Origin of the sequence: Pseudomonas sp. KnCO4 (genome assembly GCF_045344305.1) — a bacterium.
Classification (GTDB): domain Bacteria; phylum Pseudomonadota; class Gammaproteobacteria; order Pseudomonadales; family Pseudomonadaceae; genus Aquipseudomonas; species Aquipseudomonas anuradhapurensis.
This window is the reverse complement of sequence record NZ_CP174199.1, coordinates 4,181,454-4,239,124: the sequence shown is the minus strand read 5'-3', so window position 1 is coordinate 4,239,124 and position 57,671 is coordinate 4,181,454. Positions and strand designations below refer to the sequence as shown.

Genomic DNA, 57,671 nt, shown 5'->3' with positions numbered 1-57,671 from the left:
CCGGAGGTACCGGCGAGCATGAACACGCCAATCGGTTTGTTCGGGTTGTCGAGGCCGGCACGGGAGGTCTGGATGCGCTTGGCGATCATGCCCAGCGCATGGTCCTGGCCGATGATGCGCTTGGCCAGCAGGCTGTCGAGGTTGAGCACGGTCTCGATCTCGTTGCGCGCCATGCGCCCCACCGGAATCCCGGTCCAGTCGGCCACCACCGAGGCGACGGCCTGGTAGTCCACGGTCGGCAGGATCAACGGGTTCTCGCCTTGCAGGGCGCCCAGGCGCTGCTGCAGGTCGGCCAGCGTTTCGCGCAGCTCAGGGTTGCCTGGCAGCGCAGCGTCCTGGTCGACCACCCCGGCTTGCTCGCGCAATTGGGCGCGGGTGGCCAGCAGTTGGTCGACCAGGGCCTTCTCCTCGGCCCAGCGGCTTTCCAGGGCGGCCAGGCGTTGACGCTCCTCGGCCAGCTGGCTGTCGGCCTGGGCCTGGCGCTGCCCGGTGGGCACGCCAATGGCGGCTTCACGGGCGATGATCGCCTGCTCGACTTCCAGCGCCTCGATGCGGCGGCGGCTGTCGTCGACCTCGGCCGGCACCGCGTGCAGGCTGATGGCCACGCGTGCGCAGGCGGTATCGAGCAGGCTCACCGACTTGTCCGGCAGCTGGCGCGCCGGGATGTAACGGTGCGACAGCTTGACCGCGGCCTCGAGGGCTTCGTCGAGGATCTGCACCTGATGGTGCTGTTCCATGGTCGAGGCCACCCCACGCATCATCAGCAGGGCCTTGGCTTCGCTCGGCTCGTCCACCTGCACCACCTGGAAGCGGCGGGTCAGGGCCGGGTCTTTCTCGATGTGCTTCTTGTACTCGGCCCAGGTGGTTGCCGCCACCGTGCGCAGGCTGCCACGGGCGAGTGCCGGCTTGAGCAGGTTGGCTGCATCGCCGGTACCGGCGGCGCCACCGGCACCGACCAGGGTATGGGCTTCATCAATGAACAGGATGATCGGCTTGGGCGAGGCCTGCACATCCTCGATTACCTGGCGCAGGCGCTGTTCGAACTCGCCCTTCATGCTGGCGCCGGCCTGCAGCAGGCCGACGTCCAGGCTGCGCAGCTCGACATCCTTGAGCGCCGGGGGCACGTCGCCGGCGACGATGCGCAAGGCGAAGCCTTCGACCACGGCGGTCTTGCCGACACCGGCCTCACCGGTGAGGATCGGGTTGTTCTGCCGACGGCGCATGAGGATATCGACCAGTTGGCGGATCTCCTCGTCACGGCCGACGATCGGGTCGAGCTTGCCGCTGCGGGCCTGTTCGGTCAGGTCGACGGTAAAGCGCTTGAGCGCTTCCTGCTTGCCCATCGCTGCCGGCGCCACGGCGCCGCTGGCTTCGCCAGGCTGCGCGGCACTGAAGCCGTCGGTGGCGCCCAGATGGTTTTCCGGCGAGTCGCCGACGTATTCACTGAAGCGTTCGCTCAACGCCTCGACCTTGAGCTTGGCGAACTCGCTCGACAGCCCCAGCAAGGCATGGCGCAGGCTCGGAGTCTTGAGGATGCCGACCAGCAGGTAGCCGCTGCGCACCTGGCTTTCACCGAACATCAGGCTGCCGTATACCCAGCCGCGTTCGACCGCCTCTTCAACCTGCGAGGACAGGTCGGTGATCGAGGTCGAACCGCGTGGCAGCCGGTCCAGGGCGTCGGTCAGGTCGCGCGCCAGGCGCGCCGGCTCGACATCGAACTGGCGCACGATGCGGTGCAGGTCGCTGTCCTGCAGTTGCAGCAACTGGTGCAACCAGTGCACCAGTTCGACATAGGGGTTGCCCCGCAGCTTGCAGAACACCGTGGCGGCCTCGATGGCCTTGTAGGCAATGCTGTTGAGTTTGCCGAACAGCGCGGCGCGGCTGATTTCACCCATGGTCCTGGTTCCTTGTGTGGTGGGCGGCGGCCGGCTGGTCGGCATAGTAGCGGGCCAGCTTCAGGTCGCGTGCATCGTGCGGAGGGTGGCCGAGCCAGGTATCGAAACCCAGGCGTTGGCCGGCATTGAGTTGCAGCGCAGGTACCTGGTCCTGCGCGAGGATCAGGTTGAGATCCCAGTCCAGTTCCTGGCCCAGGTATTCGGCGACCCATGCCGCCAGCTCGACGAAGGCCTGCCCGCCAGGCAGCAGGGCGTGGTACTGGTCGAGGCTGAGCGGGCCGAGGCACAGCCGGAACTTGTGCTGGCGGTCCCAGACGTAGCGGCCCAGGCACAGGTCCACGCCCAGGCGGTTGGCGCGCACGCCGAGCTGGCTGCGTTCGGGCAGTTCAAGCCACTGGCCGACGTATTCTTCCAGGCGCACCGGCACGCCGAAATACCCGGCCAGGATGCTGCACAGGCCGTCCGGGTAGCGGGTTTGCGCGCTCAGGTGGCCGGACCAGTGCAGTTTGGCGGTGTCGGCCAGCGCGCCCTGGCCCTGCAGTTCCGGCTGGCCACGGCCACTGAGCGCGGCCAGGCGCGCGGCCCAGTAGTCGTCGCCCGGGCGATCGTGGCTGACCGTCGGGCGCGCTTCGGCCCAGGCGCGGTAGAACAGGCTCAGCAGGCGGTGATGGAACACATCGAGAAACGCCTTGCTGGTGGCGTCGGCATGGTTGCGCTGGCGCTCGCGCATGTATTCGGTGAGGTGCAGCGGCAACGGCCCATTGGGGCCACCGAGGCCGAAGAAGAACTGCTCCAGGCGCGCCGGCTGCTCGCCGTCGGCGCTGACCGAGGCCAGGGTCGCCGGGGCGAACCCGCAGTCCAGGCGCTGGCCCAGGCGCACCGGCTCGTCGGCCAGGCGCAGCGAATGGCCGAAGCGTGGCAGCTCGGGGTACTGCGCCTCGAGGCGGCGCAGCGCCTGGAAGAAGTCGTACGCCCAGGGCTCGTCCTGCATGGCCTGCAAGGTATTCATAAGGTCGGCCTGCGCCCCGGTTTGGCCGCCCAGCGCATGATCTCGCCACGTTCACTGGTGCGCAGTACCGTTTCGGTGAAGCTGTTGATCGACACATAGCGGGTCAGGAAGCGTTCGAACACCGCGCCGAGCAGGAACACGCCAGTGCCGCGGAAGGCGTTTTCGTCGAAGGTCAGGGTGATCTCCAGGCCCCGCCCGAAAACGATCGGCCCGGGCATCGGCAGGCGCCGCGTGCAGGGTTTGCTGCTGACCTCGCGCAGGCCGTCGATCTGCAGGTTCAGCGCGCTGTCCTGCGGGTCGCCATACAGGCGCAGCAATTCGCGCAGGGCGGCGGCGCCCTGGCCGTGCTCGGCCAGCGACAGGTAGTTCAGCGACAGCTGGCTGATCAGGCGCCAGGCACGGTTGTCATGGGCATGGCTGGCCTTGGGCCGGCTGGGGCCGGCCAGGCAACGCACACCAGCGACCGGTGCGCTGTCGGCCAGGCTGAAGTCGCTGCGCCCGTCGCCAACGTTCATGAACAGGGGCAGGTCGCGGTTGCTGCACAGGGCGCTGATACCGAGCTGGCGCAGGTCGTGGCGGTAGGGCGCCTGCTGGCCGTCGACCAGGCTGATGAACGTCTCGCTGCCCATGTAGCTGGAGCGCGTACCGTTGCGGCGCTGGTCGCTGGACAACACGCGCGGCTCGCGGCGCACGATGTAGTAGGCCTGGTCGCGGCCATAGCGCGACGGGTCGCGCACGGCGTAGAACGGCAGGAATTCCTGGTCCGGGCCGGTGCCGTGGCCGGTAACGCGCTGCAGCGAATGGATCTCGAAATCGGTGGGCCGGGTACGGTCGGCGATCACGTGGTGTTCGTGCACCCGGTCGGTCAGGTGCAGGCGGTCGACCCGCCGCGGGAACAGGTTGATCGCCGGGGTGCAGAACGGCACGAACTGGTCGGCACCGACGCTGCTCTCCAGGCTCTGCTCGAAACGCTCGAACAACACCAGCACTTCCAGGGTCTGCCCGGTGCAGCGCTGGACCGCCCGCTCCAGCCCGGCGAAATCGACGAACAGAAAGCGCTGCGGCAGGGCGAAGTATTCCTGCAGCAGGCGGTAGCCCTGGAAGGCCTGGGGCACCACCGGCAACGCTGCTTCGCGGTCGTCGAAGCCACACGGGCGCAGCGCCTGTTCGACGGGAATGCGTTCTACCCAGTCGGCGCCAGGTTGGCGCACGAACACCGCGCAGGCGCTGCCCAGCAGTTGCTCGTAGAGGCGGAACGGCGTCTCGTCGGCGCCGTTGAGGTACAGCGGCAAATGGCTGAGCGGCAAGCTGCAGAACGGCAGCTCGGCGCCACTGCGCAGGGTCAGGCGCAGGCCGGCGCGGGCCTGTGGCACGCTGCCGGCCAGGCGCCCGAGCACCGCGCCGGGGTTGCCGAAGTACTCGGCGCGGGCCACCTGCAAGGGCCACAGGGTCACGTCCTGGGTGCTGCGGAACTCGCACGGGGTTTGCGAGTTGCGCCCCAGGTTGGCGCGCAGCACGCTGTCGCGCGGCAGGCGGAAACCGGCCGCCAGCGAGCCCTCGTCGGGGTCGGTCTGCAGTTGCACCACGGTCATCGACGGGGTCGGCGCCAGGTAGTGCGGGTAGGCGATTTCCAGCAGGTTGTGGGTGAAGGTCGGGTACTCGGCGTCCAGCTTCAGCTGCACCCGCGCGGTAAGGTAGGCGAAGCCTTCGAGCAGGCGCTCGACGTAAGGGTCAGCACACTCGATCCCGGACAGCGTCAGGCGCCCGGCGATCTTCGGGTACTCCCTGGCGAACTCCGCGGCGCTTTCGCGAATGTGCTGCAGTTCCTGGTTGTACAGCTCGAGCAGGCGCGGGTTCATGCACGCCTCCGGCGTTCGGCCGGGGCCACGCGTACGTGGCCGGACTCCAGGTCCACCTCGGTTTGCAGCAGCAACGGCAAGGCCGCCGGCTGGGCCCACAGGTCGCCCTCGATCTCGAAACTCAGGGCGTTGGCATTCATCTCGCCGGGGGCGGCCTGGGCACGCACCTTGAGGGTATGGGCGAGAATACGTGGCTCGTAGGTGGCGATGGCCTGGTGGATGATGCGCTCCAGGGCGGCCAGGTCGATGTTCGAGGCGCTGTTGCCGGCCAGTGCCGGCAGGCCGTAGTTGATCACCGACGCACCGGCCGGGGTGCCCAGGGTGGCGGCGCTGTCCAGCAGCGAGGTGGTGTTGAGCAACCAGGCAAGGTCGCGCAGTACCGAGGCCTTGAGCTGGTGCAGGCTGAGCACGCGTTTGTCCGGGGCCTCCTGCGGGTTGCCCGGGTCGTCGTCGGTCAGACGGTCCAGCAGCGAGGGCTGCAGACGGTCGCGGGCGGCAATATCGGCTACCACTCGAACAGCCCCACGAAGTTCTTCTGGTCTACAGGGCCGTTCGCACAGCTGCCGCCATGGGCCACGATGGAAGGCTCCAGGCGCTCGCCCAGCTGGCGCACGGCCTGGTACTGGCTAGCGCAACGGCCGGGCTGCGACGGGTCTGGCTGCACATGGCTGACAATGATGATCTGCGCGCCATTGAACTGCTCCACGCGCGGCTTGCCGCTGGCGCGCTCGGGGCTGAGCTGGCAGGGCCAGGGCATGTCCAGCTGCAGCAGCGAGGCATCGGCCTGGCGCAGCGCGCAGCGGCCCTGGTGGTTTACCAGCGCCAGCTGCTTGCCGCCAAGGGTTACTTCAGGCGCCACGCTCGACGACGGAGCAGGGGCCTGTGCACAGGCATTCAGGGCGAACGCGACCAGCAGGGCCGGCAGGGCTTTGCACACACGGTTCATTTCAGCTCCCAGAACCAGACGGCCTTGGAACGATGCGCCTGGTCGGCGAAATAGCCCGTGACCCGGCCTCGGTCCCACAGGTCGATGTGATCGCCGGTACGGTTGTCGAAGGCCTGCCCGGCACGGGCAAAACAATCCTTGAAGAAGATGATGCCGCGCTTGTCGCTGAGCTTGAGGCGGTCGCTTGCGCTGCCACTCAGTTGCAGCGGGGCACCGAGATGGTGCTTCCACAGCCAGTTGGCCAGCGACTCGGCGCCCCGGGCATGGCCATGGGCACAGCGGGGTTCGCTGTAGGTGCCGGCATTCACCTTGATGGTGTGTTCGCCATTGAGCGCGATGCTCATGCGAATGGCGCACTGGTTGTCCCAGCCGCCGTCGCAAGGCGAGGAGTCGGTTGGGTAGGCATTCCAGAGGTTGATGAAAGAAGGCTTGGCCATGGGTTTCACCGTGAGCGGGTGAGAGTAGGGGAAGGCGCCCGCGCCAGCCAAGGCGGCGCAGGCGCGGTCGGTCAGATCTTGACGTTGGAACGGATGTTCCAGCCGTACTTGATCGGGCCGCCTTCCTTGGTGCCGTCGGCTTTCTGCGGCTGATAGTCGACGGTGACCTTGGCGAAGTTCAGGGTCACGTTCTCGGTCAGGCGGTCGTCGCTGCCCGAGCCACCGGTGCTCAGCGAGCTGATGATGACCTCTTCGAGGTTGATGATCAGGTACTCGACCTGGCTCTCGCCGCCGGCCTTGCGCACGGTCAGCTTGACCTTGTCGATGTGCTTGCCGCTGGAGCAGTGGGCCATCAGGTTGGGGGTCGACTTGTCGATGTACTTGGTGATCGACAGGTCCTGGATGTTGACCTTGCCCGAACCGCCACCGCTACCCATGTGCATGTTGCCGGACTGGGACATGCCCCAGCTCCAGTTGAGCACGTCGATTTCGTCCTTGTGGCCCTTGTCGTGGGACTCGCCCTTGATGTCGCCGATCTTGATGAAAATATCTACAGCCATGATGTCCTCGGTATTACGCGTCAGGTTGGCGGTTTGCTGCAGTTGGGGCTGCTGCGCAGCCCTGTCGCGACGCCATGCCGCTCCTGCAGAAGCTGCGTCGGTCTCTCACTCAACACACGACATCGGCCCACTGTGCAGGAGCGGCCGCGCGTCGCGAAAGGGCCGCAGAGCGGCCCCAAAGTGGGTCAGGCACCCTTGGCCGAAGGCAGCTTCGACACCAGGCGCAGCGACACGGTCAGCCCTTCGAGCTGGTAGTGCGGGCGCAGGTAGAAGCGCGAGTTGTAGTAACCCGGGTTGCCTTCGACGTCCTCGACCACGACCTCGGCTGCGGCCAGCGGGTGCTGGGCCTTGGTGGTCTCGGTGGAGTGCGCCGGGTCGCCGTCGACGTAGTTGAGGATCCAGTCCTGCAGCCAACGCTGCATCTCGTCCTTTTCCTTGAACGAGCCGATCTTGTCGCGAACGATGCACTTCAGGTAGTGCGCGAAGCGGCAGGTGGCGAACAGGTACGGCAGGCGCGCGGCCAGGTTGGCGTTGGCGGTGGCGTCCGGGTCGTCGTACTCGGCCGGCTTCTGCAGCGACTGGGCGCCGATGAAGGCGGCGAAGTCGGTGTTCTTCTTGTGCAGCAGCGGCATGAAGCCATTCTTGGCCAGCTCTGCTTCGCGGCGGTCGGAAATGGCGATTTCGGTCGGGCACTTCATGTCCACGCCACCGTCGTCGGTGGGGAAGGTGTGCGCCGGCAGGCCCTGCACCTCGCCACCCGACTCCACGCCACGGATGCGCGAGCACCAGCCGTAGTACTTGAACGAGCGGTTGATGTTCACCGCCATGGCATAGGCGGCGTTGGCCCAGGTGTACTTGCTGCTGTCGGCGCCATCGGTGTCTTCTTCGAAGGCGAACGCCTCGACCGGGTCGGTCTTGGCGCCGTACGGCAGGCGTGCCAGGAAGCGCGGCATGGTCAGGCCGATGTAGCGCGAGTCTTCGGACTCACGCAGCGAGCGCCAGCCAGCGTATTCCGGGGTGGTGAAGATCTTGGTCAGGTCGCGCGGGTTGCTCAGTTCCTGCCACGAGCCCATGCCCATCACGGTCGGCGAGGCAGCGGCAATGAACGGCGCGTGCATCGAGGCGCAGATCTTCGACATCTCGCCCAGCAGCTCGACGTCGGGTGGCGACTGGTCGAAGTAGTAGTCGCCGACCAGGCAGCCGTAGGGTTCGCCGCCGAACTGGCCGTATTCTTCCTCGTACAGCTTCTTGAAGATCGGGCTCTGGTCCCAGGCGGTGCCCTTGAATTTCTTCAAGGTCTTGTGCAGGTCGGTCTTCGAGACGTTGAGCACACGGATCTTCAGTTGCTCGTCGCTCTCGGTGTTGTTGACCAGGTAGTGCAGGCCGCGCCAGGCGCTTTCCAGCTGCTGGAAGTCGTTGTGATGGATGATCTGGTTGACCTGGGCAGTCAGCTTGGCGTCGATGGCGGCAATGATCTGCTCGATCGAGCCAATGGCATCGTTGGACACCAGGTTGGTCTGCGCCAGGGCCTGCTCGGCCAGGGTACGCACGGCGCTTTCGACCGCTTCCTTGGCACGTTCGGTCTTGGGTTTGAATTCCTGCAGCAGCAGGTTGGCGAACTCGCTCGGGTCCTGGGTGGCTGCGGCCGGCTGGGCCTGGGCGTCGCGCAGTGGATCGTTCATGGGCTGTCTCCTCAGGCCTTGGGCTCGTTGTCGGCGGGTTTCGGCGCGCTGGCCAGGGCCTGCAGCAGGGCCGGGTCCTTGATCGCCTTGAGGATGATGTCCTCGGCACCGGTCTTGCCGTCCATGTAGGTCAGCAGGTTGGCCAACTGGGTGCGGGCCTCCAGCAGCTGGTTCAGGGCATCGACCTTGCGTGCCACGGCGGCCGGGCTGAAGTCGTCCATGCTCTCGAAGGTAATGTCCAGGCTCAGGTTGCCTTCGCCGGTCAGTTCGTTGGGCACGTTGAAGGCCACGCGGGGCTTCATCGCCTTCAGGCGCGAGTCGAAGTTGTCGACGTCGATTTCCAGGAACTTGCGCTCGGCCACTGCTGGCAGCGGCTCGGCCGGCTTGCCGGCGAGGTCCGAAAGCACGCCCATGACGAACGGCAACTGGACTTTCTTCTCGGCGCCGTAGAGTTCGACGTCATATTCGATCTGCACCCGTGGCGCACGGTTGCGCGCGATGAATTTCTGGGAGCTGTCTTTCGCCACGTTGTTCCTCCTGGTCGCCGGTGTGGCGGCGCTGTTCGTTGCGGGCGTCGGTGTTGATGCGGGCCGAGGACGTCAGTTGTCCTCGGGGCCGCGCAGGTTCTCGAATTGCGACCAGCCATCGGGGATCAGGTCGCGAACAATGGTTGCGAAATCGGCATTGACCAGTTTCTTCGCCCGGTGCAGCAGCACCGGCAGCGGGCTCGATGGCTCGTGGCGGGCGTAGTACTGCAGCAGGCGGTCAAGGCTCTGCTGCACGTCTTCGCGGCTGTTGACTTCGCCAGGGCGGGCAGCGGGCCGTGCGGTCGGGGTGGCACTGGCGATCAGCGGCTGCGGGTCATCGTGCTCGGCGGGCGGTGCGTCAACGGCTTGCGCGGCCGGGCCGGCACCGTCGGGGCAGTAGTCAGCCAGCACCTGCTGCACCTGGCGCAGCGGCTGGCGCAGGGCCGACAGGTCGATGCCACGCTCCGAGCCGACCTGGTCGTTGACCCGGCTTTCGATGGCGTCCACCGCCTCGCGGGCCAGCCGCAGCGCCTCCTGGCACTGTTGCACCTGGTCGGCGTCAGCGTCACGCAGGGCGGCGGCCAGTTCCTCGGCGCTGAGCTGTTCGCTGGCAAAATGCTGTACGCCTGCGGCGTGCAGGGCCGCGCGCAGGGTGACCGGGCCGAAGGCGCGCGAACGCACCAGCACGGCATCGCGCAGCAGCGCGATATTGGTATCGCAGGTGAGGCCGGCCAGGGCATTGACGCGTACCGTGGGGTCGTTGTCGTCAGCGGCGTCCAGTTGCGGGTGCAGGTGCAGCCAATACTCGCCGAGCAGGTCGCGGATCAGCTCCAGGCTGGCGGCCAGCCCCGGCAGGCCGTGCAGGGCCAGGTTGGCCTGCAGCAGGAAATGGGTAATGCGCAGGTCCTTGCTGCGTTGCAGCAAGGCCGTGCTGGCTTGCTCGATATCGCGCCACTGTGGCGGTTCGGCAGGCTGGATGGCATCGCCCATGACGCGCTCGGGGCGGCCCTGGGCGTCACGCTCCAGTTGCAGAAACTCGGCGTCATATTCGAGGTCATCGCCGCAGGGGAAGTCAGCGGAAACAGCGGCGAGCAACGGCGATGCGTTCACCAGAATTCGATCTCCCTATCGGCCCTTGGTGAGGGCGTGTTGTTGTGCGAAGTTGCAAGTGTGAACTGGCGCACAAACTTTCCAAAGAGTGCCGGCGTGATATCACAATGATATTGTTTTGGCACTTCGAAGTTGCGCATTTATGGTTTATTTATTCGCGAGTGTCAAGGTAAGCTACGCGCCCCCGAGTGTCACTTGTGACTTCGTTGGCAGTAACCGAGCACCACTCGTCCGGTTCCCTTCGGCTGGCCTCGGCAGCGGCGTTGCATACCCGTCGTATAGTCGGTGCTTTGCGCGAGACCCCCGATAATCAAGGGGTGCAGCAATATTTGAGTGGCTGCGGAAAATAGCTCGAATGGACGGATCGACGTTTAAAACGGATGCAAGGAGGCATGATGGCACTTTGCCTAACTATCACCAGTTACCACAAGATTACCCCGGGGCAATGCCCGGAGATGCGGCTGGAAACCGGTGCCATCACGCTTGGCCGTTCGGCGGACAACGACTGGGTACTTCCCGACCCGGAGCGGTTGGTATCGGCCAGGCATTGCATGATCCAGTTCAAGGACGGGCGGTATTATCTAACCGATGACAGTACGAACGGTGTGGAATTAGTTCGCGCCGGTATTCGCCTGCGTCGCGGTAACAGTGAACCGCTGATGGATGGCGAAGTTATCCGCATCGGTGAATACGAAATTCAGGCGCGCATCGACGCGAGCTTGCCCGGCAGCCTCGATGGCGAACCCCAGGCGCACAGTTTCGAAGCGCTGATGGCCAACCAGGTAGCGGCTCCGGTAGTCCCCGCCCCGGCGATTTCCGGTGCGCCGGCTGCATTCCTGCAAGGCGCGTCGAACCACGACACGCTGCCTGACCTGTTCGACTTCCTCGGCCCCGCGAGCGTGCCGCCAGTCAGCCAGCCCGACCATGTACCGGCCCAGCAGCACGACTTTCGTCCGCCAACCCCGGTGATCCCGGCTGCGCCGGCCGCCGCTGCAGCGCCGGGGATGATCCCGGAAGACTGGGACCTGCTTGGCTCGACCCCGGCACAGGCGCCAGCCGCGACCTTGCCACCGCTACCGACAGCGCCAGCGGTGCCAGCGGCACCGGCAGTTCCTGCACAGCCGGCGGCGAGTGCAGCGGTCGCGCCAGCGCCCGTTGCAGCTGTAGCGGCCGCGACCAGCGACGCATTGCTGCAGGCCTTCCTGCGTGGCGCTGGTATCGAGCACCTGCGCATCGACGCCGCCGATGCCGCCGCCCAAATGGAGGCCATCGGCCGCAGCTACCGCTTGATGGTCGAAGGCCTGATCGACGTACTGCGGGCGCGCAGCAGCCTGAAGGGCGAGTTTCGCATGCAGCAGACGACCATCGCCCCGGTGCAGAACAACCCATTGAAATTCGCCCCCAATGCCGACGAGGCCTTGCTGCTGTTGCTGCGTCACGGTAACCAGGCGTTCCTGGCGCCGGACCAGGCCGTGCGCGAGAGCTTCGATGACTTGCGCGCCCACCAGCTGGCGGTGATGGCGGGCGTGCAGGCGGCGATCAAGCACCTGCTCGGCTGTTTCCAGCCGGCGCGCCTGGAGCAGCGCCTGGCCCCTGCGGCCGGGCTGGCCAAGCTGTTCGGCGGCTCGCGCCAGGCGCACTGCTGGCAGCAGTTCACCGAGCTTTACGGGCAAATCTCCCGCGAAGCCGAAGATGATTTCCAGGAGCTGTTCGGCCGCGAATTCGCCCGCGCCTACGAGGCCCACAGCAGCCGTTCGCCACGTAGCTGAGCACGCCCGGGAAGACCACCGTACGTCATGAGGACAAGGATGAAAGCAATACGACTGGTCGCGGCCCTGAGCCTGCTGCTGCTCGGTGCCTGCAGCAAGGACGAGGCCGTTGCCCCCGTCGCCGACAAGGCTCCGGCCAGCCCGGCGGTGACCCTGTATTTCAGTGCCGCCGCCGGGCTCAACCCGGGCCCTGGCGGCACGCCTGCGCCGGTACGGGTGCGCCTGTACGAGCTGAAGAACAGCGCGGCCTTCGCCCGTGCCGATTACTTCGCATTGGCCGAGCGCGCCCAGGCCACCCTCGGCGCCGACCTGATCGACCAGGACGAAGTGCTGTTGCAGCCGGGCGGGCAACTGCGCCTCGAACGCCCGCTCGATCCCGCCACTCGCCAGGTCGGCCTGGTGGTCGGCTATCGCGAGATCGACCAGGCCCAGTGGCGCAGCGTGCTGCCAGTGCCGCCGCGCGACTATCAGATCAGCCTCGATGTGCGCGCCGTGCGCAGCGCCGTGGCCACCCCCCAACCTGAACCTGCCCGCTAGGCAATCGGAGTCCCCATGTCCTGGAACAATCGCGTGGTCTGGTCGGAAGGCATGTTCATCACGACCCAGCACTTCCAACAGCATGATCGCTACCTCGAACACTTGGTCGATACCCGCAGCCGCCCGTTGAACGTAGCCGCCTGGGGCTTCTCCGAGCTGCTGCTCGACCAGGGCCTGCTGGCCCAGGGCAAGGTGGCGATTCTCAGCGCCCGCGGCTTGCTGCCCGACGGCACGCCGTTCGACATCCCTCGCGACGACCTGCCGCCGGCACCGCTGGAAGTGCCCGACGAGCTGCGCGACGGCGTGCTTTACCTGGGGCTGCCGCTCAAGCGGGCCGGGGCCCGCGACACCGTCGACGAAGGCGAGGCGGTGGCTGGCGCCCGCTACATCAGCCGGGTCAGCGAAGTGCGTGACGACAACGCGCCGTTCGAAAACCGTGCCCCGCTGGCCCTCGGCAGCCGCGCCCTGCGCCTGTTGCGCAGCGAGGATGGCCTGAGCGACTACGCCGCCCTCGGCATGCTGCGCATCCGCGAAAAACGCGCCGACCGCGCGCTGGTGGTGGATGACAGCTACATCCCGCCGGTACTCGACGTGGCGGCCAGCCAGCAGCTTTCCGGTTTCTGCGGCGAGTTGCTGGGCCTGTTGCACCAGCGTGGCGAAGCACTGGCTGGCAGGGTGGTCGCCTCGGCCAATGGCGGCGCGTCGGAGATTGCCGATTTCATGCTGCTGCAACTGGTCAACCGCGCCCAGCCGCTGGTCGAGCACTTCAACCAGCTGAGCCCGCTGCACCCCGAGCGGCTGTACAGCGAGCTGGTGGCGCTGGCCGGCGAGTTCGCCACTTTCACCCGCGATGGCCGGCGCCCGCACAGCTTCCCGGTCTATCAGCACGACGACCTGGCGGCGACCTTCGCGCCGGTGATGGCCGCCTTGCGCGAAGCCTTGTCGACCCTGATCGACAGCAAGGCGGTGGCCATTCCCATCGTCGAGAAGGCCTACGGCATCCACGTCGGCATGCTCGCCGACCGCAGCCTGCTCGACAGCGCCAGCTTCATCCTGGTGGTGCGCGCCGACGTCCCCAGCGAGACCCTGCGCAGCCGCTTCGGCCAACAGAGCAAGATCGGTTCGGTGGAGCACATCCGCGACCTGGTCAACCTGCAACTGCCGGGCATCGGCCTGCTGCCGTTGCCGGTGGCGCCACGGCAGATTCCGTTCCATGCCGGCTCCACCTACTTCGAGCTCGACCGGGGCAGCGAGCACTGGAAGCAGTTGCAGCACTCGGGTGGCTTTGCCTTCTACGTCGCCGGTGAGTTCCCCGGCCTGAGCCTGGCCTTCTGGGCCATTCGAGGTTAACCCGCGATGCACCCGGACGATCCGCAGGCCAACGACCGTACCCAGTTCATGCCGCGCCCCGGTGGCCGCGCAGCCCCGCAGCCTGCCGCGGCAGCGCCGCAGCAGCCGCCATTGCAGGTGCCAGCCGACCCCCTGGCGCCTGGCCAGGGCGTCGGCCTCAACCCGCTGGAGCAGGCAGCCGGGCCGTTGCTGGCCTTGCTTACCCGCCTGCGCAACACCATTGCGCATTCGGCGCCGGCCAGCCTGCGCGCGCAGTTGCTGGCCTATCTGCGCCAGTTCGAAACCCGCGCCGAAGCCGCCGGGGTGGTGCGCAACGAGGTGCTGCTGGCGCGCTATGCGCTGTGTACCGCGCTGGACGAGGCGGTGCTCAGCACGCCGTGGGGCAGTGCCAGCGACTGGAGCCGGCAGAGCTTGCTGATCACCGTGCACAACGAGGCCTGGGGCGGCGAGAAGGTGTTCCAGCTGATGGAGCACTGCCTGCAAAGCCCGCGCGAACGCCTCAACCTGCTGGAGCTGTTGTACCTGTGCACCAGCCTCGGCTTCGAAGGCCGCTACCGGGTCATGAACGATGGCCGTGCCCAGCTCGAAGCGCTGCGCGAGCGCACTGCGGCGGCGATCCGCAGCGCCCGTGGCGAGCGTGAGCGTGAACTCTCGCCGCACTGGCGCGGGGTGGCGGTCAGCCGTGACCGCCTGGCCCAGTTCGTGCCGCCCTGGGTGGGCCTGGCGGTGGCCGTGGCGCTGCTGTTGCTGTTGTTGTTCGGCCTGCGCCTGAAGCTGGCCGCCGATGCCGAGCCGGTATTCCGTGGTATCCACGCGCTGGGTGAAATCCCGGTGCAGGCCATGGACCGCCCGGTGCTGCAGCCCAAGCCGGTGGAGCGCCCGCGCCTGGCCGGCTTCCTCGCCGAGGACATCAAGGCCGGCCGGGTCGCCGTCGAAGACGCGGTCGATCGCTCGGTGGTGACCATTCGCGGCGACGAACTGTTCGCCAGCGCCAGCGCCAGCATCAAGGGCGATTTCCAGCCGCTGATGCTGCGCATTGCCGAAGCGCTGGCCAAGGTCAAGGGCAACGTCCGGGTCACCGGGCACAGCGACAACCAGCGCATCGCCACGCTGCGCTTCCCGTCCAACTGGGCGTTGTCGCAGGCGCGCGCCGAAGAGGTCAAGGCCATCCTCGCCGCGCGCACCGGGCAACCCGAGCGCTTCAGTGCGCAAGGGTTGAGCGACACCGAGCCGCTGGCGTCGAACGACACCGCGCAGGGCCGGGCGAAGAATCGCCGGGTTGAAATCACCGTTCTGGCGGAGGGCGTCGAGTGAAGGCGTTTTTCAGTTTTGTCATTCGCTGGGTAATCCCGCTGCTGGGCCTGATCGCCCTCAGCCTGATCATCTGGTTCGTCGGGCCGTTGCTGGAAATGCTGGCGCCGCCGACGCCACGCTGGTTGCTGATCATCCTGCTGTTCGCCCTGTGGGGCGGCTACCGCGCCTGGCGCATCGTGCAGGCACGCCGACAGGCGGCCAAGGTCATGCAGAGCCTGGCCGCAGAGACCGCCCCGGACCCTGCCAGCGTGGCCACCAGCGAAGAGCTGGCGGCGCTGCGCCAGCGCATGGACGAGGCCCTGGCCCTGCTCAAGAAAGCCCGCCTGGGCGGTGACGAACGGCGCAACCTGTACGAGCTGCCGTGGTACGTGATCATCGGCCCGCCCGGCTCGGGCAAGACCACCGCGCTGGTCAATTCGGGCCTGCACTTCCCGCTGGCCGCGCAACTGGGCGAGGGTGCCATCCGTGGTGTCGGCGGCACGCGCAACTGCGACTGGTGGTTCACCGACCAGGCCGTGCTGCTCGACACCGCCGGCCGCTACACCACCCAGGACAGCCACGCCCAGGTCGACAAGGCGGCCTGGCTGGGCTTTCTCGACCTGCTCAAGACCCAGCGCTCGCGCCGCCCGATCGACGGCGCATTCATCGCCATCAGCCTGTCCGACCTGCTGCTGGGCAGCGATGCCGAGCGCGCCGCGCATGCCGTGGCGATCCGTACGCGCATCCAGGAACTGTACAGCCAGCTGGGCGTGCGCTTCCCGGTGTACCTGATGCTGACCAAGCTCGACCTGGTGCCGGGCTTCATGGAGTTCTTCGACAACCTGGGCAAGGACGAGCGTGCCCAGGTATGGGGCATGACGTTCCCGCTGGACACCCTCGAACAGGGCGGTGACGGCCCGTTGGCACAGTTCGACAACGAGTTCGGGTTGCTCGAACAGCGCCTCGGCGAGCGCCTGGTCGAACGCCTGCAACAGGAACGCGACCCGGCCCGGCGCGACCTGATCTACGGCTTCGTGCAGCAGTTCGCCGCCCTGCGTGGCAACCTCAAGCTGTTCCTCGACGGCATCTTCAAGCCCAACGCCTTCGAGGCGCGGGCGTTGCTGCGCGGTGTGTACTTCACCAGCGGCACCCAGGAAGGCAGCCCGATCGACCGGCTGATCGGCAGCATGGCGCAGAGCATGGGCCTGGACCGCGCGCACCTGGCACGCCAGAGCGGTAGCGGGCGCAGCTATTTCATCGAGCGGCTGTTCACCGCGGTGGCCTTCGCCGAACGCGGCCTGGTTGGCAGCAACCCCAAGGTGGAGCAGCGGCGCCGCTGGATCGCCCGGGGCGCGCTGGCCCTGAGCGTGGCTCTGGTGCTGCTGGTCGGCACCTTGTGGACCCTCAGTTACCGCGCCAACCAGCAATACATCGCCGAGGTCGACAGCCGTCTGCAGCCGCTGGGCAAAAGCGTGCAAGGCCTGAGCCCCGCGCAGCGCAACGTGGTCGACGTGCTGCCGTTGCTCAACGCCGTGCGCCACCTGGCCGACGACCCACCCAGCTGGGCCGAGGGCCTGGGCCTGTACCAGGGCGACATGCTCGAAAGCGAAGCGCAGAGCCTGTACCGCAAGCTGCTGATCGCCATCTTCGCCCCGCGCCTGGTCACCCGCATCGAGGAGCAGCTGTATGCCGGCGGGCCCTCCGATTACCTTTACGAAGGCCTCAAGGCCTACCTGATGCTGGCCGATGCCGAGCACTACGACCCGGACTTCATCAAGGCCTGGATCACCCTCGACTGGGAGCGCCAGTTGCCTCGCGACCTGGCGCCTGACCTGCGTCAGGCCCTGGAGCAGCACCTGGCGGCGCTGTTCGAGAAACGCCCGCCGAATGCACGCCTGGACCAGCGCCTGATCGACGATACCCGTCGCCAGTTGCAGCAACTGCCGGTAGCCCAGCGGGTGTACGACCGGGTCAAGCGCCAGAAGCTGCCCAACGGGGTCGACGACTTCCGCGTCAGCGACGCTGCCGGGCGCGATGCCGCCCTGGTGTTTCGTTTCAAGAGCGGCAAGCCGTTGAGCGAGCCGCTGCCGGGGTTGTTCACCGTGCAGGGCTACCGCCAGGTATTCCTCGCCGCCAGCCTGGCGCAGAGCACCACCCTGGCCGAGGAACGCTGGGTACTGGGCCGCGCGCCGGGCGAGGCGGGCGATGCCCGGCGCCTGGCCGACGATGTGCAGCAGCTCTACTACCAGGATTACATCCGTCACTGGGATGCCCTGCTCGACGACCTGGACTTCGTGCCGATCACCAGTGTCGGCCAGGCCGCTGACGTATTGCGCGTGTTGTCCGGGCCGACCTCGCCGATGAAGCAGCTGCTGCAGGCGGCGGCCCGTGAAACCAACCTGGCGCAGCCGACCACCCTCGACAAGGCCCAGGACAAGGCCCAGCAGGCCGGTGTCGACCAGCTGCGCCAGCGCCTTGGCGGGCTGCTCGGCGACGCGCCGCTGCCGGTCGACAGCCCCGCTGCACGCACGCAGGACCCGGTGACCGCGCACTTCGCCGAGCTGGCCACGCTGGTCGGCAGCGGCGAAGGCCAGCCCGCCGCCATCGACGGCTTGCTCACCGACCTCAATGCGCTCTACGTGCAGGTCAGCGCCATGGTCGGGGCCAGCGGCGACGCCTTGCTCGGCGAGGCCAAGAACCAGGCCCAGGCCGCGGCGCAACGGGTGGCCCTGGGCGCGGCACGCCAGCCCAAGGTGGTGCAGAACCTGGTCAGCTCGGTACTTGGCTCGACCCACGGTATCGTCATGGGCGGGGTACGCAACCAGCTCAATGCCGCCTGGGCCAGCGAAGTGCTGAATGTCTACCGCCAGTCGCTCAGCGGCCGCTACCCGCTGGTGGCCGGCAGTGCGCGTGACGCCACGCTGGAAGACTTTGGCCAGTTCTTCGGCGTCGGCGGGGTGATGGACAACTACTTCCGCAAGTACCTGCAACCCTACGTCAATACCTCCAGCACACCGTGGAGCTGGCAGCCGGGCGCGGCGCAGAAGCTGGGCATCGGCAGCAACGTGCTGTACACCTTCCAGCGCGCGGCGACCATCCGCGATGCCTTCTTCCGCAGCGGCAACGGCCTGCAGCCAAGCGTGCGGTTCGAACTCAAGCCGGTGGCGATGGACGCGAGCATCACCCAGTTCCTGCTCGACCTCGACGGCCAGCAAGTCAGTTACGACCACGGCCCGAGCCGCCCGGTGGCGCTGCAGTGGCCCAACCCCAACAGCATCGGCGTGGTCCGCCTGTCGATCGCGCCGCCAGCGGCCAGCGGCCGTTCGGGGCTGACGGTGGAAGGCCCATGGGCGTGGTTCCGCCTGCTCGACCAGTCCGACCTGGTGGCCGGCAGCTCGCCAGAGCGCTTCAACCTGCGCTTGCGCGTGGATGGCGCCAGCGTGTCCTACGAGCTGCGCGCCAGCAGTGCCTTCAACCCGTTCCGCAGCCGAGTGGTCAGCGGTTTCAGCCTGCCGGAGCATCTGTGAACGACGTCGGTTTCTACGGAAAACTGGCCTGCCGCGGCGACTTCGTCAGCCGCGGCTTGCCGCAGACCTTCATCCAGCCCTGGGACCAGTGGCTGGCCGCCGGTATCCAGGCCAGCCAGCAGGCGCTTGGCGAGGGCTGGCTACAGGCCTACCTGGTCAGCCCGTTGTGGCGCTTTGCCCTGGCACCCGGGGTGTGTGGCCCGGATGCGGTGGTCGGCGTACTGATGCCGAGCATCGACCGGGTCGGGCGGTATTTTCCGCTGAGCGTGGCGCAGGTACTGGAACCCGGCGTGGCGCTCGCCGGCATCGTCGGCGGTGCCGATGACTGGTTCGAAGCGGTCGAGGCGGCGTTGCTGGGCACGCTTGACGCGGATGCGTCGTTCGAGCGTTTCGAGGCGGCCTTGCAACCGTTCAGCCAGGCCTGGCCGCTGCTGCAGGGGCCCCGGGTGACCGTGGGCGGGTTGCAGCGGCTGGACGGCGTTACCCCGCAGGGCCGGGCACTGGCCCTGGCCGAATGCGCCTGCCAAGGCATGAGCCTGTGGTGGGGGCAGGGCAGCGAGCGAATCGCCCCTGGCCTGCTGCGTAGCCAGGGCCTGCCGCGCAGCGACCAGTTCGCCGCGTTCCTGCTCGGCAGCGAGGCGCAACCCGCATGAACCGTGTGCACTACAGCGCGGCCAGCTACAGCCATGTGGGCATGGTCCGCAAGATCAACGAAGACGCCTGCCTGGAACTGACCTGGGATGGCCTGTGGGCCGTTGCCGACGGTATGGGCGGGCATGCCGCCGGCGACTACGTGAGCAGCCTGGCGGTGGACAGCCTGCGCCAGTTGCCGCTCATCGATGGGCTGGAGGATTTCACCCAGGCCTTGCGCGACACGCTGGCCCAGGTCAACCACGCCGTGCGTGAGGAAACCCTGCGCCGGGGTGTTGCGATGATGGGCAGCACGGTGGTGCTGCTGGCCGCACGCGGCGACCGGGCCGTGGGCTTGTGGGCCGGTGACAGCCGCCTGTATCGCTTGCGTGCTGGCCGTCTCGAGCGCCTGTCGCATGACCACAGCTACGTCCAGGAACTGCAGGACAGCGGCCTGCTCAACGAGGCCGAAGCGCGCGTGCACCCGCGCGGCAACATCGTCACCCGCGCCATCGGCGTGGAGGACCAGCTCGAACTGCAGGCGGTGAACCTGCAGGTACAGCCCGGCGATACCTACCTGCTGTGCAGCGATGGCTTGAACAAGACTGCCGAAGATCACGAGATCGCCGACGTGCTCGGCCACGCCGACCCCTACCAGGTGGTCCGCAGCCTGGTGCACCTGGGGCTGACCCGTGGCGCCCCCGACAACATTACCGCCGTGGTGGTGAAGGCGAATTGATGAGCACCCTGAACATGCAGATCCCCGGATTCGACATCGACTGCGAGATTGGCCAGGGCGCCATGGCCAGTGTCTACCTGGCGACCCAGCGCTCGCTGCAGCGCAAGGTGGCGCTGAAGGTGATGGCCGCGAGCCTTGCCGCCGACCCTACCTTCTGCGAGCGCTTCCTGCGCGAAGGGCGCACCCTGGCGCGGCTGGCACATCCGCACATTGCCACCATCCACGACATTGGTAATGTCGGCGAGCTGTACTACATGGCCATGGAGTACCTGCCCAACGGGACCCTCAAGGAGCGCATCGCTGCCGGGCTTACCCCTGAGCAGGGCTTGCTGTACGTGCGGCAGATCGCCCAGGCGCTGGGCTATGCCCACGCCCAGGGGCTGGTGCACCGCGACGTGAAACCGGCCAACATCCTGTTCCGTGCCGACGGTACGGCGGTGCTCTCCGACTTCGGCATCGCCAAGTCGCTGGATGACCGCACCCAGTTCACCCAGGCCGGCTTCGCCGTCGGCACCCCCAGCTACATGAGCCCGGAGCAGGCGCGGGGCATGGACATCGATGGCCGCGCCGACCTCTATGCGCTTGGGGTGGTGCTGTACGAGATCCTCGTCGGCGAGCTGCCCTACCGGGGCACCGATGCCTTGTCGACTGCGCTGGCCCACCTGACCGAGCCGTTGCCGGAGCTGCCCATCGAGCATGGGCGCTATCAGGACATCCTGCGCGGGCTGCTGGCCAAGGACCCTGAGCAACGCTTCGCCGATGCCGCGGCGTTGCTGGCTGCACTCGACCGCCTGCCAGCCGATGGCGCGGACAGCACGGTGATCCGGCCGTTGCCGGTCGCGTTGCCGGGCAAGGCCGAGCTGGGTGGGCTGACACCGGTGTCCATCGATATCCCGCAGGCCACGGCAACGCCGGTCGCCGCACCTGCACCTGCGCCTGCGCCTGCGCCAAAGCCAAAGCCGCAGCCGACCCAGCCCGCTGCGCCGCCGCAACCTGCCTCGGGCAAGCCGGCCAAGGCCATACTGGCCGTGGCCATCGCCGCAGCGCTGGGCCTGGGCGCGACCTTCTTCTGGTTGCGCTCTGGCAATGAGCAACCGGTTGCGCAACCACCGCTGGCGCAAACCGCGAGCGACCCGCTGCCACCGACCGCGCCGCCACCAGCTGCCAGCGAAGACGGCCGGCCGTTGTTGATGCCAGGCAAGAAAACCCTGTTCCAACGCGTGCTGAGCAAGCCCGAAGCGCAATTGCTGGCCCAGCCCGGCGACGGCGCGGGTGAGCCGCTGCCGGCGTTCTCGGTGCTGTACGTGTACCAGCGCAAGGACATCGACGGCCAGCCCTGGCTGGAAGTGGGTGCCTCCAGCAGCGGCCAGCGCGACGGCTGGTTGCCGGCGGCACAAACCAGCGACTGGAAGCAAAGCCTGGTGCTGAAATTCACCGAGCGTTCCGGCCGTTCGCCAGTGATGTTCATGCGCCAGGCCGAAGACCTGCAGCAACTGCTCGACGATACCGGCAAGGCCCGCGCCGACCTGCTCAAGGCGCAGAACCAGCCCGACCAGGTACCGCAGGTGCTGGCCCTGGAGCCGGCCGCCAGCGCGGTGCCACAGAACCAGTTCTACCTGATGCCGATCTTCGACTACCGGGAAAGCTTCGGCGCCGACGGCCAGCCGGTGCAGTTGCTCAACGTTGCCTCCATCGACCCTGGCAGCAGCGCCCGCAGCCAGGCGGCCACGGCTGCCGGTGCGGCGGTGGCGACGGACAACCGCTTCCGTACCGGCATCGTCCTGGTGGTCGACACTTCGGTGTCGATGCAACCCTACATCGACCGCGTGCGCCAGGTGGTCAGCGAACTGCAGGCGCAACTGGCCGCACGCGGCGAGCTGGACAACGTCAGCTTCGGCCTGGTGGGCTTTCGCAACAGCGTCAAGCGCACACCGGGCCTGGACTACCTGAGCAAGACCCTGGTCAGCCTGGAGGAGGGCCGCGACCCGGCGCGCTTCCTCAAGGCCGCGGCGCAGGTCAAGGCCACCAGCGTTTCCAGCCACTCGTTCAATGAGGATGCCTTTGCCGGGGTGATGCAGGCTGTGGAAGGCATGGACTGGTCGGGCTATGGCGGGCGCATCGTCCTGCTGGTCAGCGATGCTGGCGCCCTGCGCAAGAACGACCCGTACAGCAGCACCCAGATGAACGAGGCCGAGGTTCGCCAGGCCGCGCTGAGCAAGCAGATCAAGATCTACGCCCTGCACCTGCGCACCCCCGCCGGGGTGAACAACCATGGCTCGGCCGAAAGCCAGTACCGCGTGCTCACCGCCGACAGCAACCCGCAGATCGGCGACCTGTACGTGGGCGTGCCGGGCGGCGATGTGGGCGCCTTTGGCGAGCGCGTGCGCGAGATCGGCTCGACCTTCGCCGAGCTGGCGCACCAGGTGCGTGAGCAGCAGCCACAGCCAGTACCGCAGTTGGCCACGGGCGCGAGTCTGGCGGCCAAGTCGCAGGCGATCGGCTACGCCATGCACATGGACTTCCTCGGCCGGCACGCTGCCAGCCAGGCGCCGCAGCTGGTCAGCGCCTGGGCCGCCGACCGCGACCTGACCAACCCGGCACTGCCGAGCCTGCAGGTGTGCGTGATGCTGACCAAGTTGCAGCTCAATGACCTGCAGCAGTCGCTGAAGCTGATCGTCGACGCCGCACGCAAGACCCGCAGTTCACCCGGTGATTTCTTCAACGAGATCGCCAGCGCCAGTGCCTACATGAGCCGCGATCCGGGGGCCTTGCGCAAAGGCGCCAACCTGGCCCAGGGCGGGGTGCTGGGCGAATACCTCGAAGGCCTGCCATACCGCAGCAAGTCGCTGAGCATGACCGAGGACCTGTGGTTGTCGCTGTCGGTGGCCGAACAAGAGGACTTCATCGACGAACTGGACTCGAAGATCCGCCTGTACGAAACCTTCCACAACGACATGGCCAACTGGGTGCGCTTCGGCAAGGCCGAGCCGGGCGATGCCCTGTACCGTGTCCCCCTGTCGACGCTGCCGTGATGATCAGCCTGCACGGGGTGCGCAAGACGCGCGGGCAGGGTGCCCAGCGCTACAGCCTGCAGATCGATCGGCTGCAGCTGGCGGCTGGGGCACGGGTGGCGCTGGTCGGCCCCAGCGGTTGCGGCAAGAGTACCTTGCTCGACCTGCTGGCGCTGGTGCTGGCGCCGGATGCCGCCGAGGGTTTCGTCTTTGCTGGCGCCGATGTGGCTGGCCTGTGGCGCCAGCGCCGTCTCGACCAGCTGGCGGCGCTGCGCAGCCGCCAGCTGGGCTATGTGCTGCAGGCCGGCGGCTTGCTCGGCTTCCTCGATGTGCGGGGCAATATACGCCTGCCGCGGCAGCTGTTGGGGCTGGGCGAGGACGGCAGTGTCGAACGCCTGGCCGAGGCGCTGGATGTGCATGACCAGCTGGCCAAGAAGCCTGCCGCGTTGTCGCTGGGGCAACGCCAGCGGGTCAGCTGCGCCCGGGCCCTGGCGCATGCGCCGGCGTTGCTGCTGGCCGACGAGCCGACCGCGGCGCTGGACCCGGTGAACGCCGAGCGGGTCATGCAGTTGCTGCTGCGCGAGGCCCAGGCGCGCCAAGTAACCTGCGTGCTTGCCACCCATGACGAAGCGCTGGCGCGCCGGGCCGGGCTGGACGTGCTGCGCATGGCCTGCCGGCGCGATGCCGACGGCGGCGTCACCGCCAGCCTGGTGCAGGCCGTCTGATGCGCCCGTGGCTGATCGCCGGCCTGGCCTGGCAGGACTACCGCAACGATGCGCGGCTGTCGGCGTGCAGCGTGCTGGCGCTGGTGGCGGTGATCGCCCCCTTGCTGGTGCTGTTCGGGCTCAAGTTCGGCCTGGTCGGCAGCCTGACCGAGCGGCTGCAACGCGACCCGAGTGTGCGCGAAATCATTCCCCTGGGCGGTGGCCGTTTCCATGCCGATTTCATCCAGGCCCTGGCCCAGCGACCGGACGTTGCCTTCGCCATTGCGCGGACCCGGCAGATCGCTGCCACCGCCGAGCTGTTGCTGCCTGCCCAAGGGCGCGCGGTGACTGTCGAGATGCTGCCAACCGCTGCCGGTGACCCGTTGCTGCAACAGGTGCCGCCACCGCAGGGCCTGCAGCAGGTGGTATTGAGTTTTACCGCTGCCGAGAAGCTCGGTGCCGCTGCCGGTGATGAGTTGCAGGCCAGCTTCAGCCGCCAGCAGGCCGGCCAGCTGCAGTGGCGCCAGACGCGCCTGCAGGTGGCCGCGGTGCTGCCGCTGGCGGCGTTCGAGCGCGATGGCCTGTTCGCTTCGCTGGCCCTGCTCGAAGCGGTCGAGGATTACCGCGACGGGCGCGCTGTGCCGGCGCTGGGCTGGCCGGGCGAAGCCGCAGGCAGCGATGCCGGGCGGATCTACCCGGCGTTTCGCCTGTATGCGCGTGGGCTGGCCGATGTCGAGCCGCTGCGCGCCTATTTTGCCGAACGCAAATGGCTGGTATCGACCCAGGCGGCGCAGATCGCCCAGGTGCAGGCCCTCAGCCGCAACCTCGACCTGGTGTTCTGGATCATCACCAGCCTGGCCGTGGCCGGCGCCGTGGCCGCCATCGCCGCTGGCGCAGTGGCGGCAGTGCAGCGCAAGCAGCGCGAGCTGGCGGTGCTGCGCCTGCTGGGGTTCGGTACCGCCGCGTTGCTGCTGTTCGTGGTGCTGCAGGCGCTGTACAGCGGCGTGCTGGCGGCGGCAGTTGCTGGCGGCCTGTACCTGCTGGCCGAGCAGGGCCTCAACCGGATCTTCACCCAGGTGCCCGGCGAGTACGCCAGCCACCTGTTGCCGATGCATTACTTCGTTGCGTTGTCTGCGGTGCTGCTGGCCAGCGCCGCCGCTGCTGCCGTGGGCGGCTGGCGGGTGACGCGCATCGATGCCAGCCAAGGAATCCGTGATGTCTGAACTTCGCCTCGGGGCTGCGGCCCTGCTTCTGACCACGCTGGGCCTGGCGGCCTGTTCGCCGGGCGCCGAGGAGCTGCCGGCCAAGCCGGCCAAGCCAGTCGACACCGCTGCGGCCAGCGCCCCGGCAGCGGCGGTCGATACCAGCAAGCTGGACAACCCCAAGCCCTTGCCCGGTGACGTCAGCCTGCCGCTGCCGTGCGGCGGCGAGCTGGTGCTGCGCAGCGTCTACGTACTGGCCCAGGGCAGCCTGGACGACCGCGAGGTCAACCTTGGCTACCCGTTCAGCGAAGGCGAGGCCGGCTACCAGCAGTCGTTTATTTCCGGTTACCGGCGTGACTTCATCAATGGCCAGTTCAGCCTCCAGGACCTGTCGCCCGAGTGGCAGAAGGCGGTCGCTCCCAGCCTGCCCAAGCTCGACCAGGCCGGCCCGCTCAAGCCAATGATGTATTTCATTGGCAAGTACGAGGTCAGCGCCCGCCAGTATGCCCAGGTAATGGCCCAGGCCCAGTCGCTGGCCAGCGGCGAGGCGGCGCCGGCCTGCCAGCCCGACACCACCGCGGCCGGGCGCCTGCCCAAGGTCAAGCTGTCGCGCTTCGAGGCCGAACGCTTTGTCGCGGTCTACAGTGCCTGGCTGCTCAAGTATCACCGCGACCTGCTGCCGGTCAGTGGCCGGGGCAGCAAGGCCGAGGACGGCGGGGTCGGTTTCGTGCGCCTGCCCACTGAAGTGGAGTGGGAGTTCGCTGCTCGTGGCGGTTCTGCGGTAAGCCGCCAGGAACTGGAAGGGCGGCTGTTCCCGCGCAAGGTCCAGGGCAGTGACAGCGACGGGCCGCTCAGCGACTGGGCGGTTTACAACCAGGTGGCTGGCGGCAGCGGGCAGGCGGCACGGCTGATGCCGATCGGCACCCGGCTGCCGAACCCGCTGGGGCTGTTCGATGTGATCGGCAATGCTGCGGAAATGGTCCAGGAGTCGTTCCAGCTGGTGCACGCTGGGCGCCTGCAGGGCGCCTACGGCGGCTTCGTGGTCAAGGGCGGCAACTACCTGGAAGGCGAGGGCACGCTGTTCACCGGCATGCGCCGCGAGTACCCGCTGTTTGGCGCCGACGGTACCGAGCAGCGCAACGAGACCACCGGCTTCCGGGTCGCCATCGGGGCCCTTTCGGCGCCCCGTTCGCGTTACCAGGAACTGTTCGAGCAGTGGCAGAAGCAAGGGCGCCTGGCCAGCCTGACCGACGACATCGATGCCGCCGAGGACCCGACCAAGCGCCTGGACAGCCTCATCGCCGCCACCACCGACCCGCGCCAGCAGGCCGAGCTGGGGCTGGTCAACGAAGAGCTCAAGCGTAGCGTGTCGCTGATCGGCCGCCAGCGCGAAGAGGCGGCCGGCAACCTGATCCAGTCCGCCGCCCTGGTGGCCGAGACCATCAACAACTACAACATCCGCCTGACCAACCTGCGCAACACCCAGGCCGAGGCCCAGGCGCGTGGCGACCAGACCAGCGTGCGCATGTATGCCGCGGCCATCAGCAACGGCCGCGCTGCGCTCGATGGCGCGGTGGCGATCTACATCGACAACCTGGCCAGCGGCACGCGCTACACCGATGCGGTGATCCAGGCGCAGTTCCAGCGGGTCAAGGAAGAACTCAATCGCAAGCCGGTCCTGGGCCAGAGCCTGGTGAGCCGCGCGACCCTGTTCGTTCGCCACGTTGGGGAGTACCGCCAGAACCGGCGGGCCGACCCGGCGACGATCCTCAAGGAGCTCCTGGCATCGGCCGCCGCGCGGCCTTCGTAGTGGCTTCTGCCTGACGCAAGCGCGGGGTGGCATGAGGCCCCCCGTTTTAACCACCCACGTGAGAGAGTGACATGTTCAAGACCATCTTCACGGCTTCCCATGCCCGTTCCGCCCTGCTGCTCGCCGCAGGTTTCAGCACTGTCCTGATGGCGGGCTGCTCCAGCTCACCGGTGTCCAAGGTGGGTGCCACGACCAAGGTCGAGTACTACCCGAGCTGCTACGAGCCCGTGCAGCACCTGCGTGCCACCGACGGCGACATGACCCGCTCGGTAGCGACCGGCGCCGTCATCGGTGCCCTCGGCGGTGCCCTGACCGGTGCCTTGGTCGACGGCGACAACCGCGGCCGCAACGCCGCCATCGGTGCGGCGGGCGGTGCCCTGGTGGGCGGCGCGGCCGGTTACTACACCGAGCGCCAGAAGCAGATCAGCGACGACAAGCAGCGCATTGCCTCGTATGCCACCGACATCGACAAGAGCGCCGCCGACCTGGACCGCACCACGGCCTATGCCAAGGCTTCGCAGAGCTGCTACCAGCGTGAATTCACCAGCCTGATCGAAGGCCGCAAGGCCAACCGCATCAACGACACCGAAGGGCGCAAGCGCCTGGCCGAGATCGTCTCCGGCCTGCAGGAGTCGAACAAGCTGCTGGCCACCGTCAACGGCCGCGTCGCGGAAAACCTCGACAACTACACCCAGGCCTACGAGCAGGACCTCAAGCAGGTGGGTGTGGCCCGTACCGACGTAGCGACCGTGGCTGAACCGCCGAAGGCCACCACTGGCAAGAAGAAGACCCAGGCCGTCAAGGTGAACAAGAACGTGCCGCAAGAGGCGGTCGCCACCGAGAAGACCCTGCAGAAGGCCACGACCAAGAAAGCCGAGGCCCAGCAGGTGGCCAATGCTGGCGTCGACCAGGTCAACAAGATGTGCCGCAGCCCCGACATGGGTGACTGGGCGCCGGTGCCTTGCCCGAACGTGTAACCCACGCTCCGTTGCGCTTGCGCCGGTGCACGTGCCGCCCCAGGCAGGTCGCCTGACCTGCACGGGGCGTGCGTGGGCCGGCGCAGCGGCTTTTCGAATCAAGGAGAGTTGTCGTGACCGACCTGATGTCCGGCGTGCTCGGCGGCTACCAGCAGCAAATGGCCCGCCAGCGGCTGCTGTTGACTGTCGACCAGCAGAAGTTGTTCAGGGCCATCGATTCCGACCCGGGTATCGTTGGCGCGGGTGTTGTCTACATCGATGCCCAGTACAACGTGATCGTCCTGCGCGAATTCAAGCCGATCTGCAGCATCGCGCCCAAGCGCGTGATTTTGCAGGAGGCGCCACCTTACAGGTCACCTGAACAGTTCATGACCCAGCTGCAGACCGGCGCTCGTGAGCGCAAGGTAATGGCCGAGGCCGTGAACGCCAGTTTGAGTTGCCTGTCGGCCTACCTGGGTTGGGTCGTCATGTTCAGCGGCACCATTGCCGTACCCTTCACTGGCGGTGCCAGCATGGTGTTGACGGCAGTCGGCTATGCCGCCGCAGCGGCCGGGACCGGGCAGTGCATGATGGGCGGGTACCGGGTGTTCAACGAAGTGTTCGACCCTGGGCAGAACGACTGGCTCGACAGTAATGACACGGTGCAGACGGTAATGAGCATCCTCGACGGCGTGGCGCTGGCCGGTGTGGGCGCATCGAGCCTGAACACCGTGCGTTTCCTGCAGGCACGCAAAGCGGCGACCGGCAAGGGCTGGAGAGAGCTGTTCCAGAGCCTGTCGCGGCAGCAGCGCAAGGCCCTGGCCGAGGAACTTCTGCAGATCAAGCACCCGTCGCTCACCGCCAAGCAGCTGAAGCTGAAGCAGGCGGCGGGTACCGCGATCAAGCGTTTCACCCCCACCCAGATCCAGCACGCCACGCGTACCTTGATCAAGGACTCGATTGGCGGCTTGTCGGGTTTTGCCAGCAGTAGCTTCGTGCAATCGGTTGCCGTGGGGCTTTACGAGGAAATTGACGAATGACCCATGGCCAGGAACTGCAAGCATTCCTTTCCCGTTATTTCGGCGTGTTCATTGCCGAGTTCATGCTGTCCTGCTTCGCCATTGGCGGCTGTGTGTCACTGGTGTTCTCCACTTATCTGCGCAGTCCTGACCGACCGCTATCGGTGCTGGCGTTGGCGCTGGCAGGGATGGTCAGCGCCGCTTCGCATATCGCCCTGGTGCGTGGCTACGCTTGGGGCCTGTGGGGGCTGATCGGGCTGAACGGGCTGGCCGTATTGGCTGCGTTGCCCAGTTACGGCTACCGACCGCACATGGGCGGTTACGTCTCGGTTCTGCTGTTCGGGCTGCTGGCCTTGCTGGTCATCAATACCCAGCGCTACCGGGAAATGCGTGTGCGCCTGGTCGGCTACCGGGAGACGCGCAGGGCCAACCGCCAGGCGGCGAAAGCTGCCAAGTAACGTGTTTTCGCTGATGTAACGAGGCTTCTGGATGAATTTGCGCCGCATGCGTATCGGGCTCGCCGGTTTGCTTTTGCCATTGCTTGCTGCGTGCAACGGGCACAAGGTCGAGCGCGTGGTGGTTTATGAGAACAACGTTCATCACTGGCGCATCGAGCACGTGGTGGAGCAGAACTGGCCGGTGGGGCCTCGCCAGTATTACCAGGTGTTTCTCAAGGACCGCCTGCTGATCCTGCCGGCCAATGTGTTCAACGACGAGCGCGACATTAGTGAGTTCGTTGCAGCGGGCGGTTTCGACATCAGCAACTGGCGCAATGACACGATTATCGTGGCGTTCGAGAACGTGCAAAAGCGCGAAGGTGGCAACGAGCATTTTGTGCGCTCGCTGATGATCACCCCGGAGTACAAGGAAGGGGAGGTGATACTGACCGATATGGCGACCCATATGCAGATCGTAGTGCAGCGGGTGGAGCCGGTTGGTGAGGGGAAGTAGCAGGTCGGCGGTGGCTGTAGGCGGACAAATGTATTGTAATGACGGACGTCTGAGCAGGAACGGCTGGCCCATGGCCTCGATCGACAACCGCGTGGAAGATGAACTCAAGGCCCGCGCTTGCAAAGAACTTAAGCGCTCCAAGACCAAGTCTCCCGATGAGGACGATAAAGTGCTTATCGCCAGAGTGGAAAAGCGCCTTGCTTCCCCGCAGCGTGTGAAGGTTCGACTGGACGACTTGTAACTCGCTATGGCATCGGCTGCGCCATTGTTCGCGGCCACGGCCGCTCCCACAGGTACAGCGTGAACCCGAAGCCAGTGCAGTACCTGTGGGAGCGGGCAAGCCCGCGAAGCAGGCGACGCGGTGCATGGCACCGGCTGCGCCGGTGTTCGCGGCCCCGGCCGCTCCCACAGGTACAGCGTGAGCCCGAAACCCGCGCAGTACCTGTGGGAGCGGGCAAGCCCGCGAAGCAGGCGACGCGGTGGATTCAGGCGAAAAAAAGGCTGCCAATCGGCAGCCTTCTCTATGCTTCGCCCGCTTCACTTTTCACCCAATTGCAGACTGGTCACCATTGATTCGCCATGGAAATTTCAATGGGGTTGAGCTGGTTCTTTTCACAGAAATTGGATTCGAGACGGAATTTTCATTGGCGGATCAATTCAGCTTGCGCACCATCTGGAATGATAACCGCCAGAGAGGAGGAAGCGTAACGGTAACCCGTTAGCGTCGCAGAGCATATGTATCTTGGGTTGTCAGGCCACGAACTGCGGCCTATAGCGAGATCGGCAGGCTCGTAAGGCCACCTTTTCTCCAGCGCCGGATGAGGCTAGGGTTGCGCGTACCTCGGTTGGGTCGATCATCCAGGCTTGCAGATAGATCAAGCCTTGCTCATTCAATTTCAGGTGTAAGCGTTTGGGCCTCGCGAGAGTTATTAACGCTATGCCATCACAGAATTCTTTCCGTAGACGACCAGGAACCTAACAGACTTTCAGCTTCCTAGGGGCGCAGATTCAGTTTCTCGATATTTCGTACTAAGACTAATTTGGCCGGGTGGGGCGAGTTCTCAGGAATTTATTAAGTGATTTCAATGTTACAAAGCTATACTTATTTAGCTCAGGCGGAAGATCCGTAGGGTGAGAAAGGCTCCCATCCCTTGCGAGTGCATAAGAGTACCCCTTCGAATTCAACACTCGATCAGCCATAGGAAGAGTCAAATTTTTCTTGAGGATGTCCGAAATCAGGTTGAAGTCTTTATTGGTTAGAAGAAGCTTCTTGCCAATCAATATGGTTTTCACTAGGCCTGTATTAATAAAAGAGACTGTAAGGCTCTTCTTTGAGATGTTGAAGCGGCTAAGTATTGTTGTTACTGGTTGAAGGTCTTCTAATGGCTGATTAGATGAGTTTGAGGGAGAGTGGCGAAGGGTAGGTACCTTGCCCGCGGAATGCAAAATATCATCAATGCGATAAATATAATCTGGGCAGCCATTTATACGAGGGCCACATAAAGGTCTGACTTCAAATTTTGCGAGAAATCGTTGAACACCCAGTATAGGCATGTTGCACAATTTGGCAGCTTGAGCCAGGTTAGCATACGATTCAAAAAAAATGTCGACCTTTGACCTGCTAGCCCATGGCACGTTATTGGAGTCTGAATCGAGAGCTAGAGTGCCATCAGAAATAAAAAAAATCACCGTTTTCTTAGAAAGATTTAACACGTTGGAGGCATGTTTGATAGTCATAGAGTCTGCAAGCTTTAAATCTCGCTTTATTAATAATGCGTCAATATCTGAGCGAAGAAAAAGGGGGGTTCTATGCTCGCATGAGTAGATGCTGTCAGAGTCGTGAAGTACTGGAATATGCCCAAACCTAATGAGCGTGCGTGTTGCGATAGATGGGCTTACTTCAATTAACTTTCCAAGCTCAACAGGTAAAACATACTTGTGATGGAAGGATTCTACATCTTTCTTTGCCATTCGATAGGCCGACTTCGAAGGATGATGGACATTTGGATATAATGTGGCGTCCGGGTGGTTGTAAGTCTGAAATAGCCCGGCATGCGCATAGTCTGTGATGATTAGTCGGCTAATTTTCAAGATTTTTGCGGCTTCTTCAAATGTACAATATGAAGAAAGCTCCTCGGGAAGGATATTCTTTGATTCGAAGTCTCTGGAGGCGTAATTTTTATTTGAATTCTGTCGGAGGATTATCAGGTCATCAACATCCTGCCTTCGATAGATTGTTGGCTTGATAGAGCGATGCAGTAGCACCGGCTTTAAGTTGTATTTGTCAAGTTCTCTTTTGACTTTCTGTCTGGGCAGGCCGAGGCGAATGGCTATAGAATTTATAGACTCAAAAGACTGAAGAAAAAGTGAAACTTCATTCTTGTTTATCTCAAGCCTCTGGTATGGGGTTCTCAGTGGTCCCAAGTAACCATTCTCAATCAATCTCCTTATGAAGTTAGGTTCCGCCATTATTAAGCGGCTAGCCTCTTCAATCGTTAATAATTGATCCAGAGGCGTAGAGCTATTGCTCGAGGTGGCTTTCCATTCTCGGCACTTCTGTAGTAAAACAAGAAATATTTTTGGGGGGACCTTCTTCGGCGTAGGGAAATCGATCCAAGCTGGGCAGTGTTCGGCCGCTATATTTTGCATAATGTTATACTGAATGCCAGTAACTGCACGAATCTGAGATTTGTGTAAAAAGAAATTTGAGCTAACGACGAGTTCATCCGCGCTATCTACAGGGGCTGGAAGTTTCCAGTCAGAGTACTCCTGGAGGATTTTACAAACTTCTGGGGTTTTTACTTCTGCAAGTTTTGCGCCGATTGCTGCACTAGGCATTTCAGGATATTGTGCCTGAAGGCTTAGGAGATAATTATGGATGCCGTCACTGTCACCCATGGCGATGGCTAGGGCGGCCTTGAAAATCTCTCGGTTTTGAAAGTTGTCAGGCGTCGGGCTTGTATTGTAACGCAGGATGGTAAGCGTTCGCCTCAGTGCTTCGAGAGTGCTATCTTGTTTTTCAAGAATTAAGGTTCGAAGTTTTTGCTCGGGAGCACAGTCTTGTGCAGAGCACTCACTACACTCGAGGATGTGTCCGCAAGTGCATTTGTCAAACATTGGGTCAAACCATCTGAGTTTTTTGCTGCAATTGGGACACTGAAATAAATAGCGTCGATGATGGTAGGGGCAGAAAAGAGCAGGGCGAAGATCTTTTACAAAGCGATCATAGCCTTCTGCGCGACAGGCAGAGCAGAACGCGATGCCGCCAAACCTAATCATAGTGTTGGGGGTGAGCGTGCCCAGGACTTTGAATGGCATATGTCCAGTAAAGCGTCCCACTGGCCTATAGAACGCTTCTAGAAACTGCTCGCGAAAACTTACAGCTCGTTCTGCGATCCACAGCGCTAGGGGGCCTTCGCAACTAATGATGGATTTTTCTATGTTATTAATATGTGTAAAATTACTCAGATCGGCCGCCAACTCGAAACCATGCCGCAGCGCAAAGCGCCTCAGCAAGCTTGTGGGGCTTTCTTCTGGGAAAGGGAGAGGAATGAAAGAAAGTCTGTTCATTCAGGAATCCTGAGCTTTTTTCTTTTTTCTTCGGTATCTACAATGATTTTACTACATGAGCTCAGATCTAGTAGAAACGGATTGTGAGTGGTGAGATTGTGACTTAAAATGAACTGGTCACAAGCATATTTCAGGTCCGCGCGTGTCAAGCCGAAACTGTTGGATCTACCTAGGCAACGGTAAAATGCCATGGTTAGAATCATGCTGATCTGTTTTAGATTTCCTGAGGATGCTATGAAGAGTGGGGCAGCTATGTCGACATCATTTAGATGCACTTCACTGGCCATTGGCCGAAGCTCATGCATTGTCTGGTCAAATTTTTCCAAGATTCGATGATACTGGGAATCAGGCCTGCGCTCATACTCCAGGGGATTCAATACAATCATCCAGGGATAGCGGCTGGCGAAAGGCTCATCGTAGTCAGTAATGTTGCGGCACTGTTGTGTACCTGCCAATATAACCGGGATGCCCAGATTATTCATGAAATTGTTTAACCAGTTGAGAATAGGGATTCTGACCTTGTCTGCGTTTGATAGATAAAGTCGCTGGATTTCGTCGAGAAAAATTACCCTAGTCCCTTTAGTTTGCAATTGGGTAATCAGCATTGATGTGAGGTGGGCTACCGAGCCTCGTGCATCGCTAACTCCCATTCTGATGAGCATGTCATCAATCAGCTGCCTAATCGAGACAGGCTGAGGCATCTCGAAATATATAGCTTTGTCACGAATGTAAATTCCATCGGATTTCTCCTCTAGGAACTCTTTGGAGTATTTGCTTAAGGCTTCAAAAAGCAGAGTTGTCTTCCCAACGCCTGAGTGACCGCAAATAATTGCGGACATTGGGGATTTGTTCAAATTACAAAGCTCGATTGCATTACAGAGCTTCGAAAATGCAACGGCAAACTCGGGAAAATAGATTGTGGTTTGACTGAGTTCTCTCAGTAACGGGTGAAGATCTAGGATCGAGTCACTCATTTCTTTTTCCTCACGGCGAAATCTTCAGGGGTGTCTTCACGTGTATCGTGGGATTTTTCATACACCTGTTCAGTTAACGCATCAGTTGTTGAGAGTTTTTCAGAATTGAGTGTTCCCGGTTTAACAACAGCGGGCTTTTCGGTTGCTTTTTTAGCGGACGTACTATTTTCAGAGGCTATCTCAAGGAGTAGCTGTATCATGGCTTCATCAGCCGATATGTATTTCTCCTGTTTGCGCAGCTCCAGCTTTCTGGTATGAATCGACCGATGAAATGAAAGTGTTAAACCATTTTGATAAGCCGGTTTCAAAGGGTCGACGGTTTTTTTATCCTGCGGATATTTAGGGTGACAAACGCATGCTTGTCCGACATCACAAGGGTCAAAATAAAGATCCAAGGTTTTTGTCGCCGGATACCGATTTGCTAGCTCTGCAACAGCAGGGCCGTGCCACATTAGATTATGGGCCCTCACCCGGCCATTGTGTGGCGTCACAACCACCTTGCGCCAGAAAAGTCGGCGTAGGTCGTCTTCACAGAACCTCCGTGGCTCTAGTTCCAATTCTGCGCATTTTGCCCATGCTTCATTTGGAGACATCTCCAGCGTGCTGTGGAATGAATTATGATAATTTTCTAGGTATTCTGAGAAGTAATGTCGAAGCTCATCTAGGGTATAGTGGGTGCTGTCCTCTGAGTTGTAATCACCACGCTTTACTGGGTTGGAGAAGGTAGTTCCCTTCATTTTGTGTACCAACCCTTCAGTATAAGTTTCAATCACTCGTTCAACACGAGATTTTTCGTTTGGTGAATAAGGCTCACAAAAAGAAACTATTCCAAAATAGATTTCTATTTGATGTCGCAAGTGACTTCCAATATTTTCAGGTCCGTTGTCAAAGGTGAATTGCTCAGCCGCGCCACCGTGCGGATTATCTGAACTGATGGCTTTCTTCAAAGTTAGTAGGGTTGTGTCCTCAGACGGTGGATCGAATGACATGTGCCAGGCGATCACATACCGGGTTTTGATTTCGAGAAATAATGTAATCCACGGTTTTGCTGAGATCCCTAGCCGCTCGTTAAATACGAATATGTGAACCACCTGTGAGTCAGCCTCTACCAGTTCGAACAGCCTCGAAGGCTCAGGAAGGCTACCGCCCGCGTGATGCACTTTTGCCGCGATGCGCGCTCCCTTTTGTTTAAGTAGCGTCCGGTAGTGATCCTGCTCGCTGATAATCCTCCAGAGCGTACTGGTTGAGGGGACTTTGTATTGTCTACGCGCTGAGAGATATTTATTCTCATCCTTTACGGCAAGCTGAATTGCTATGGTGGTTTCTTTTTTTGAAAAAGGTGTACTGACCCAATATACCTTCTTTAAGGTCTCAATGATTATATTTTGTACGCCCTCCGGTTGGTTGGATAAGTGGCTGCGATGAAGTCTGTATGTATTGGGGAGCAATGCAACCGGATTTGCCCCAGCTTTCAGGAAACGTCGCCGCCATTCCGAAACAGTACTGTAGGCTGGGGGTACGTGCTCGCCGATCCATTTTTTCACATCTGACTGGAGTTCTTTGAAGCATGTTCGAGAGCAAATGCCGTTATATAATTGCGTAATCGTCTGCATGTAAGCGTTACGGATTTTGAATTTCTCCGCTTGACTCTTGCTTAGTCCTGCGACAATCTTTTCTGGAGACATGGTAATGGGTGCTTCCTGGATTTTTCTCAGATATCCTCGATCGTGCGCTCGTTGCAGCGCTGCTAATGTCTGGAAGGTTACAGAGCAAGGGCCGTCCACCCCTCGCAACTGTACTACATCGCCGTCGATAACTTCGACTTGATAGTTTTGACCTTTCAATGTGTAGCGTTCACCTACCTTGAGATATAATGATTCTTTTTTCAGCATACCGCTAACTCCTGTTGGTTTGTTTGTGTAAGTTATTGGCGCAGGTAGTTATCGCTTCCCGCAAATTATAAGTGGTGGATGTGAAGATAGCGCCTAAGCATGGTTTAAAGTGAATCATCAATGGTCTATCTCCAACCGATAAACCATCTGAGTAGTTCTCCATGTGGCAGTACAATTTTTGCGATCAAGAACGTGCTTCGACGATCATGTCCAGATTCACCGGGCACGTTAGGTTGGCGTGCAGTGCTTGATGGAAGACACCATAAGCAATGTGTTTTGTGGGGATGCCTACGCCGATCAAATCTCGAAATTTAGCGCGGCCGTCAAAATGGAGTTTAAGAGTTTCGTTGATGCCTAGTGATTCTTTAGGCAGTCCGCCTTGTGAATGAAAGTACAGCGTTCGAAGGGTCTCGGTGCATATGGTATGCTGCACACCTGTAACATTAATGAGTTCAAGTGCCAAACCTTCTTCTAGGAATGCATTCTTAGCCGATGTGAACTGTGAAAGGGTATAGGGTGCCAGAGTCGATATGTCTTGACAGACTTGATAGTACACCTCTTTCCCATCTGCCCATGTCGCGCGAAAATCCGGGTGCACCGTAAGGTTATGCTTAAGGAAGCGAATGGCCCAGGGGCGAGAAACATAATTGACAATGTCTTTTTCATACTCAAAATGGACACAAAACTTAGCATTCAGCAGAGAATCACAAGCAATCATCATGCTGTTTTTTTTTGAGGGAAAATGCGTTACTCTCAGATTTCGCCTTCCAGTAGTTAATGGTTTTTTCGCTATCAAGCACACTGCGTCGGAGACCGTCTGGTGTATAGGGTTCATATCGAGGGTTCCTCTAGTGAGTTCTTGGATTGGTGCTGATTGATGCCGTCTTGATCTCGATGTTGACTACCGTAAAGGGACTCATGCTGCCAACTCCGTCAACATTTTAATTTCGTCTAGAGTTAGCTCCTGAGCGAATCGATTGCTTCATGCTTTTTGTGTGTGCAAGTGTTCTAGCCGAGTCGTGACAAGTAATGCCGTTAGTCCATGGAGAGCGCTGAGCTGCCAATATTTGGGCAGGAATTATTATCGCGACTTGAAACGCGGCCAACCTTGAACGCTCACCGAGATACCAACTTTTCCAGCAAGCGTTACGTAACGCTGTGTTCCCCTTCCCATTCATCATGGCGTGCTCGCTAAGATCTGAACCTGCATGTACCGAGCTTCGCGATCAATTCATGCGTTGTCGCAGCGCTTAGCATGTAGCGGATGGAGATCCCGCATAGCGCCAGGGCCCGGTACTGCTCGAGATCGATATCGCAGGCTGCGGTTGGGATACGAGTGCCCAGTTGACATGCAGTGAGTAGAGTCGGGTGCGCGGTTCGAAAGCGCCCACAGGCAGTTTTTACACCCGGTTTGTTCATTTGCATGTCTCCTGGAAGCGCTGGCTCAAGAAGTTCGGCAGAACGACGGGTAGGAGCCGCGGCGCGCCGTAACACTGATCAAACAGCCCCAATCGCATTAAGGGTTGCCACAATCCCTCGCTTCAAGTCGCGATGGACACTCGGGCTCCAGTGAAAACTGAGCGAACCGTCCTCGCATTCATCGTCGCCGATGATCATCCAGAACTCCAGACCATCGAAACCTCAAAATCTATCGATCATGGAATAGCTTTTGTCTTAAAAATCAACTGGTTAACAAATGCAGAAACTTTCGCTTTTGTTATAGGGTTCTGGGCGAACCTTTAGATATCGGACTTCATGGCGAACCGGTGTAGTCGAACTACATTCTTTGTAGTGCTACTACATCACTAGGTCGCCACACACTTCGTGGCCTCATTAGCATCGGGTTGTACGTAGGAGTGGCTTTTTATGAGACTCACTGCTTTGGTTCCACCGGAGATCCGGCGAGCGCGTGCTATTGCGTTCTCAATTTGCGTCGCCAAGGTATATGGGTGCGCGAGCGATTCCCGGGCAGTGGCTGCCCATGAAGCCGCACTCGATATCACAGGGCTTCCTGGTGGTGCAGCTTCGCCGGAACTCTTGCGGGTCTGGCGCCGCCGGTTCAATGGAGCTGTTGCCTGTGAGGCGGCTAGAGCCACGCTGTATCAGCAATTTCCGAGCCTTCGAGCTATTTTTAATTCATCGCTGTGGTTACTGTTGAGGCATGAGTGCCAGCAGCAGGCCATTGAAGAGATGGCAAGCGGCACGCGCTTGGATGGCAAGGCTCTGGAGGTATTTCAATCGAGGTCGTTGCCTCAGCTCTGCACCTCTCCGAACTGGCTCTTGCTTGCTCCCCTGCTTGCGATTCTGAGGTGCCCCGCTCGTGAGTGGCATACCCAGAAATGCTGGTTGCGAAAGAACTTCGCAGCTTTTTGCGCCTTGATGTGTCTGCGACCGCCGGACAGGAAGTTGGCGGTTCCGCTTTGGAACGCGATCAATTTCTTAGTGGAAAAAGGGTTGTTGGGAGACATCGACTACTGGCCCGCCAGTGCAGAGTCTTTTGAATTTGTCTTTCAGGGGCAGATCCGTTTAGGGGAATGCCTTATCTGCCAGGGTTGGGCACCTGGATGGACCGACGACTGTCTCGTTTGGCTTTGGTACCTGGGTGAGCGCTCTTACATCAGCACCGTGTCGGCCCTACGATCGTCTGCCGGCGGAGTTTCCGTCGATAGGCCGGATGACCTGAACATGCGCGTCAGGCGCACATTGGCCAAGATGGCGAGTACGATCCTTATCGTTCCTGAATGAGGGGTACCCGTCCGGTCAACACACCTTCGGCGGAGGCGTCAGGAAGGTGTATTGGCCGGACGGATACCTTGACTATCGTGAATTCTCGTAAATTTACTGTCCACATTTCATGGAATGTGGACAGTTGTCATTCAGGAGTCCGCAGCAGTCAATGGGTATGTTCCATACACTCTATATCAGCAGAGCGGGAATCTGCCGTGTCGTATTGTGAAGGTATGCCAGAGTCGCCTTGCGTGATGGGATCACTCTGAGCGCTTCCTTAAAACGTGTACCTTGTCGCAAGTCGAGAATCTGTGGACTGGCTGCCATTTCAAGAGACTCCGCATCGAATCCATGCCGCAGCTTCGCCGGTACTCTTGCGAGTCTGGCGCCGCCGGTTCAACGGAGCTGTTGCCTTTGAGGCGGCTAGAGCCACGCTGTATCAGCAATTTCCGAGCCTTCGAGCTATTTTTGATTCATCGCTGTGGTTACTGTTGAGGCTTGAGTGCCAACTGCAGTCCACTTCGCGCACCGCATTGACCAGCGGCTGCAACTGCACACCACAGGCGCTCTCCCATTGAGCAAGCGTCGAGCGCGGGACAGCCAGGCCGGCGTGGCCAAACTTGGCTTCCTGGCGCTACAACGGCAGATGGTCAGCAAGCTTCGCAATCATGACGTGGGCCAGCAAGCCCGCTGTCGGGGTGCCCTTGTCGATCCTGCGCCGGCACTGGGGTCTGAGTCAGTGTTTCGAAACTGTCGCAGATCCATTTGCCACGCATTGCGAAACCTCGGTGGTTTATGACTTCGGCCAAAGTTGCGTTGGCGAGGATGCACGTAACTTCCTGCAAAATTACAGGTAAGCGCTGTGCGCCTGCCCACCTCGCGGTGAGGCTTCTTTCGCTCATATTTTAGAGGGCTTAGCCATCAAGATTAGGCGTCTCAGTCGCTCAGTACCTTTGCATCGGCGGAGCACAGGCAAAGTGACCTCATCACCCACAGACCTATTGGCCTCATCCGACACTGTGAATAAACCCGGTTCGCGGCCGCGCGAGAATGCACATTTTTTTGCATAAACTCTGCGTCGCCCAACCTCAACAATTCCGGGCCTTCCGTGACTTTTTCACGAGCAGTTTGCTACGGCTTTCTGCACATTTTTTTAAGGTGTTCTTGCACGCTTGTATGCGCGTCATTTGCTAGCCGATTCGCGGCCGCCCGGCCTTGCGATCCCCTAGAAGGTGCACACTTCGCCTCGGTGATAAATCTCACCCCGCCGCGCAGGCGCGTCCGAGATAACTAGCGCCCCTGTGGTGGGTTATTGATCTGATGGGCTGTGTGGACAGGTAGGGCATTGAGTACTCGATGATTTTGCGGCTCTAGCGGTTACAATCGGGAAGCCTCATGTCAGTCGGGCTAAGAAAGTCTTTTATTTTGAGATTTTTTGGAATTTTCTTCCCTTTCATCAGGACTGAATCCAGCGTATTCCGTCCCCCGCTTGTGTCGTTAGTGCGTCAGCTATCCAGGGGCGCTATAGGAATTTAGAGATTAGCGATCAAACTACGCCCCAGAGCTGCCGTGAAGGAACGCTGGTTTACCACTTTTGCTATACGACTGTGCTCACCGCAGCGGATGTACGTTACGACGTCCGGGGCTATCTCTTATCTGAACTGGTGAGCCTTTGCTTGAGGAATCGCGCTTCAGTACCTCTGGCCTATCGCGCCCGTTACGAACGCTACGTGCAAAAAGAGGCTATGGCGTTCGTGGAATCGTTCAGCGCTCAGTTACTATTTGGCTCGGGACGATTCTCTCCTCACGAGTACCGTTACAGGATCGCTCCTGTGAGCCATCATCACTGCAGGTCAGCCTACCCCAATGCGCTCAAGGACGGAGGGCCGTGTGGGCATGTTGGATCCACTCAGCATCCATCTTCGTCAATCCCAGTGCGTCCCAAGTCGAAGCGGTAGCACCTGGCAGTGCTCATCATCGGTATTTTTCTAATCATTTCGGGCTTAGGGAAGGAGGGTTGTGTAACATGACTAAGTTTAGAGTTATCGCACTCAGCTCGCCATTTCCTGACAAGTGTTGGAGCCTGAAGCATCGCTGCCTTATGAGACGTCGCGAACAGATTTTGACGACGGCTGAGCAGGTGTTCGGCAAGCGTGAACTGGCTGAAGTTTGGTTCATCAAGCCGGCGATAGGGCTTAGCCGGCGTCAGCCGTGCATGCTATTGGAAACCGATCAGGGGTACTTGGAGGCTGCGGATTTCCTGGTACGGCTCGATTACGGTGTCTATTGATACGCCACTTATACTCTAGGTAGCAGGTGCGGCCTGCTCCGATGCTGACCCCGTCGAGTACGATGCGACGAAGCGTTTTGTCATGGCCATCGAGCAGAAGTACTATCTACCCAAATGTCATAACACAGGGGCGTTTATGAAGCAGGCCAAACACGAACCCAAGCCTCTGATGGCCGCTCGCTTTCAAGCAGAAGCACGCCAGGTACTGGCAAAGCGCAGCAGCCAAGGTCGCTTTATCGATATTGCCCTTTCTAAAGGCCGGGATATTGAGCCTGTAGGGCGTATGGCAGGTTGAGTCCTTCTGCGAAAAATGGCCGCTCGGGCTTATGTGCCCTAAATTCACACCATCATTGTGGTTAGCGAGCAGCCGGCCCAGCCTGATCTTTTACGAAGATGTTCTGAGTATCGACATGGCGAGGTCCGATGCTGACCCTGTAATGTCAGCTACTTCGCTAACGCTGATAAACGTTTCATGGGCTGGTATGTCTATGGCTTGGCAACGTCAAGGCCAAACGTTGATGTAGTCCATCACCCATGCCGCGCCCCGTATGCCTCGCTCTGGGCTGCATCCAGTACCCGCGCCGGGTCGTCCACCATTACGTCCTTCGGCATCTGGCCTCCCAAGTAGCTGTTGGATGAGCCGAACCAGAACGCCATAGCCCATTCAGGCTTGCTGGAGCCGAACGTTGTGATGATGGCTGCCAATGGCGAAAAAGGGCAGTAGCCAAGCGCGCGGTCAAAGGCATACAGGGGGAAGTATTCCTTGTCTTCATGAGCCAGCGAGAAAATCTTTCCCGCCCGTTTCCACGCCATGAGTTCAAGAGTGCTTTGCTCCGTGCTCAACTGAGCCAGCACTGCGAACGCTTCGGCAGTCACGAAATCACCGCTTATTAGGAGCCGTGCTTTGCCATTTTCTAGCATCGCCGCTTCACGGGAAAGGGTGGGGAGCATAGACATGGATATCCGTCCGGTGATCAGTGGTCGCCTACCACTCAATTTAACGATGTGATCCACGAGCCCAACCATCTGGCTTGCGCGGGCAGGACCCTGCGTCGTGAGTAGGGGCCGCCAGGTCGCTGCGGCAGGCTAGCCTAGTGCTTGAGTGATATGAGGCTATCCGGAAATTTTTTGTTCAGACAGATTCGGTCGTCAGATTTTTCTTAAGCGGCCCATGAAAATCTTAATTTCGGGAGTTTTTCTGCATTTTTTCTTAACTTTCATATCATGCATGCGCTGACGCACACACCGACGCTCGCGTTAGGTGGGACGAATCCGTGCCAGGCTCAATTCGTCATTGAATTGGGCTGTCGGATGATCCCGGCTCAAGCAAGCCTTGCAGGCGTGCCAGTTGTTGCGCCTGCACACGCAGGAGGCGCTGGTCATGTCGGTGGGCCAAGAGGTAAGACCTGGACTTCTCGCGTAGCAAGGTGATCTCGCTCGCCATTATTTCTTCCTGCTGATGCGCCTGGGTCATGAGCAGCTTCTCGGCCGCCAAGTGCTGCTGCGCGACGTTCAACTCACGCTCGAACTGACGGAGCTGTTGCTGCTGGTAGCCCTGCGTACTGTTCGCGCGTTCCAAGTCCCGGTAGAGCTGCATCAACTCTTCCTGACGGGCAGCGAGTTGTTCACGCAGCCCCCGCACCTCGGTTTGCAGCTGACTGAACTGCTGATCATGCCGCTGCAGTTCTTCCTGGCGTTGCAACTGATGCTGTTGGCGAAAGTGCTCCAGCGATTCACGCGCCTGTTGATGTTTGCCCTCGAGCGATTGGATCGTCGTCGCCCGCTCCTCGAGCAGCTGAAACTGCTGCCGGCAAGCTTCTTCGAGACGCCGTCGCTCGCCTTCGGCCAGTTGCAGTTGACCCGTCAGTTGCACTTCACGCAGACGCAGCTGCCGATGGGTCTCCATCTCAGCGGTGTGTGCCGCTTGCAACTGCTCGAACCGCGCCGCCTCCACCGCCCGCTGCTGCTGATAGGCCGCTTGCTGCCGCTCTAGGCGGGCGCGGTCAACGGCGACGGTGGCCTGCGCTTCGTTGGCCAAACGCTCAGCTAGACTCTGCAGCAGCGCCTGCAATTCTTCCGACAGATTCACCTGTGGCGGATGGGGTTCTGCTACGTCCAGCTCGCGCAGGTAGCGAAGGATGGTGGTCTTCGAGCCCGTGTGGCCGAGCTCTGCACGTACGGCCTCGATACTGGGTGACAGACCACGGGCGAGGAGGGCATCACGTGCTCGCTGCACGAGGGCTTTGTTGATACCGGCGCGGGCCATGGTTCTGCTCCCACTTTTTCGTACTGTTCAATCAGTATGGAAGTACACGTGTACAGGCGCCTGATCCGGTACCAATAATCGGACAGACTGACGTTTGAGAAGCCAAGTTTCTCGAACGTGATGGCGCTTTTAGCGGTTATTTGCCGCTTGCGGGGGTACAGACGGAGGCGGTGGTGGACACTTCGCCCGAGCGTTATCTCCAGGCCGCGCGTCGCGCCAGTACCGAGCGACGCTACGCCCAGGCCATCGCGCACTTCGAGACGGAGTGGGGTGGGTTGCTGCCGGCTTCCAGCGAAAGTGTCGTGCGCTACCTCACGCATTACGGCGACCAACTGACGAGTCGAACCCTGCGGGTGAATCTGGCCGCCTTGGCGCGCTGGCACCAGCAATTGGGCTTTACCGATCCCACCAAATCCTATCGGGTGCGCGATACGCTGAAGGGGATTCAGGCGTTGCATCCACAACCGGTGAAGCAGGCCGAGGCCCTGGCGCTTGAGGAGTTGGAAACCTGCGTCGCCCAATTAGCTGAGGAGCTTGCCGATCCGCTGCCGGTGGTGAGACTGCGCGCAGCCCGTGATCAGGCGCTGATCCTGCTGGGATTCTGGCGGGCGTTTCGCAGCGATGAGTTGAGTCGGTTGCGCATCGAGCACATCCAGTTGCGCCAAGCGCAGGGGCTGGAGCTGTTCCTGCCGAGTAGTAAATCCGACCGCAGCAACCGCGGCCGTGTGCTCAAGGTGCCGGCACTCAAGCGTTTGTGCCCGGTCGCGGCTTATGAGGTCTGGTTGAAAGAGAGTGGGCTCACCGAGGGCGCGCTGTTTCGCGCTATTGATCGCTGGGGGCACGTAGGAACGCAAACGCTCCACGCAAATAGCCTCTCTCGTCTATTACGTCAGATTTTTCTGCGCAGCGGCGTCGACCCGGAAGGCTTTTCGGCACACTCTCTGCGACGCGGCTTCGCCACCTGGGCAAGCAAAAATCAATGGAGCAACAAAGCGCTGATGGACTATGTCGGATGGCGCGATGTGCAATCGGCTGCGCGTTACATCGAAAGTGATGCGCCGTTCGGCGAATGGGTTCGCTGAGGGAGCAAGATTGCATTGGAGCATGCACAGTACTCCGTTGCTCTCTACTTGCCTGGCTCTGAGGACAGTGTACTCAGGCGTAGAGGTATTTGAGACCGCGATAGACAACTCAAATCACCTAGAAGTCAGTGGTGGTGGCACACAGCCACCTTTCTGTGCAAGTATCTGCTTTCACTTGGGACACAGTGCGCCCACCGGGTGTCTTGGCTACGAAGAACAGCAGGTGTTTTAGCCGTCTAGCCAACCAGATGATTAATCTCGTGCGCAGGCCGGTCAGCGTTCTTGTCGTGGCTGGCGGAAACCGTGCATGGCGGAGCGTTGCTACTGCTCTAATTGCCTTCGCTCGGATCAGCCTGGTCGATGCGTCGGTTGGCAACCGTGAAACCTATGATCTTAGAGATTTGAGCCTGCCGCAGGATAATAAGGAAGGGATACCATGAAGATCGATTTTCCCAAACAATTGGACAAGGATTGCCTAGGTGATTTTTTTGCTCAGTTGGCCGAAGCTAAGGATCACCCAGAGCGGGTAACCATCAATTTTGGCAGCCTCGAATTTTCCACACCAACCTCAATGCTCGTTGTCGGTGTGGTTTTGCGAAATTGGGTGGACTACCGAAAATCGCTAGGTTTAGAAGTTTGGCGCTCTGAGCTTACCGATGCGAATTTGGCTCAAACCTACTTGATGCATTTGGGCTTCTTCGATTTTATTGGTGTCCAACAGGGTAAAAAGGTGGGAGAGGCAAAAGGCTCGCAGACCTACCTGCCCATCATCGCGATCGAGAAACCCGCCGATGCAGCAGAAGCTGGTGAGTTGGAGGTCTGGTACGATTCGATTCAGACAGTATCTAGAAAGCTGGCAGGCGTTTTGGCTGGTTCGCACGATGAAAGTAACGAACTACGCCTCTACACCTACGCCATTCGTGAAATCATACGCAATGTATTTGAACACTCTGGCGCCTCCGAATGTTTCGTTTGTGGTCAGCGCTGGTCCAATGGGGCAGCTGAACTCGTAGTCGTGGACGAAGGTATTGGTATAAGTCGTTCGTTGCGTGCGGCCTACGAAATTGCTGATGATCAAGAAGCGCTAAAGCAGGCAATTCGACCGGGAGTGAGTCGTACAGCGAACCTAAGTCAGGAAGAAAATATCTATGATAATTCTGGCTTTGGGCTTTTCGTGCTAAGTGAAATAGGTAGTAATTTCGGTTGGTTTCTACTGGGCAGTGGTCAATCCAAACTGCTTGGAGAGAAAAAGGCTTGTTCTGTGTCTGTATCTTCATTTGATGGGACCTATGTGGGCCTTCGCTTGAACAAAACTCCGTCCGATATGATTGGGCTTTTAAAAGATATTATTAATGCGGGGGAAGAAGAAGCTGGGCTCAACGGCATTGCGAAGAAAGCCTCGGCTATGTCGAAATTGGGTTGAGCCTGTGCTCTGTTCCTCATGGATTAAAGAGTATAGGAAATTGCTGCATCACATGAATTTGTACGTGCATAAGCGGATGCCTAAACCTCAGGTGTTAAGGGCGCTTAAAGATGTACAGGGCGTCAATCCTTAAGGTCGACGTCAGGTGAGGTTAGAGATTGAAATGATGAACACAGTAAGCATCGCTGAGCATAGCGCCTCTTGGAAGCTTCAGTACTCGAAAGAGTACAGTTTAATACGCTCGGTAGTCACTGCTACAACCGTGTACGTTGATCATGTAGGCTCCACATCCGTACTTGATCTTTCTGCCAAGCCTATCGTTGATATTTTGATATCTGTGGGCAGTTGGGGTGAAGTTGATAATCTAATCGCGCAATTGCAATCGATTGGGTACCGCCTGAGTGAGCGATGTGACAATACGCCGCGATTATTTTTGACTAAATATACTTTTGATGGTACGGGCTCATTCCATGTGCATGTGTGCAAGCCACACAGTCGATGGGGTCGGGATATGTTGGTGTTCAAACACGAACTTATTTCTGATGTGGAGCTTGCCCAAGATTATGCAGATTTGAAGAAGCACTTGGCAGGTATCCATCATGATGATGTTCAAGCGTATGCGGCAGGCAAGAAAGACTTTATTGAAAGCAGGTTGAAGAAAGTGGGGGGTGAGTTTAGTATTAATGGTCTGCTGACGCGTCAGCGAGCCGAGTCTAACAAGTCGGAGAAGCTACAAATTGCCATGATGGCTGTTCAGTTTCTGATTGCGGTGATTGCAGCAGCTTCTGTGTATCTCAATAATAATAGTTATTTGTTTGGGCTGGCGGGCTTAGGGTTTGCCCTAATGCTGATATGGGTGTACTTGAGTCAAGGGCAGCTTTCGCATCGGGCCGCGGGGGATCAAGCGCGTCGAGCGGTGCTTTTAATGAGCGGGCTGAAATTAGAACTTTCGGCAGGACAGCAGCTTAGAATTAATGAAGGTTTTAAGGTGCCGGCACCTGTTGGTGAGTCCAGGCGCGAAGAAGACCACTTTGCGACTCGAGAAGCGCCGGGTTATAAGCGATTGGCTGAAATGATTGAAGAGTCCTCCTACTGGACGCGAGATCTACAGACAGTCAGTTCTAGGGTGATGATCTGCGCGCTGCTGTTTCTAGTTGCACTAGTGCTTGTCGTTAGCGGTGCGGCAGTTGCCTCGCTAGCTTCTGACAGTTTAGTGTCCCTGTCTAGGGGCATCATAGCCATCATGGTGTTTGTGGTTTCATCCGACGCGCTCGGTTTGGTGCTTGCATATAGAAGCTCAGCGAAAACGATTGACGAAATTTTCAAACGCGTTGAGGCAGCAGCGGCTCGCAGCTTTGAAGAGTCGGATGTCCTGCTCTTGATGACTGACTATAATGCGGCAATCGAACGGGCTCCCAGTACACTTCCCTATGTATATAAGCTAAGCAGAGATGGGTTGAATCGCCGCTGGCAAGCCTACGTTGAGGCTAAATTAAGGCGCGATGTTAAGACGGACTCGGATACCAAGCTCGCTACGAATCTCCATGACCCCGTCGCACCTTGAAGGTTAATCGGCTGGCTGGAGCACTGCTCCGACAGCCGATTAGGTGGGCTGAGTTAATAGTGTCCCTCCAAGACTGGAGGGACAGATCGACATCGGTTGAGCAACGTAGTGTCAATTATGCTGCCGGCCCTGCGGTTAAAAGTTGTCGCGCCGATAGCGGATGGATCGGATGAGCAACTGGCCTTCGCCGTCGAAGAATGGCTCCGTCAGTGGGTTGGACTCGTCGACTTCCAAGGGCTCGAGCGCTTCCGTGTTAGGCGGCACTGCTGGCGCCTCCTGCAATTCTTCGCGGAGACCGTGAACTCGCAAGATCTGTCCTTCACGAATGGCCTTCTTCAGGATCTTAAGCGGCTGACGTTGTACCAGCTTAATTAGGGCCGGTTTGATTTCGAGGTACAGTGTCTGTCCGCTCTGATCCCGTTGGTTCACACGTCGGCCAATCAGATGCGCGCTTTGCCATGCAGTCTCTTCAATGATTTTCAGGGACAGGCTGAGATCGACGCGGTCGGGGGCCGGCGGCAGTTCGATGCGCATGGCATAAATGGCTTCGGCACCGGCGCCTTCGTAGCACGTGAACTGACCCTTACGCGCACGCTCCATTACTTCTACGGCCAGGTCAGGATTATCTGTCTGCAAGGTACAAAGGGTCTCAGAGGGCTCGGGCTTGATCTCTATCCGCAGCTCGCACTCTAAAGCTTCGCGTGACGCCGGACAGAGAAATAGCAGGTCACCCCAGCCTGCCGGCGGCGGGCTGATCCAGCCAGCAGTCACCGCGCCCCCTAGCAAGTCGCTGCACAGCCGCCGGTGATAATCCTCATATTCCCAGTCATGTCGTTCCAGGCGTGGGGGCACGTTGAGCATTTCTATCTGCATCAGTTGACCGTCGAAGAGGACGACTTGATAGCGGTTACTGTCTTCGTCTGAAAACTGCACGTATTGCGGGCGCAGTGGTGGGTGGTTGATTGAAGTCGGGCAGGGCATGCCAAATACCAGATAGGCGTGGCCTTGGTAAAGAAACGGAATGAACTCCTCACCCTCATCGTTATACCGGCGCTCATGTAACCAGCCTTGCAGGCACTGAGCAAACCAGGCCCGATGCTGTTGCATGCGCGAACATTCAGTAATCATTGGTTCCATGAAATCCGGCAGATCGTCACAATCATCACCATGTTGATACGCCAACAGATAGTCTCGGCTCGCCAGATACCACGGCTCGACATCCCACATGATCTTGAGTTCATGGCCGAACGGCTCAGCCGTGCTTGCATCGACCGTAATTGCTTCATCAAAGATAAACAAGCGAGGCCAGAAAATACGGGTACCTAGCAGCTGCAACTCGACGCCGTTAATGCAGATGCGACTCTGAATGATTGCCTGCGGATCTGGGCCCATGTCGGCAGGTTGCCACTTGCTGGGTGTAATTGGCTGCAACACATCCGCCAGGGTCACTGGCTCACCCGGTACTGCAAATACTTGTCGCAACGCTTCGCAGAGTTCCGGCAGGTTACGGTTGGTGAGGATCAACTGGCTGACCGAGAACGCTAGTCTGCGCAGGTGCTTCGCCAGATACGCTGCCGCGATCGGCGATAGTGGCAATTCCGCCAGCAGCAGAGCATGCTGGAGAGGCAGCTCTTCGCTTAACCGCGCGCACAGATCCGACCAGTCGGTACAGCCGTACGGACCTCGAGCCAGGACATATTTAGCGGTCGTTAAGTCGATGTCAAAGATATCGCGCAGGCGCTTGGCCTGAACCTTGATGCTTTCGTGCAAAGACGCAGGAATCATGAGTTTTCTCCGTTGCTCCTTCTATGGAGCGACATCGGAGACGCCCACCCGCCATCCCCGATGCCCGGAAAGGCTCAGGTCAAAAGACTACAATGAGGGTCATGGTTCGATTCGGTTAGCTGCGGCCAGCGAGGCCTCTAGGGGGTGGGCAGCCCGTCGACCATGTCGCGACGTGCAGCCACGCTATCTCAAACATCGGAATCCCGCAAGCAGGGGCATTTCCTTTCACACGTTTCTCTGTATCTGACACCTAGATTTTGCTGAGCTCCCGCGGCTGAGGTCTGCAACCGGACGTGCCGTGCGAATGTATATAAGCGCACAGACTTGAACCGCTCACCGGGTTGGGCGTGGCTGGCCTTTTCATGACCGCTAAAAGTTTCCACGGCGGTTTCAGGCACTTTCGCAGAAACTGTATTCTGGCAATGTGGCAGCATGCTAGGTGGCCTGGCGAGCAGGGAACTCTGAAGCAGCACGCGTATCTCGCCTGGCCGGGAGTGGATTAATTGATCGGTGTGATCAACGTCCCATCAGTGAGGAACTGCCTTAAATTGGCCAGCACGAGATCTGCCATCGCTTGGCGGGTTTCATGTGTGCTACTGCCGAGATGTGGTGTTAAAACGACATTCTCCATAGCAGTCAGTTCTAATGGGACATGTGGTTCATTCTCAAAGACATCTAGAGCTGCGCCTGCAATTTCCCCGGATTGCAGCGAGGCGACAAGTGCTTTCTCATCGACTACTGTGCCGCGTGAAACGTTAATCAGATAACCGTTTCTCCCTAGTGACGCGAGAACATCTGCATTGATCAGATGCTGGGTATGAGGTCCGCCTGGGACAATTACGATGAGATAATCTGCAGCGGTTGCGAGCTCAACAATGGAGTCATAGTGGGTATAGTCAATATTTGCGTATGGCTCGCCTCGCCGGTAGTACGCTACGTTCATACCGAAGGCTTCTGCACGCTTAGCGATAGTCTTACCAATTTTTCCCAGCCCAACCATGCCGCAGGTTTTTCCTGTTAACTGGTGGCCCGCAGGAAATTTCTGGGAACTCCAGGCCCCTTGACGGATGAACCGTTCAGCTTGGCTAATGCGGCGGGTAAGGCAGAGCATCAATGCCATTGCGGCTTCAGCTACCGCATCATTCAGAACATCAGGTGTATTGCTTACGGGGATCCCACGGTCGCTGAGGTAGGCCGTGTCAATGGCGTCATAGCCCACTCCCATACTGCATACGACCTTCAGATTGGGCAAATGCTCGAGCACCTCAACTTCAGTGCCGAGCATGCCATTTGTGATCACCGCTTCAATCTTTCCACCCTCAGCGGCTCCCCAGGCAGCCAAGTCCTTGATCTCCGCACGATTGTGCACAATGAATTGCGATTTAAGGTCTGCCATAAGTACTGGGATATCAGCCCAGACCATGACATGCATAGCATTTTCACTCATGCGTTGCTCCACATTGGCAAGTAGATCAAGGGGTCGATTGCGATTCCATGCTAGGGGAATGGAAGGAGCTGTGCGCGTTAGGTTTTCTTTGTTATTGAATAGAAAATATTTCAATCGCGATCATTGACGGCACGGTGCTTTTATCAAGCTGAATTTTTAAAAACGGGAAGCTCTGCACAGTGCTGCTGGGGGCATTATCGAGAAGAATTTCTTTCCGACTAGGATAAAAAACCTCGTTTGCCCACTTGTCGAGGTGCCAACACAATTGGATCGAATAGGGCTCATGCCCAAGACCTGTCCTGTTGATGGAGAGATTTCAGCTATGGGCGCCACTCACAAAGCAATGCAGATCCTGCGTGCGGGTACATTGACGCTCGTTGAGGTGGAAACACCTGCACCTGGTGAGGGGGAAGTGCTTATACAAGTCTTGGCCTGCGGCATCTGTGGCGCGGATGGCAGTGCTATCGAAGGGCTTGACTCAAGCATGCAACTGCCACGGGTACCAGGGCATGAGGTCGTCGGACGCATTGTTGCCGTTGGTGCGGGCACCCCAGGCATGTGGCAAGTCGGCCAGCGGGTAGGTGTGGGCCGTTTGGGAGGGCATTGCAACCTCTGCGACCAATGCCGCCAGGGGCACTTTAACCTGTGTAGTGATCAGCCGGTTATGGGAAGTTCCCATGATGGTGGTTACGCGCAGATGATGATTGCTCGAGCCACCGGCTTAGTAGCCATTCCGGACGAGTTGGCCGCAGTAGAGGCAGCGCCTTTGTTGTGTGCGGGTCTCGCTACGTTCAATGCATTACGCAAATCTGGTGCACGAGCTGGTGATTTGGTGGCAATCCAAGGTATCGGCGGGCTGGGACATCTGGCTGTTCAGTACGCAAAGCGTATGGGATTTAAGGTGGTTGCGATCGGCCGCGGCAGCGATAAAGCAGCCCACGCGTTGGTGCTTGGAGCACATCACTACATTGATGCCAAGGTTGATGATCCGGTAGCGCTGCTCCAGCAGTTCGGCCGCGCGCAGGTGATTCTGACCACCATTACAGATAGCGCGGCGGTTTCCCCGCTCATGGCTGCTCTCGCACCTCAAGGTCGCCTGGTAATCGTAGGGGTAGGCAGGGAGCCGTTGACCATTCTGCCCAGCGCGTTGGTCGGTGGAGAGCGCAGTGTTCAGGGCACGATCACGGGGACGCCCTACGAATCAGAGAAGACTCTGGACTTTAGCGTAATGGCTGACGTGCGTGCGCAGGTTGAAACCATGCCGTTAGAGCGCGCCTGGGATGCGTATCAGAGGGTTAAGTCAGGCGACGTCAAGTTCCGCATGGTGTTGACCATGGATGATCAATCAATCGCGCAGTGATGCGCATGCACTTAAGGGGAACATGGTGCTGGTAAATACTCTAAAAGGCTTTGCATGGGTAGGGTTTCTTCTGCTGCTAGGGTTACCAGCTGCTAGCCTGGCAGCCGAAAACAGGGTCGAAGTCCAGGAAATTCGAAACGCGACCATCAAGGTCAGTTTCGATGATGTGACGTTCCTTATTGATCCGATGTTGAGTGCTAAAGGCGCCTATGCCGCTGCCCCTGGCGCTTTTAATGAACACTTACGCAATCCGTTGGTAGAACTGCCAGTCCCTGCCAACGAGATCATTAAGGCCGATGCTGTAGTGGTAACCCACTTGCACATTGACCACTGGGACGATGCCGCCAAACGGCTGCTTCCAAAAGACATCCCCATCTTTTCGCAGAACCAGGAGGACGCGGATCAGATCCGCGCGGCCGGTTTCATGGATGTACGTGTGTTGACCGATGGTGCTGAATTTAAGGGTGTACGCCTGTCTCGAACTGATGGTCAGCACGGTAGTGATGCAACGATGGCGGTGCGCGGTAAGCAGCTAGGCAAGGTATCAGGTGTGGTTTTTCAGCGCGCTGGATTCAAGACAGTTTACGTTGCCGGCGATACGGTCTGGAACGCATCGGTTGAACAGGCAATAGCGAGGTTCAAGCCTCAGGTAATCGTGCTTAATGCGGGGTATGTGCGCTTCAAGGATATTGAAGGCGCCGTGATCATGGGCAAAGAGGATCTTTCCCGCGCAGCTGCTGCCGCACCCAGCGCTTACATTGTAGCGAGCCACCTAGAAGCCTTAGGCCATAGCACCCAGTCACGTGCCGAGCTGATTCAATACATTCGAGATGCACGCCTGGATCCTAAGCGAGTACGAGTACCTGACGATGGTCAGGCTCACAGCTTCTGAAGTAGCCATTCGTAAAGGTACCTGACTCAGGTGCCTTTTTTTACGTGTGATGCAAAATAGAGGGCACTATGTTTATTGGATTCGTACCTGTTTTATTCGCGTTCGTCGCGACTCTGGTCTCATTTAAAAATCTTGCTCTTGCGCGATTGCTATGGGTCGCGTGTGCAGTGCTAGTGGTAATCTGGACATTTTGGCATGGTGCTCATCACATGTCCGACCTTAAGCAACTGGGGGCTTGGTAAATGACAGTTAAGTTGCGTGTTACTCAGTTGGCTCAACTTGAAATGGCTGCTTTGGGCGGCATTGGCCTTCTACTTTTGGCTGCATTTTTCTTTCAGCTGGTGCAGGGGGAGTTGCCCTGTGCATTCTGCAACTTGATTCGCGTTTGTTTTATGTTGCTTGGCTCGGGTCTGCTGCTCAATCGAATCTATGGGATCAATCCGTGGAATTATGTTCTGAGTGGCATTGGCGCCCTTATTGGCAGCATGTTGAGTTTGTTGTTTATGTTTGCTAAAGCATTGCCAACTACCAAGCCCACTGGCTCAGCGATTCTTGGCTTGCATATGTATACATGGACATTCATGATATTCACCGCCGCTCTGTTTTTTTGCCTAGTGATGGCCACCCTGTACGCTCAGCGAGATTCGCTGGAGAGCCCGGGTCACGCCTTAGACGCTCGGCCAACGTGGCACAAAGGGGTCATCGCGCTCTTCGTCGCTCTCGTTTTTGCAAATCTAGTTTCTGCGTTCCTGCAGAATGGTTTCGATCACTTCATGGCAGGGGGGCAGCAGCACTACAGGATGTTGTATGACGGTGACGTGATGAAGCCATAATCTCCCAGGTAGTTATTAGGGCTTAAAATACGCTGGAGCGGGCCGAGCAGGGGTGGCCCGCTTCCCGCTGCTGCTGATATTGAAACCTGCGTTTGTTCACCACTTCAGTGGTCGCAGGGTATGGAAGGTAAGAAACTGACCGTATTTTACATTGTGCTATTACTGTACATGTTGTGTTGCAAGCCAGCGCCTGGCCAAGAGATCCCAGAATCTGGCGCCTAGGGCCAAGTTGTCATCGTTAAAATCGTACCCAGGGTTATGCAGGCCGACACCAGATTGACCAAGAGGGCCGTTGCCTATCCAGCCGTATGCACCTGGTATTTCCTCCAGCATGAAGCCGAAGTCTTCGGAGGTCATGGCAGGAGGCAGTTCAGTGAATGCATGTTCCGTTCCCACTATTTCACGCATGACCTCAGCCATGAAAATAGCTTCCTGATCGTGATTGGTCGTATTCGGGTAGCTGCCAGGCAGGATGATCAGCTCCGCATTGGCTTGATGTGCTTGAGCAATGTGTGTGGCGAGTTGATGTAGGCGGCTTAGAAGATAGGTTTCTGTTTCCTGCTTTAGCGTTCGGCAGGTTCCATAGATACGTGCTGTATCAGGGATGATATTGGGTGATGTGCCTGCGTCGATCTTCCCCACCGTCAACACAGCGGCATCCAGGGGGTCAATTACTCTGGAGATTAAGGTCTGCATCTGACCAACTATGCTGCATGCTATGGGGATGGGATCTACGGTGGTATGCGGAAGTGCTGCATGGCCGCCCTGGCCCCGCACCAGAATTTCAAACTTTGTTGCGCCGGCCATCATTGGACCTCTACGTACTGCCATCTGCCCCTGCGGAAGCGCAGGCCAGTTGTGCAATGCAAAGATTGCCTGGCACGGGAACCGGTCGAAGAGACCATCATCCATCATTGCTCGAGCGCCGGCGCCTCCTTCTTCAGCGGGTTGAAAGATCAAACAGACGGTGCCGTCAAAATCTCGCTGACGCGTGAGCAGCTCAGCTGCCCCCAGTACCATGGCTGTATGACCGTCGTGTCCGCATGCATGCATCTGGCCCGCCACCACGCTTGAATGGGCGAACTCATTGATCTCCTGGAGCGGTAAAGCATCCATGTCCGCTCGGATACCAACAATGGGGCCAGGATCTTTTGCGCTTCGGCACTGACCATGAATGCACGCGACCAGACCCGTTACGCCGAATCCCCGTGTCACATCAATGCCGAGGCTACTTAGATAAGTCGAAATTCTCTCAGACGTGCGCCGCTCTTCGTATTTCAGCTCAGGGTGCTGGTGTAGGTCGCGACGAAAATTGACAAGTCGGAGCAGATCGAGCTCGGGCATGAATCCTTCCTTGATAGTTCTGAAGTGTTAGCTGTAAAGCGCTGTCAGGGGCATTGCCCGACTCAAGGATGAGGCGGGCGATGATAAGGATTTATTGCTCCAACAGTTTGAACAGGGGAGAGATGAACAGTATGGCACCAGCCAAGGCTACATAGATAACGTTAGCGGACTTGTACTTGTGTAGGGATGGCACGCGATACGTCAGGTAGCAGGGAATCAAGCATGAGACTAAAGCAAATGTGCCGATGGTCCATTGAAGCAATGACATGGTATTGATGTTTGCTACTACCCAGCACCATAGTAAGCCAATAGCGATAAGCTTGACTGTGTTAGGCAGCAGCTTTTCGATTAGCTCGGTTCTCAAGTTTAGTCGAGCGGCAATGTTCATAATGATGCCTGACAATGCATCATTGAACCCCAGGTAAACGGCAAAGAAGGAAGTCATCACTGCGGTTACACTTAATAGTACAGACAGGACGGCTAGTGTTGGTCCTGGGATGATCTGTGTCAGCAGCGCCAAGGCAGATGTATTTTGGCTCATGCCTGCTTTAGCTTGTTCAGGTGTTATGGAAAAGATGAATGAAAATGCGAAGAATAGTACTGCTCCTGCCAGGATCCAGTAAGCAAATCGACTGGCGCGTAGTGCCCTGTAGGTGGCGATTGCTGGATCTGTTTCGATTTTTCTGAACGCGACATTCATGGGGTTAAGGACAGCAATGAACACTATTGAGAAAAGCGCGAATGGTAAAGATACGATGATATCTCGGGCTAAGTCGATAATGCTGCCCTGCGCACCCAGGTCCAGGTTGGAGAGACTCCATTGCGGAATGAGCAAAGCACCCAGTGTGAGGATGGCGAGGAGCTTGAGAACGATGAATGGCCCTGAGACTTTAAATAGCAGTCGCTCGCCCCGCGAAGCAATGAAAACAAGGATTGTCAACAAGATCAGGGGGTACCACTGAGTCTGTGACAGGTCCAGGTCGGTTAGGCCGAAGTGTTTCAAATAAGTAGCGGAGTCATGGGTCACTGTTGCCGAATAACCTAGCATAGCTTTCAATATTGTGAAGAAGTATATTAGGCTGAGCGCAGTTCCCCAGTTTCTTCCCAGATATTGGGTAATAATGCTCGCATAGTCCTTGCACTCAGGCGTCTCGGAAAGTGAACGAATGTAAAGCTTTGTGAGCCAATACACAGCTGGGTACATAATTAACAGGGCAATTGATGAGGCCAATACTCCTTTGGCACTCATTTGCAGGGGCATGAATACAATGCCGGACCCAATAGCTGAGCCAATGCACATTATTACCCAGCCTGCATCATACGAGGTAAAGGGGGTCGTTGCTTTGCTGCTGTCTGGGGAAAGCACTTGCAGAGTTTCACTACTTAACACACTCAGCTCCTAACACTTCGCAGATTATTTTTAGTTCGAAGTTCGGCTGCTCCCTGGGGAGTCGCGCCGGGCTGCATGATTGAGTTTTCATCATGCTGATACACACATGCTCAGAGCATTTAATCGTGTTCCGGGTCGTGCGACTCTCGACGAAAAGTCAAATTGTGTAGAAGAAGCGTCATAAGCGGTCTGAAGGTCTTTGCTTTAGTGAGATTCATGACTGCGTTAGCAATATTCATGCTCGTCTATTGGCAGGCTTTTATTCGATATCGCGTGGCAGCTAGTCGAAAGACCGCCAGTCTGATTGTGCGTTCTAATGATGCGGTGAGGTGGCCCACCCAACCACGCTCTGGGTGTCTGTTCAACCAGGTCGCCTCGCACTATTTCTGCGTTTGCACAATAAAATAGGAGTTGCCTGCCCAATGGCCTGCCGTGACCGTTACAGCCTCCCTCTCTCGACTCAATCCGAAGCCGCAGCCGAGCGCTATCAAGAAGGTCTTGATCTATTGCTCTCCCTTTGGCCTAGCGCTGCGGAGGTCTTGGAAGAGGCAATCGTATTGGACTCGGCGTTTGCTTTAGCGCACGCCGCACGTGCTCGTTTGCACGCGGTAAAAGCGGAGGCAGCTGCGGCCAAAGCCAAAATCGCTCTGGCCAGTGACTTGGTTCAGCGTAACGGTACTGAGCGGGAGCGCAGTCACGTCAACGTGCTGTTTCTGGCCATCCATGGACAGAGCGCCCGAGCATTGACAGCCGCTCTAGAACATATAGATCGATGGCCGTTGGATATCTTGATTCTCGGGTTGCCACTGGGCGCGTTCGGATTGCTGGCATTTTCTGGTAGGCCGGACCACGACCAGGCACGAGTCGACTTGTGCGAGCGTCAATCGGCTCGCTTCCCCCAAGATGATTGGTGGTTTTTGAATTATCGGGGCTGGGCTCATGGAGAGAATGGAAACCTGGCGCTGGGCCGAGCGCTTACTCAGCGCTCACTGGAACTGCGTCGCCACAACGTCAATGCCGTGCACGCAGTTGCACATGTGTTGTATGAGGCCGGCGCAAGTGACGAAGCGGAAAAAACCATCGCGAACTGGTTACCCGAATATGATCGCAGTGGAGTGCTTCACGGTCATATTGCCTGGCATGGGGCGCTGATCGCTCTCGAGCGAGGTGACATTGAAGTCGCGTTGAACGTTTATTCCGAGCAGGTCGCGCCATCTGCTTCTCTTGGGGTGCCGATCAATGTGGTCAGCGATACGACATCTTTCCTGTGGCGAATGCATCTATACGGTCATGAAGTGCCTTCGGCGCT

The 57,671-nt window shown here is 59.7% G+C and carries 46 protein-coding genes and 3 pseudogenes (2 of these 49 cut by a window edge); 27 read left to right on the top strand and 22 right to left on the bottom strand.

Translation table 11 applies throughout. The features are described 5' to 3' along the window. From tssH to tssA, 10 genes are all read right to left on the bottom strand, one after another. Positions 1 to 1,895 carry the 5' portion of a type VI secretion system ATPase TssH gene (gene tssH, locus ACJA3S_RS19675; RefSeq protein WP_406819692.1) on the bottom strand. The gene continues 781 nt to the left of window position 1, outside the view, so 1,895 of the gene's 2,676 nt are visible here — the first part of the coding sequence; its start codon is at positions 1,893 to 1,895; the stop codon falls past the left edge of the window. Further along, the gene (tssG, locus tag ACJA3S_RS19670) at positions 1,888 to 2,904 is read right to left on the bottom strand and encodes a type VI secretion system baseplate subunit TssG (RefSeq protein WP_200627371.1); all 1,017 of its coding nucleotides are present in this window, start codon (positions 2,902 to 2,904) and stop codon (positions 1,888 to 1,890) included. Before tssG ends, tssH begins: the two co-directional genes overlap by 8 nt. Continuing rightward, on the bottom strand, positions 2,901 to 4,763 hold the full coding sequence (gene tssF / locus ACJA3S_RS19665) for a type VI secretion system baseplate subunit TssF (RefSeq protein ID WP_406819691.1): 1,863 nt from the start codon (positions 4,761 to 4,763) through the stop codon (positions 2,901 to 2,903). Before tssF ends, tssG begins: the two co-directional genes overlap by 4 nt. After that, positions 4,760 to 5,275 (bottom strand): type VI secretion system baseplate subunit TssE, encoded by a 516-nt coding sequence (gene tssE, locus ACJA3S_RS19660; protein ID WP_170031699.1) that lies wholly within the window; start codon positions 5,273 to 5,275, stop codon positions 4,760 to 4,762. The genes tssF and tssE overlap by 4 nt, the downstream gene beginning before the upstream one ends. Then, the gene (locus ACJA3S_RS19655) at positions 5,269 to 5,709 is read right to left on the bottom strand and encodes a hypothetical protein (RefSeq protein WP_406819690.1); all 441 of its coding nucleotides are present in this window, start codon (positions 5,707 to 5,709) and stop codon (positions 5,269 to 5,271) included. The genes tssE and ACJA3S_RS19655 overlap by 7 nt, the downstream gene beginning before the upstream one ends. Next, positions 5,706 to 6,146 carry a type VI secretion system amidase effector protein Tae4 gene (locus ACJA3S_RS19650; protein WP_170031693.1) on the bottom strand — a complete coding sequence of 147 codons (441 nt, stop codon included), beginning with the start codon at positions 6,144 to 6,146 and terminating at the stop codon, positions 5,706 to 5,708. Before ACJA3S_RS19650 ends, ACJA3S_RS19655 begins: the two co-directional genes overlap by 4 nt. Positions 6,147 to 6,217: 71 nt before the next feature. After that, a complete protein-coding gene (locus ACJA3S_RS19645; protein WP_200627376.1) occupies positions 6,218 to 6,706 on the bottom strand; it encodes a type VI secretion system tube protein Hcp in 489 nt (162 codons plus the stop codon). Between the two features lie 185 nt (positions 6,707 to 6,891). After that, on the bottom strand, positions 6,892 to 8,388 hold the full coding sequence (gene tssC / locus ACJA3S_RS19640) for a type VI secretion system contractile sheath large subunit (RefSeq protein WP_170031687.1): 1,497 nt from the start codon (positions 8,386 to 8,388) through the stop codon (positions 6,892 to 6,894). A gap of 11 nt (positions 8,389 to 8,399) precedes the next feature. After that, positions 8,400 to 8,915 (bottom strand): type VI secretion system contractile sheath small subunit, encoded by a 516-nt coding sequence (tssB, locus tag ACJA3S_RS19635; RefSeq protein WP_133331716.1) that lies wholly within the window; start codon positions 8,913 to 8,915, stop codon positions 8,400 to 8,402. Between the two features lie 72 nt (positions 8,916 to 8,987). Then, on the bottom strand, positions 8,988 to 10,025 hold the full coding sequence (gene tssA / locus ACJA3S_RS19630) for a type VI secretion system protein TssA (protein ID WP_406819689.1): 1,038 nt from the start codon (positions 10,023 to 10,025) through the stop codon (positions 8,988 to 8,990). Between the two features lie 395 nt (positions 10,026 to 10,420). On the opposite strand from tssA, the gene tagH reads away from it, so the two are divergent. From tagH to ACJA3S_RS19550, 16 genes are all read left to right on the top strand, one after another. After that, entirely contained in the window at positions 10,421 to 11,794 is a 1,374-nt protein-coding gene (gene tagH, locus ACJA3S_RS19625; protein WP_406819688.1) for a type VI secretion system-associated FHA domain protein TagH, read from the top strand. A 39-nt stretch (positions 11,795 to 11,833) separates the two neighbouring features. Next, positions 11,834 to 12,331 (top strand): type VI secretion system lipoprotein TssJ, encoded by a 498-nt coding sequence (gene tssJ / locus ACJA3S_RS19620; protein ID WP_406819687.1) that lies wholly within the window; start codon positions 11,834 to 11,836, stop codon positions 12,329 to 12,331. Positions 12,332 to 12,346: 15 nt separating this feature from the next. After that, positions 12,347 to 13,681, top strand: coding sequence for a type VI secretion system baseplate subunit TssK (gene tssK / locus ACJA3S_RS19615; protein WP_406819686.1), 1,335 nt, complete (start codon positions 12,347 to 12,349; stop codon positions 13,679 to 13,681). Positions 13,682 to 13,687: 6 nt separating this feature from the next. Continuing rightward, positions 13,688 to 14,995, top strand: a complete 1,308-nt coding sequence (locus tag ACJA3S_RS19610) for a DotU family type VI secretion system protein (protein WP_406819685.1) — start codon at positions 13,688 to 13,690, stop codon at positions 14,993 to 14,995. Further along, positions 14,992 to 18,501: a type VI secretion system membrane subunit TssM gene (gene tssM, locus ACJA3S_RS19605; RefSeq protein WP_406819684.1), complete on the top strand. Its 3,510-nt coding sequence runs from the start codon at positions 14,992 to 14,994 to the stop codon at positions 18,499 to 18,501. Before ACJA3S_RS19610 ends, tssM begins: the two co-directional genes overlap by 4 nt. Beyond that, positions 18,498 to 19,154, top strand: coding sequence for a type VI secretion system-associated protein TagF (gene tagF, locus ACJA3S_RS19600; RefSeq protein WP_406819683.1), 657 nt, complete (start codon positions 18,498 to 18,500; stop codon positions 19,152 to 19,154). Before tssM ends, tagF begins: the two co-directional genes overlap by 4 nt. Next, positions 19,151 to 19,870 (top strand): PP2C family protein-serine/threonine phosphatase, encoded by a 720-nt coding sequence (locus ACJA3S_RS19595; RefSeq protein WP_406819682.1) that lies wholly within the window; start codon positions 19,151 to 19,153, stop codon positions 19,868 to 19,870. The genes tagF and ACJA3S_RS19595 overlap by 4 nt, the downstream gene beginning before the upstream one ends. Before the next feature lie 8 nt (positions 19,871 to 19,878). Next, the gene (locus ACJA3S_RS19590) at positions 19,879 to 22,902 is read left to right on the top strand and encodes a serine/threonine-protein kinase (RefSeq protein WP_406822281.1); all 3,024 of its coding nucleotides are present in this window, start codon (positions 19,879 to 19,881) and stop codon (positions 22,900 to 22,902) included. Beyond that, positions 22,902 to 23,606: an ATP-binding cassette domain-containing protein gene (locus ACJA3S_RS19585; protein ID WP_170031656.1), complete on the top strand. Its 705-nt coding sequence runs from the start codon at positions 22,902 to 22,904 to the stop codon at positions 23,604 to 23,606. The genes ACJA3S_RS19590 and ACJA3S_RS19585 overlap by 1 nt, the downstream gene beginning before the upstream one ends. After that, a complete protein-coding gene (locus tag ACJA3S_RS19580) occupies positions 23,606 to 24,808 on the top strand; it encodes an ABC transporter permease (RefSeq protein WP_406819681.1) in 1,203 nt (400 codons plus the stop codon). The genes ACJA3S_RS19585 and ACJA3S_RS19580 overlap by 1 nt, the downstream gene beginning before the upstream one ends. Further along, on the top strand, positions 24,801 to 26,597 hold the full coding sequence (locus ACJA3S_RS19575) for a formylglycine-generating enzyme family protein (RefSeq protein ID WP_406819680.1): 1,797 nt from the start codon (positions 24,801 to 24,803) through the stop codon (positions 26,595 to 26,597). The genes ACJA3S_RS19580 and ACJA3S_RS19575 overlap by 8 nt, the downstream gene beginning before the upstream one ends. Before the next feature lie 71 nt (positions 26,598 to 26,668). Next, complete coding sequence (gene tagQ, locus ACJA3S_RS19570) at positions 26,669 to 27,574, top strand: type VI secretion system-associated lipoprotein TagQ (protein ID WP_406819679.1); 906 nt, start codon at positions 26,669 to 26,671, stop codon at positions 27,572 to 27,574. 125 nt (positions 27,575 to 27,699) lie between these two features. After that, positions 27,700 to 28,593, top strand: coding sequence for an NAD synthetase (locus ACJA3S_RS19565; protein ID WP_406822280.1), 894 nt, complete (start codon positions 27,700 to 27,702; stop codon positions 28,591 to 28,593). Continuing rightward, positions 28,590 to 29,030: a hypothetical protein gene (locus ACJA3S_RS19560; protein WP_406819678.1), complete on the top strand. Its 441-nt coding sequence runs from the start codon at positions 28,590 to 28,592 to the stop codon at positions 29,028 to 29,030. Before ACJA3S_RS19565 ends, ACJA3S_RS19560 begins: the two co-directional genes overlap by 4 nt. 31 nt (positions 29,031 to 29,061) lie before the next feature. Beyond that, entirely contained in the window at positions 29,062 to 29,523 is a 462-nt protein-coding gene (locus ACJA3S_RS19555) for a hypothetical protein (protein WP_406819677.1), read from the top strand. Between the two features lie 70 nt (positions 29,524 to 29,593). Next, positions 29,594 to 29,764 (top strand): type II toxin-antitoxin system RelB/DinJ family antitoxin, encoded by a 171-nt coding sequence (locus ACJA3S_RS19550; protein WP_406819676.1) that lies wholly within the window; start codon positions 29,594 to 29,596, stop codon positions 29,762 to 29,764. A 434-nt stretch (positions 29,765 to 30,198) separates the two neighbouring features. Here ACJA3S_RS19550 and ACJA3S_RS19545 read toward each other — a convergent pair. From ACJA3S_RS19545 to ACJA3S_RS19525, 5 genes and pseudogenes are all read right to left on the bottom strand, one after another. Beyond that, positions 30,199 to 30,435, bottom strand: a pseudogene (locus ACJA3S_RS19545) (IS5/IS1182 family transposase); the annotation flags it as partial. A gap of 123 nt (positions 30,436 to 30,558) precedes the next feature. After that, positions 30,559 to 33,093 carry a hypothetical protein gene (locus tag ACJA3S_RS19540; RefSeq protein ID WP_406819675.1) on the bottom strand — a complete coding sequence of 845 codons (2,535 nt, stop codon included), beginning with the start codon at positions 33,091 to 33,093 and terminating at the stop codon, positions 30,559 to 30,561. Further along, on the bottom strand, positions 33,090 to 34,067 hold the full coding sequence (locus ACJA3S_RS19535) for a TniB family NTP-binding protein (RefSeq protein ID WP_406819674.1): 978 nt from the start codon (positions 34,065 to 34,067) through the stop codon (positions 33,090 to 33,092). The genes ACJA3S_RS19540 and ACJA3S_RS19535 overlap by 4 nt, the downstream gene beginning before the upstream one ends. After that, positions 34,064 to 35,959, bottom strand: a complete 1,896-nt coding sequence (locus ACJA3S_RS19530; RefSeq protein ID WP_406819673.1) for a hypothetical protein — start codon at positions 35,957 to 35,959, stop codon at positions 34,064 to 34,066. Before ACJA3S_RS19530 ends, ACJA3S_RS19535 begins: the two co-directional genes overlap by 4 nt. Positions 35,960 to 36,143: 184 nt before the next feature. Next, entirely contained in the window at positions 36,144 to 36,794 is a 651-nt protein-coding gene (locus ACJA3S_RS19525; RefSeq protein WP_406819672.1) for a hypothetical protein, read from the bottom strand. A 1,136-nt stretch (positions 36,795 to 37,930) separates the two neighbouring features. On the opposite strand from ACJA3S_RS19525, the gene ACJA3S_RS19520 reads away from it, so the two are divergent. After that, positions 37,931 to 38,704 carry a hypothetical protein gene (locus ACJA3S_RS19520; protein ID WP_406819671.1) on the top strand — a complete coding sequence of 258 codons (774 nt, stop codon included), beginning with the start codon at positions 37,931 to 37,933 and terminating at the stop codon, positions 38,702 to 38,704. A 502-nt stretch (positions 38,705 to 39,206) separates the two neighbouring features. Here the strand turns inward: ACJA3S_RS19520 and ACJA3S_RS19515 are convergent. Then, positions 39,207 to 39,462: pseudogene (locus tag ACJA3S_RS19515) on the bottom strand (transposase); the annotation flags it as partial. A gap of 1,250 nt (positions 39,463 to 40,712) precedes the next feature. Here ACJA3S_RS19515 and ACJA3S_RS19510 point away from each other — a divergent pair. Together ACJA3S_RS19510 and ACJA3S_RS19505 are read left to right on the top strand one after the other, a co-directional pair. Next, the gene (locus ACJA3S_RS19510; protein ID WP_406819670.1) at positions 40,713 to 40,976 is read left to right on the top strand and encodes an antitoxin Xre/MbcA/ParS toxin-binding domain-containing protein; all 264 of its coding nucleotides are present in this window, start codon (positions 40,713 to 40,715) and stop codon (positions 40,974 to 40,976) included. An 82-nt stretch (positions 40,977 to 41,058) separates the two neighbouring features. Continuing rightward, positions 41,059 to 41,271 (top strand): hypothetical protein, encoded by a 213-nt coding sequence (locus ACJA3S_RS19505; RefSeq protein ID WP_406819669.1) that lies wholly within the window; start codon positions 41,059 to 41,061, stop codon positions 41,269 to 41,271. 233 nt (positions 41,272 to 41,504) lie between these two features. Here the strand turns inward: ACJA3S_RS19505 and ACJA3S_RS19500 are convergent, their stop codons facing one another. Next, on the bottom strand, positions 41,505 to 41,933 hold the full coding sequence (locus tag ACJA3S_RS19500) for a hypothetical protein (protein WP_406819668.1): 429 nt from the start codon (positions 41,931 to 41,933) through the stop codon (positions 41,505 to 41,507). A gap of 334 nt (positions 41,934 to 42,267) precedes the next feature. After that, the gene (locus tag ACJA3S_RS19495) at positions 42,268 to 43,242 is read right to left on the bottom strand and encodes a DNA-binding protein (protein WP_406819667.1); all 975 of its coding nucleotides are present in this window, start codon (positions 43,240 to 43,242) and stop codon (positions 42,268 to 42,270) included. A 173-nt stretch (positions 43,243 to 43,415) separates the two neighbouring features. Here ACJA3S_RS19495 and ACJA3S_RS19490 point away from each other — a divergent pair, with 173 nt between their 5' ends. From ACJA3S_RS19490 to ACJA3S_RS19480, 3 genes are all read left to right on the top strand, one after another. After that, entirely contained in the window at positions 43,416 to 44,324 is a 909-nt protein-coding gene (locus tag ACJA3S_RS19490; protein ID WP_406819666.1) for a site-specific integrase, read from the top strand. A gap of 436 nt (positions 44,325 to 44,760) precedes the next feature. Continuing rightward, on the top strand, positions 44,761 to 45,747 hold the full coding sequence (locus ACJA3S_RS19485; protein ID WP_406819665.1) for a hypothetical protein: 987 nt from the start codon (positions 44,761 to 44,763) through the stop codon (positions 45,745 to 45,747). Positions 45,748 to 45,910: 163 nt separating this feature from the next. Next, entirely contained in the window at positions 45,911 to 47,311 is a 1,401-nt protein-coding gene (locus ACJA3S_RS19480; protein WP_406819664.1) for a GrpB family protein, read from the top strand. Positions 47,312 to 47,446: 135 nt separating this feature from the next. Here ACJA3S_RS19480 and ACJA3S_RS19475 read toward each other — a convergent pair whose 3' ends face one another. Further along, positions 47,447 to 49,096, bottom strand: a complete 1,650-nt coding sequence (locus tag ACJA3S_RS19475; protein WP_406819663.1) for a hypothetical protein — start codon at positions 49,094 to 49,096, stop codon at positions 47,447 to 47,449. A 499-nt stretch (positions 49,097 to 49,595) separates the two neighbouring features. Next, complete coding sequence (locus ACJA3S_RS19470; RefSeq protein WP_406819662.1) at positions 49,596 to 50,543, bottom strand: 2-hydroxyacid dehydrogenase; 948 nt, start codon at positions 50,541 to 50,543, stop codon at positions 49,596 to 49,598. A gap of 283 nt (positions 50,544 to 50,826) precedes the next feature. Between ACJA3S_RS19470 and ACJA3S_RS19465 the strand changes: the two are divergent. From ACJA3S_RS19465 to ACJA3S_RS19450, 4 genes and pseudogenes are all read left to right on the top strand, one after another. Beyond that, positions 50,827 to 51,222, top strand: a pseudogene (locus ACJA3S_RS19465) (alcohol dehydrogenase catalytic domain-containing protein); the annotation flags it as partial. Between the two features lie 18 nt (positions 51,223 to 51,240). Beyond that, on the top strand, positions 51,241 to 51,903 hold the full coding sequence (locus ACJA3S_RS19460) for a zinc-binding dehydrogenase (protein WP_406822279.1): 663 nt from the start codon (positions 51,241 to 51,243) through the stop codon (positions 51,901 to 51,903). Further along, positions 51,881 to 52,795 (top strand): MBL fold metallo-hydrolase, encoded by a 915-nt coding sequence (locus ACJA3S_RS19455; RefSeq protein WP_406819661.1) that lies wholly within the window; start codon positions 51,881 to 51,883, stop codon positions 52,793 to 52,795. The genes ACJA3S_RS19460 and ACJA3S_RS19455 overlap by 23 nt, the downstream gene beginning before the upstream one ends. A 242-nt stretch (positions 52,796 to 53,037) precedes the next feature. Beyond that, positions 53,038 to 53,628 carry a disulfide bond formation protein B gene (locus ACJA3S_RS19450; protein WP_406819660.1) on the top strand — a complete coding sequence of 197 codons (591 nt, stop codon included), beginning with the start codon at positions 53,038 to 53,040 and terminating at the stop codon, positions 53,626 to 53,628. Between the two features lie 159 nt (positions 53,629 to 53,787). Here the strand turns inward: ACJA3S_RS19450 and ACJA3S_RS19445 are convergent, their stop codons facing one another. Further along, positions 53,788 to 54,972 carry a M20 aminoacylase family protein gene (locus tag ACJA3S_RS19445; RefSeq protein WP_406819659.1) on the bottom strand — a complete coding sequence of 395 codons (1,185 nt, stop codon included), beginning with the start codon at positions 54,970 to 54,972 and terminating at the stop codon, positions 53,788 to 53,790. 91 nt (positions 54,973 to 55,063) lie between these two features. Beyond that, positions 55,064 to 56,272 carry an aromatic amino acid transport family protein gene (locus ACJA3S_RS19440; protein WP_406822278.1) on the bottom strand — a complete coding sequence of 403 codons (1,209 nt, stop codon included), beginning with the start codon at positions 56,270 to 56,272 and terminating at the stop codon, positions 55,064 to 55,066. 512 nt (positions 56,273 to 56,784) lie between these two features. Between ACJA3S_RS19440 and ACJA3S_RS19435 the strand changes: the two genes are divergently transcribed. After that, on the top strand, positions 56,785 to 57,671 hold the 5' portion of the coding sequence (locus ACJA3S_RS19435; protein ID WP_406819658.1) for a tetratricopeptide repeat protein. It continues 436 nt past the right edge of the window; 887 of the gene's 1,323 nt are visible here — the first part of the coding sequence; the start codon lies at positions 56,785 to 56,787; the stop codon falls past the right edge of the window.

Bases quoted from the DNA above. Each gene is read 5' to 3' on its own strand.
- tssG (WP_200627371.1), bottom strand. From the start codon at position 2,904: ATGAATACCTTGCAGGCCATGCAGGACGAGCCCTGGGCGTACGACTTC.
- tssF (WP_406819691.1), bottom strand. From the start codon at position 4,763: ATGAACCCGCGCCTGCTCGAGCTGTACAACCAGGAACTGCAGCACATT.
- ACJA3S_RS19655 (WP_406819690.1), bottom strand. From the start codon at position 5,709: ATGAACCGTGTGTGCAAAGCCCTGCCGGCCCTGCTGGTCGCGTTCGCC.
- ACJA3S_RS19650 (WP_170031693.1), bottom strand. From the start codon at position 6,146: ATGGCCAAGCCTTCTTTCATCAACCTCTGGAATGCCTACCCAACCGAC.
- ACJA3S_RS19645 (WP_200627376.1), bottom strand. From the start codon at position 6,706: ATGGCTGTAGATATTTTCATCAAGATCGGCGACATCAAGGGCGAGTCC.
- tssC (WP_170031687.1), bottom strand. From the start codon at position 8,388: ATGAACGATCCACTGCGCGACGCCCAGGCCCAGCCGGCCGCAGCCACC.
- tagH (WP_406819688.1), top strand. From the start codon at position 10,421: ATGGCACTTTGCCTAACTATCACCAGTTACCACAAGATTACCCCGGGG.
- tssJ (WP_406819687.1), top strand. From the start codon at position 11,834: ATGAAAGCAATACGACTGGTCGCGGCCCTGAGCCTGCTGCTGCTCGGT.
- tssK (WP_406819686.1), top strand. From the start codon at position 12,347: ATGTCCTGGAACAATCGCGTGGTCTGGTCGGAAGGCATGTTCATCACG.
- ACJA3S_RS19610 (WP_406819685.1), top strand. From the start codon at position 13,688: ATGCACCCGGACGATCCGCAGGCCAACGACCGTACCCAGTTCATGCCG.
- ACJA3S_RS19595 (WP_406819682.1), top strand. From the start codon at position 19,151: ATGAACCGTGTGCACTACAGCGCGGCCAGCTACAGCCATGTGGGCATG.
- ACJA3S_RS19585 (WP_170031656.1), top strand. From the start codon at position 22,902: ATGATCAGCCTGCACGGGGTGCGCAAGACGCGCGGGCAGGGTGCCCAG.
- ACJA3S_RS19580 (WP_406819681.1), top strand. From the start codon at position 23,606: ATGCGCCCGTGGCTGATCGCCGGCCTGGCCTGGCAGGACTACCGCAAC.
- ACJA3S_RS19575 (WP_406819680.1), top strand. From the start codon at position 24,801: ATGTCTGAACTTCGCCTCGGGGCTGCGGCCCTGCTTCTGACCACGCTG.
- tagQ (WP_406819679.1), top strand. From the start codon at position 26,669: ATGTTCAAGACCATCTTCACGGCTTCCCATGCCCGTTCCGCCCTGCTG.
- ACJA3S_RS19565 (WP_406822280.1), top strand. From the start codon at position 27,700: ATGTCCGGCGTGCTCGGCGGCTACCAGCAGCAAATGGCCCGCCAGCGG.
- ACJA3S_RS19560 (WP_406819678.1), top strand. From the start codon at position 28,590: ATGACCCATGGCCAGGAACTGCAAGCATTCCTTTCCCGTTATTTCGGC.
- ACJA3S_RS19555 (WP_406819677.1), top strand. From the start codon at position 29,062: ATGAATTTGCGCCGCATGCGTATCGGGCTCGCCGGTTTGCTTTTGCCA.
- ACJA3S_RS19550 (WP_406819676.1), top strand. From the start codon at position 29,594: ATGGCCTCGATCGACAACCGCGTGGAAGATGAACTCAAGGCCCGCGCT.
- ACJA3S_RS19540 (WP_406819675.1), bottom strand. From the start codon at position 33,093: ATGAACAGACTTTCTTTCATTCCTCTCCCTTTCCCAGAAGAAAGCCCC.
- ACJA3S_RS19535 (WP_406819674.1), bottom strand. From the start codon at position 34,067: ATGAGTGACTCGATCCTAGATCTTCACCCGTTACTGAGAGAACTCAGT.
- ACJA3S_RS19530 (WP_406819673.1), bottom strand. From the start codon at position 35,959: ATGCTGAAAAAAGAATCATTATATCTCAAGGTAGGTGAACGCTACACA.
- ACJA3S_RS19525 (WP_406819672.1), bottom strand. From the start codon at position 36,794: ATGAACCCTATACACCAGACGGTCTCCGACGCAGTGTGCTTGATAGCG.
- ACJA3S_RS19510 (WP_406819670.1), top strand. From the start codon at position 40,713: ATGACTAAGTTTAGAGTTATCGCACTCAGCTCGCCATTTCCTGACAAG.
- ACJA3S_RS19505 (WP_406819669.1), top strand. From the start codon at position 41,059: ATGGCCATCGAGCAGAAGTACTATCTACCCAAATGTCATAACACAGGG.
- ACJA3S_RS19500 (WP_406819668.1), bottom strand. From the start codon at position 41,933: ATGTCTATGCTCCCCACCCTTTCCCGTGAAGCGGCGATGCTAGAAAAT.
- ACJA3S_RS19495 (WP_406819667.1), bottom strand. From the start codon at position 43,242: ATGGCCCGCGCCGGTATCAACAAAGCCCTCGTGCAGCGAGCACGTGAT.
- ACJA3S_RS19485 (WP_406819665.1), top strand. From the start codon at position 44,761: ATGAAGATCGATTTTCCCAAACAATTGGACAAGGATTGCCTAGGTGAT.
- ACJA3S_RS19480 (WP_406819664.1), top strand. From the start codon at position 45,911: ATGATGAACACAGTAAGCATCGCTGAGCATAGCGCCTCTTGGAAGCTT.
- ACJA3S_RS19475 (WP_406819663.1), bottom strand. From the start codon at position 49,096: ATGATTCCTGCGTCTTTGCACGAAAGCATCAAGGTTCAGGCCAAGCGC.
- ACJA3S_RS19470 (WP_406819662.1), bottom strand. From the start codon at position 50,543: ATGAGTGAAAATGCTATGCATGTCATGGTCTGGGCTGATATCCCAGTA.
- ACJA3S_RS19460 (WP_406822279.1), top strand. From the start codon at position 51,241: ATGATGATTGCTCGAGCCACCGGCTTAGTAGCCATTCCGGACGAGTTG.
- ACJA3S_RS19455 (WP_406819661.1), top strand. From the start codon at position 51,881: ATGATCAATCAATCGCGCAGTGATGCGCATGCACTTAAGGGGAACATG.
- ACJA3S_RS19450 (WP_406819660.1), top strand. From the start codon at position 53,038: ATGACAGTTAAGTTGCGTGTTACTCAGTTGGCTCAACTTGAAATGGCT.
- ACJA3S_RS19445 (WP_406819659.1), bottom strand. From the start codon at position 54,972: ATGCCCGAGCTCGATCTGCTCCGACTTGTCAATTTTCGTCGCGACCTA.
- ACJA3S_RS19440 (WP_406822278.1), bottom strand. From the start codon at position 56,272: ATGTGCATTGGCTCAGCTATTGGGTCCGGCATTGTATTCATGCCCCTG.